Origin of the sequence: Streptomyces sp. NPDC020747, from assembly GCF_044334695.1 — a bacterium.
GTDB lineage: Bacteria > Actinomycetota > Actinomycetes > Streptomycetales > Streptomycetaceae > Streptomyces.
Genome location: NZ_JBIRTJ010000005.1, coordinates 285,158 through 342,555, shown reverse-complemented (window position 1 = coordinate 342,555; position 57,398 = coordinate 285,158). Strand labels below are relative to the sequence as shown.

The window sequence follows — 57,398 nt, the reverse complement described above, 5'->3', positions numbered from 1 at the left end:
GGCAGGAACTCCACGATCGTCCGGCTGCTCAGCCCGGCAGCGTAGAGGAGCTGGATCCACCGCACTCGCTCGACCGTGTCCGGGGTGTAGAGGCGCTGCCCGCCTGTGCTGCGGCTCGACGCGATGAGCTGCTGCTGCTCGTAGTAGCGCAGCGCCCGCGTGCTCACTCCCGCGGCCGATGCCACCTCGCCGATTCGCATCCCGTCGCTCCCTCTGCTCCGCATGCCGCTGGGTCCCGGTTGCTGTCGGGCCGTCCCGGGGTTCGTCACCCGACTTGCCTTTGACGTTAACGTCAACTTTTACACTCCGGTAGCCGGCCATCAGCACCGGCGGAACCGACCATGACGGAGTAGGACCTCATGAGCACTGACGACACGACACCCGACGGCCTCATCCCTGCCGCCATCCTCGCCTCGGACACGCCAGTCGCGGTATATGGATACGCCCGGGCCAAGGCGGGCGGGGAGGGCCGGATGCTGGGCGAGATCCAGGCGATCATCGGCCTCACCCGGAAGGAGGACGGATGCGAGCAGTACGTGGTGCACACCACGCCGGACCAGCCGGGCGCCTTCGCCTTCTACGAGCGCTGGTCCTCCGGCGCCCACCTGCTGGCGCACGTTTCGCAGCCGTTCATGCAGACGTACTTCGCCGCCATCGCGGACCTGGTCGAGGGGGAACTGGAGGCCCACTGGCTGCACCCCCTCTCCTGACCCACGGCACACGGCCGGCCCCGCGCCACGCGGGGCCGGCCGCATCCGGATCGCCGTCCGCGATGGCGCGGCACGCGGGCAGAGGTATGGCTGCTGGCCGGTCCACGCTGCGGGCCGCCTGTCGGCAGAGGATCGTTTGACGACAGGCAGCCGACGCGTCCAATGAACCCCTGCAATCCGGGGGTTCGCGGCGGCGCGAATCCAATCAGATCCGATGCTGATCGATGACAGGGTTTGACGACAGACAGGGTCCGTTCCTCCGTACGGAAGGGGTCCTCGGTGACGAACCTGGTCTACAAGCGGGTCTCGACCGATCAGCAGTCGACCGTCCGGCAGGACCTCGTCCTGGACGAGACAGGCATCGAGGACCCGGTCGTCTTCGAGGAGGCCCCGGGTACCTCCAGCCGCCTCCATCCCCTCCAGCGCTCGAAGTTCCGCGAACTGCTCACCTACGCGCGGGCGGGCGACACCGTGCACATCTCCGAGATGTTCCGCCTCGTGCGCGGCACGGGGCACATCCTCGACGTGCTCGACGTCCTCCACCGCGACCGCCTCGCGCTGCGCATCCACGACGGCGCGTTCTCCGCGATGGACCTCACCGCCCGCCACGCGCGCACCGGCGAGCTGCTGTCCACCGTGAAGTTCATGGTGCAGACCCTCGCCGCCGCCGGCGACCTCCAACGCGACCTCCAGCGCGAGCTGACCTACGACGGGCTGCGGGCCGCCGAGGCCAAGGGCAGCAAGGGCGGACGCCGCCCCGCTGTGGCGGGAGACAAGACCGGCGCCGTCCGCACTGCGTACCTGGAGAACCGCTCCATCGCCGCGCTCGCCCACGACCACGGCGTCAGCCGCGGCGCGATCCGCACAGCCGTCGCCGACCTTCTACCCGACCACACCGCCGTCGAGAAGGACGCGCCCGCCCCGGAGCTGCCGGTCACCCTCGACATGCCCGGCGAGGTCGCCGACTTCCTCCACGCGGCCGACCTGGAACCCGCCGAGCGGGCCGCGCTCGACCAGGGGGTCACCGTACGGCGCGGCCAGGGCTACACCCTGCGCGTCAGCACCACCCCGGCCGTCCACCGCCAGCTCCTCGCCCGCTGCCGGCCGCTCGACGGCGACCAGGGCCTCCCCGCAGTCCCGGCCCAGCGCGAGGCCCGCCGCGAGTACGAGAACCGGGTCAGCGCACTCACGCCCTGGCCATGATCGTTCTCAGCGCCAACCGCTGTACCGATGTTCCCCGAGGCCGCTTCAGGGGCGCGAGGAACGGCGCGACCAGCCCCCGCCCCTACCGGTGGCGCCGCCCGCGCCCGCCGGCCTCCTCAGCGGGGGTGCAGCAGGCGGTGCCCCCGCAGCACCCGGCGGTCGCGGTCGTGGTCGCGCCGGCCGCCGTACTGGTGCCGGTCTCCCGGGGCTTGGCGGCCCGGACGATGGCGGAGTGCATCCCGTCCGCGACGCCGTGCGTCGCGGTGATCTCGATCTCCCTGAACCCGGCCGCTTCGAGTCCCGCGCGGTATTCGGTGAAGGACAGGGCGCCCGCGATGCAGCCCACGTGGTCGCCGCGTTCGGCCCGCTGGGCGGAGGTGAGGGTGTCGTCGGCGACGACGTCGGAGATCCCGATCCGGCCGCCGGGCACCAGGACCCGGTAGGTCTCGGTGAAGACCGCCTGCTTGTCGGTGGACAGGTTGACGACGCAGTTGGAGATCACCACGTCGATCGTCGCCGCCGGGAGGGGGATGTCCTCGATGGTGCCCTTGAGGAACTCGACGTTCGTCGCACCGGCCTTCCGCTGGTTGGCCAGCGCCAGGGCGAGCATCTCCTCGGTCATGTCCAGCCCGTACGCCTTGCCGGTCGGGCCGACACGACGGGCGGAGAGAAGTACGTCGATGCCGCCGCCGGAGCCGAGGTCCAGGACCCGGTCCCCCTCGTGCAGGTCGGCGACCGCGGTGGGGTTGCCGCAGCCGAGCGAGGCGGCGACGGCCTCGGCCGGCAGCGTGTCGCGCTCGCCGCCGGTGTAGAGGGCGGAGCCGAAGTTTTCGTCGACCTCGATCGCGGCCGGTCCGCAGCAGGCGTTGCCGCCCTCGGTGACCTGGACCGCCGCCGCGGCGTAGCGCCGGCGGACGGTCTCGCGCAGATCGGTGGACTGCTCGGTCATGACCTTCACTCCTCAGGTGCAGGGCCTGGCGGGGCCCGGACATCGCTGGATTCACGTTCTTCGATTCAACCTTGCGCCTTGGATCGAAAAACGTCAACATAGAAGCATGTCGAAACAAGAGCTTGTGGTGCTCGGCCAGGACACGGTCGACGACTGCTGCCCGACCCTGCTGACCACCCCCTTGGACGAGGAGACGGCCACGGGCCTGGCGAAGGTGTTCAAGGCCCTGGGGGATCCGGTGCGGCTGCGGCTGCTGTCGATGATCGCCTCGCGGGACGGCGGGGAGAACGGCGGGGAGATCTGCGTCTGCGACCTCACCCCGGCGTTCGACCTGTCGCAGCCGACGATCTCCCACCACCTCAAGCTGCTGAAGCAGGCCGGGCTGATCGACTCCGAGCGGCGGGGCACGTGGGTCTACTACCGGCTGCTGCCCGAGACCACGGACAAGCTCGCCGCCGTCCTCACCCGCCCGACCGCCCCCGCCGCCGAACCCGCCGGGGCCGCCTCGTGAGCGACACGACCACCGTGGCGACGGGTCCGGTGGCCGGGCGGCTGTCGTTCCTGGACCGCTTCCTCGCCGTGTGGATCCTCGCCGCGATGGCCGCCGGCCTCGGGCTGGGCCGTCTCGTTCCCGGTCTGGGCGACGCGCTCGCGAAGGTCACCGTCACCGGGGTGTCCCTGCCGATCGCGCTCGGCCTGCTCGTGATGATGTACCCGGTCCTCGCCAAGGTCCGTTACGACCGCCTCGGCACCGTCACCCGCGACCGCCGCCTCCTGATCCCGTCCTTGGTCCTGAACTGGATCGTCGGCCCGGCCCTGATGTTCGCCCTAGCCTGGCTGTTCCTGCCGGACCTGCCCGAGTACCGCACCGGCCTGATCATCGTCGGTCTGGCTCGCTGCATCGCGATGGTCGTCATCTGGAACGACCTGGCCGGCGGCGACCGCGAAGCCGCCGCCGTCCTCGTCGCCCTGAACTCCGTGTTCCAGGTGTTCGCGTTCGCCGCGCTCGGCTGGTTCTACCTGGACACGCTGCCCGGCCTGCTCGGCCTGGAGCAGACCGCGCTCGACGTGTCCGTGTGGGAGATCGCCCGCTCCGTGCTGATCTTCCTCGGCATCCCGCTGCTGGCCGGGTTCCTGACCCGCCGCCTGGGCGAGAGGGCCAAGGGCCGCACCTGGTACGAGACCGAACTGATCCCGCGCATCGGGCCTTTCGCCCTGTACGGGCTGCTGTTCACGATCGTCGTGCTGTTCGCCCTCCAGGGCGACGCCATCACCTCCAAGCCCCTCGACGTCGTCCGGATCGCGCTGCCGCTGCTGGTGTACTTCGCGCTGATGTGGGCCGGGGCCATGGCCGTCGGCCGTGCGGTCGGCCTGGACCACCCGAAGGCGACGACGCTCGCGTTCACCGCCGCGGGCAACAACTTCGAACTCGCCATCGCGGTCGCCATCGCCACCTTCGGCGCCGCCTCCGGCCAGGCCCTCGCCGGAGTCGTCGGCCCCCTCATCGAGGTCCCCGTCCTCATCGGCCTCGTCTCCGTGGCCCTCGCCGCCCGCCGCTACTTCCCCGAGCCCGCACCGGTGGCCGACCCGGCCGCCTCACCGGAAGGTTCCGCCCGTGTCTGACTCTCCCGCCGCGAAGCCGTCGGTGCTGTTCGTGTGCGTCCACAACGCGGGCCGCTCCCAGATGGCCGCCGCCTTCCTCACCCACCTCGCCGGGGACCGGATCGAGGTGCGCTCCGCCGGGTCGGCACCGGCCGACGCCGTGAACCCGGCCGCGGTCGCCGCGATGGCGGAAGCCGGCATCGACGTGTCCGCCGAGACTCCGAAGGTCCTGACCGTCGAGGCCGTACGGGCGTCCGACGTCGTGATCACTATGGGCTGCGGCGACACCTGCCCCGTCTTCCCCGGCAAGCGGTACCTCGACTGGAACCTCGACGATCCCGCCGGACAGGGCGTCGAGGCGGTCCGGCCCATCCGGGACGAGATCGAGCGGCGCGTCCGCGGGCTGATCGCCACACTGCTGCCCGAGCCCGTCTGACCACAACCTCCGCTCGACCTCTGCTCGACCTCTGCTCGGCCTCTGCTCGACCGCCGCGAGTGACAGAAGACGAGTGGCGGGTAGGGTCCGCCTCATGAAGCTGGCCTTCTCCACCCTCGGCGTTCCCGGACTCCCGATCAGCGACGTGGTGCGGCTCGCCGCCACGCACGGCTATCACGGCGTCGAGCTGCGCGCTCATCCCGAGGAGCCGGTCCACCCCGGCATCGGCCTCGCCGAACGGGCCGACGTGGCGGCCGAGTTCAAGGCCGCGGGCATCGAGATCCTGGGCCTCTCCGGATACGCGCGCGTCGCGGCGCCGGGCGACGACGGCCCCGTGATCGCCGAGATCCGCGAGCTCCTCGAACTGGCCCGGGACCTCGGGGCCCCCTTCATCCGCGTCTTCCCTGGCGGCAGCCCCGACCAGAGCCCCGAGGAGGCCGATGCCACGGCCGCCCGGCGCCTGGGCACGGCCGCCGAGTGCGCCGCCGACCTGGGCGTACGCATCCTTCTTGAGACCCACGACTCGCACCGCACGGGCGCCGACGCGATCCGCGTCCTCGGCCTGGTCGGCCACCGCCAGGCCGGTGCCCTGTGGGACGTCATGCACACCTGGCTCGGCGGCGAACAGCCCCCGTCCACCTTCGCCGCGCTCTCCCCGCACCTCGGCTACATCCAGGTCAAGGACATCGCCTCCGCCGACGACACCACCCCGCTGCCGCTCGGCACGGGCGTCCTCCCCCTCACCGAGTGCGTCGAACTCCTCTCCCGCGAGGGCTGGGACGGCTGGCTGTGCTGGGAGTACGAGAAGCGGTGGTACGAGGCCGCGCCCCCGCTGGAGGGGTTGTTGGGAGCGGGCCGGGAGCACTTGGCGCGACTGCTGAACGAGTCGGCGTAGGCCCCCGCGCCTACGGAACCCCCGGGGCGCCCATGACGCCGTTGCCGAATCCCGCGGAGCAAGAGCCAAGTGTCGGCACAGTCCCAGCGACACGCCGCGCGCACGGCGTGTCGCTGGGACTCTCGCACCACTTGTCAGCCGCCTGCCGGATCGCCAACGGCATCCGCCCATGGCCGGGGGCACCCACGGAGGTGCGCGCCTACTGTGTGAGCACCCTCGCCCATACCGTCTTGCCGACCACTCTGCCTCTCAGCTCCCAGCTCTCCGCCAGGGCCGCCACCAGGGGCAGGCCTCGGCCCGACTCCGCGTCCAGGGGCGGGACTTGGAGTTCCGGGAGGCGGGGCGAGGCGTCGGAGACCTCCACCTCGACCGCCTTCTCGCCGTCGTAGGTGAGCGCCACCTCGAAGAAGCGGTCGGGGACGCGGGCGTGGCGTACCGCGTTCGTCGACAGCTCCGAGACGATCAGCTCGATCGCCTCGGCCGCGTCGGTCGGGATCCGCCATTCCGTGAGTACTGACCTGGCCCCGCGGCGAGCCTCCGGCACGGAACGGGTCGCCGGGGTGAGCCTGCGCCGCCAGGTCCGGACCCGGAGGTCGCGGGCGTCTCGGAGGTCTCGACGGACCCGGAGGTTTACTCCGTCACTTTCTGTGTTCACAGGAACACTGTCGGCCCTGATGGCTACCGTCACCAGTGACCGAGCGTCGACGCCTGCGGCAGGCAACTGTGCCTGTGCGGGCGTTGATTGGCGTTGAGTGCCGTAGAGGGGAAGGTTGCAATGGCGCAGCCCAAGAAGAACTCGTCGTCGCCCGCAGCGCAGTACTTCGCGGAGGTGCTGCGCATGCTGCGTACGAAGGTGGGGTTGTCGCAGAACGAGTTGGGCGAGCGGATGGCTTATACGGGGGCCGCGGTGAGCGCGGTGGAGACCTGCGCGAAACCGGCGACCGACGAGTTCATCGAGGCTGCGGAGAAGGCGCTGGAGGCGGGTGGGGTGATTGCGGCGGCCGCCAAGTACTTGCGGCTGGAACGGTATCCGGCCCACTTCCAGGGCATGGTCCAGTTGGAGCAGGATGCGCTGACCGTCTCCTCGTACTGCGTCCAGCTGATCCACGGGTTGCTGCAGACCGAGGCATACGCTTGCGCTCTGTACGACCACGCTGTTCCGCCGGTGGACCCCGAGGAGATCGAGCATCACGTTGCGGCCCGCATGGAGCGCAAGGCTCTGTTCGACCGCAAGCCTGTGTCGATGATCAGCATGGTGCTGGAAGAGGCCGCGTTGCGGCGACTTATCGGCGGCGCGAATGTGATGCGGCGTCAGTACGAGTACCTCGTCGAATGCGCCACGCGCCCCAACCTGGCGCTCCAGGTGATGCCCATGGGCCGGGCCGGACATGCCTGCCTGGCCGGTCCGATGACGGTCATCGAGACCCCGGAGGAGGTCACCCTGGTGTACTTGGAAGGGCAAGGAAACAGCCACTTGGTCTCCAAGCCCGACGAAGTGGGAGTACTCGCGCGGCGTTATGCGATGATCCGAACACAGGCCCTCAACCCCGAGGAGTCCGTGATTCTGATCGAGCAGTTGGCGGGTGAACTGTGAGCAACTTGACTTGGTTCAAGAGCAGTTACAGCGACAACACCGGCGGCGAATGCGTCGAAGCAGCCTTCACCTGGCGCAAGAGCAGCTACAGCGACTCGGGCGGCGGTGACTGCGTCGAGGCAGCCGGCGCCTGGGCCAAGAGCAGCTACAGCGACTCCGGTGGCGGCGAATGCGTAGAGGTGGCCACCACCTCCGTCATCCACATTCGTGACTCCAAGGACATCGCGCGCCCCTCCCTCCACGTCTCCCCCGCCGCCTGGGACGTCTTCATAGCCAAGGTAAGGACCGCCTCCCACCGCTCATGCTGATCCGCGAAGCCCTCCGTAACCTCCGTTTCACCTGGCGGCCTCTCTACCGGTTCACGCTGCTCGTCACCGGGCTCACCGCCCTCGTCGGGTGCGCTGTCGTGGGGGCCGGGTTCCTCCTGTCGTGGGGCACGTTCGAGGAGGTGCGGAGGAGCGCGGACCAGGATGTCGCCTACGAGGACCCCATCGCGGCGTACATCGACGGGACGATGGAGAATCTGCAACAGGTCGGCGCGGGCGTCACGGTGTTACTGCTGGCCCTCGCCGCGGCCGTGGTCGCCGTGTTGCAGACCGCGTACACGGTGGCCTTCGAGCACGCGTCGGAGGATGGTCAACAGACCCTGACTGTGCGTGAGTTGTGGGCGCGCATGCGTCCGCACGTCGGGGTCGCCTACTGGGTGCAGTGGCGGATCTGGCTGCGCGTCGGAGCGGTGGGACTCCTGGCGCTCATGACCTCGGTCGTCGCGGACTCGGGGGAAGTACCCGGTGTCGAGCGGACGCTGGTGGGTGAGACCGCGACCTGGCAGTACCGGCTCGTGGGCGGTGTCCTGCCGATCACCATCGCGGTGCTCGCCCTGCTGGTGTACTTCCGCCACTGCGTGGCCACGGCCGCGCTGGTGACAGAGAACTCCTCGTCGAAGGCGGCGGTTCGACGCGCCTGGGCGCTGACGAAGAGGGCGCCCTGGAAGACGTACGGCATCGGTCTGATCCTCATGGCCGCCGTCGTGCTCGCCTTCGTCGTGCTGCGATACGCGGCGACTCCCGTCGCACACCCGCTCGGGCTCGCCATGCTCTGGCTGAGCGACGACAACGCGTACATCACCGGGGTGCTGGTGCTGATCACGCCGACGGCGGTTGCCCTGCTCCTGCTGCCGCTGGTGATCCTGCCGCCCGTGTGCTCGGTGGTCGCCGTGCTGTACCGGGACCTCAGCGCGCGGGAGAGCCGAGTCGCTGCCCCCGTGGCGTGACACCGGCATCGACCCACAACGACTGCAATCGGGCGGCCCAAAACAGCACCACACCAACCCCATTGCGCACTCCCGTGCCCGCCCGTACCAATTTCCGGGAATCGGCGGAATTCGGGGAACCCATCCCCGCCACCCGGCGTCCAACTCGCATGCTGCCGGATGAGTCACCGCAGTGCGGTGTCGGCCTCGCTGCTGGCTGCGATCGCTGACTTACCCTCTCCGCCGCCTGCGGCCGACAGCACGCCGTCATCGGCGCGCCCCCCTCCAACAGCGCCGATGGCGGCCCCTCACCCAGTCGCGCCCCGGCCCCGGTCCGGTCATCGGATCCGCCGTGTCGGCTGTTCGCGCTATTGACTGGCAGAAATTTTCCGGATATCCGTGACTTCTTGGAAGTTTCCTTCATACTCGCCCCTCCACGGGCCCTCCGGGCCCTCTCCGGAAGGAGCGCACGTGCACACCTCCAGACGTACGCTGCTCGCGGCGACCGCGGGCACGGCGGCGGTCGTCGCCGTCGGTGGCGGTCCGGCGCTGGCCGAGGACGACGACACCGCCAGGCACGACGACAAGAGGCTCCGGGCCCTGATCTCCCGTATGACCCTTGAGGAGAAGGTCGGGCAGCTCTTCGTGATGCGGGTGTACGGGCACTCGGCGACCGCGCCCGACCAGGCCGACATCGACGCCAACCTCAAGGAGATCGGCGTACGCGATGCCGCCGAGCTGATCGCGAGGTACCGGGTCGGCGGGATCATCTACTTCGGGTGGGCGCACAACACCCGTGACCCGCACCAGATCGCGGACCTGAGCAACGGCATCCAGAAGGCCTCGCTGGCCCAGCCCCGTGGGCTGCCCGTGCTCATCTCCACCGACCAGGAGCACGGAATCGTCGCCCGGGTGGGCAAGCCCGCGACGCTGTTCCCCGGTGCGATGGCCCTCGGGGCCGGCGGCTCGCGCACCGACGCCCGTACGGCGGGGCGGATCGGCGGTGCCGAACTGCGTGCGATGGGCATTCGGCAGGACTACGCGCCCGTCGCCGACGTGAACGTCAATCCGGCCAACCCCGTCATCGGCGTACGGTCCTTCGGCGCCGATCCCCAGGCGGTGGCGGGGATGGTCGCCGCGCAGGTGAAGGGGTATCAGAGCGCCGGGGTCGCCGCCACGTCCAAGCACTTCCCGGGGCACGGGGACACCGAGACGGACAGTCATTACGGCTTCCCCGTCATCGAGCACACCGAGGCGCAGTGGGCCACGCTCGACGCGCCGCCGTTCCGCGCCGCCGTCGCCGCCGGGATCGACTCGATCATGACCGCGCACATCATGGTTCCGGCACTCGATCCGTCCGGCGACCCGGCGACCCTCTCCCGGCCCATCCTCACCGGCATCCTGCGCGAACGGCTCGGCTACGACGGGGTCGTGGTGACGGACTCGCTGGGCATGGAAGGTGTTCGGACCAAGTACGGGGACGACCGGGTGCCCGTGCTCGCCCTGAAGGCCGGTGTCGACCAGCTCCTCAACCCGCCGAAGCTGGACGTCGCCTGGAACGCGGTCCTCCAGGCCGTCCGCGCCGGCGAGCTGACGGAGGCACGCCTCGACGAGTCGATCCTGCGGGTGCTGCGGCTCAAGGCCAAGCTGGGGCTGATCAAGGATCCGTACGTCACGGGGCGTGGGGTGGACCGGGTCGTCGGGATCTCGTCGCACCTCAAGGCCGCTGATCGCATCGCCGAGCGGACCACGACCCTTCTCGTCAACTCCGGTGGTTTGCTGCCGCTTTCGCGTCGTACGCATCGGCGCGTCCTTGTCGTCGGGGCCGATCCCGCCTCGCCGTCCGGGACCACCGGGCCGCCCACGACCGTGCTCGGCGCCGCGCTGACCGAGCTGGGTTTCACGGCGACTGTTCTCTCCACGGGCACCGCACCCACCGACGCGACCATCGCCAAAGCTGTCGCGGCGGCCCAGGGCGTGGACGCGGTGCTCGTGGGGACGTACAACGTGACCGCCGCCTCCAGTCAGCGGACGCTCGTGAACCAGTTGCTCGCCACAGGCCGTCCGGTGGTCGCGCTCGCCATCCGCAATCCGTACGACGTGGCGCAACTGCCCGATGTCAAGGCCTACTTGGCGGCGTACTCCTGGACGGACGTCGAGCTGCGCGCCGCCGTGCGCGTGCTCGCGGGGCGTGCCGATCCGGTGGGCGAACTGCCGGTGCCGGTACAGAAGGCGGACAAGCCGACGGAGGTGCTGTACCCCGTCGGGCACGGCCTGAGGTACTAGCCCGGACGTACCGGGCCCGGCCTACTGGGCCTGACGTACGGGACCTACGCCGCACACCCGGCGCACCGCCCCCAACTGACGCAAAGCACCCCGTACGCCTGGCGGGGCCCGCGGCGACGGGTCACGCTTGGCGGGGAACCGGGGGGAACGCCATGCGCGATGTACGGGGCGTGGGAGCACGTCGTACGGGGCTGGTGTGCGCGCTGCTGATGCTGGTGGCGGTGGCATTGGCGCTCACGGGGTGCCAGCAGTCGTCCGGGACCGAGGAGCGTCGGCCGGACGAGACGACTCCGGCTCCGACGCGGGCCTCGGGCTACGGAGTGGTGTTCCTGGCGATCGACGAGTGCAGTTCGTTCGGGCGCGAGTCGTTCACCGAGGTGCCGTGCACCAGCGAGAAGGCGGCGGCACGGGTCGTCGCACGGCATGAGGGGAAGGTGGGCGGGGGGCCGCCCTGCCCCGCCACCACGGACTTCGTGCTGCACATCAGCGAGCAGAAGCCCTCGGCCGACGAGGACGGCGACGGCGCGGTCCCGCAGGGCTATGCCTGTATGCGCAACCTTGAGGCCCCGCATCCGGGCGACCCGGGCGGCGGCGGAGGTCCCCGCACCATCGTGGGCGACTGTGTCTACAGCGCGGGCAAGGGCGAGGTCCGTGAGACGTCGTGCGACAGCACGGGCGAGAAGGCGCCGGAGTTCAAGGTGACCGCGGCGGTGGAGAAGCGCACCGGCTGCCCCGCCTCGACGGCGTTGTACGTCCAGCTGGGCGGGTCGAAGCCGGTGGGCTGCGCCCGCCCGGTGTAGCCCCGGGATTTTCCCCGAGGACTCCACCGGACGGGCGTGGCAAGGGAATTGCCGCGTCGGCCGGTTACGGCCTCAGCTGGCGCTCCACCTTGCGCTTGTCGAGCTTCGAGTCGTACTTGGCCAGCGGCTTCGCCTTGTCCGGGTCGGCCTGGACGGCGGCGGAGGCGACGCCCGCCCACTCCAGGATCCGGGCCGTGGCGAGGGCCTTCTGGTCGGGGACGAGGCCCGCGACGTTGGCGCCGTGGTTCATCCCGGGAGCCGTGAAGACGTACGAGTCACGCGCGCCCTTGCCGACGCGGAACGGCTCGGCGCCCCACGGGTCGTTCTGGCCGTACACGAACAGCATCTGGTTCGCGTTGCGCTTCACCCACGCGTCGACGTCGTGCATCGCGCCGGGCTGGAACTTCATGGAGATGTCGCGCGGCACGAAGTTCCGCGGCGGCAGGTAGCCGTAGCGGATGTACTTCTTCTCGATGTGCGGGAAGACGATGGTCGGTGCGCCGAGCTGCGTACCCGCCTGGTAGAAGTACGGCGTGTACGGCTCCAGGCCCTGGTCCGTGTAGAACGAGAAGCCGGAGATCGTGTCGATCGAGTTCCAGATCTGGTCGTCGGTCGCGGTCTTGGCGTTCGGCGGGATCAGCTCGTCCTCGTTGCAGTCGGCCGCCTGGGCGTACTGCCAGAAGCCCCAGACGTAGTCGAGGACGACCGCCTCGTACGCCTTGTCCAGGCTGCCGATGGTGTTGAAGGTGTAGCCCTCGGCGGCGGCCACCTCCTTGTACTTCTTCTCCAGCGACGTACGGCGGACGAGTGCCTCGCGCTGCACCGCGTTCAGCCGGGTGCGGCACTCCTTGGTGCCGACCTTCGCGAAGAACCGGTCGTACGCCGAGTCCTCCTTGTTCACCACGTCGTTGGGGGCGACGTACGCGACGACGCCGTCCATGTCACGCGGGTAGAAGCGCTCGAAGTAGGTGGCGGTCATGCCGCCCTTCGAACCGCCGGTGGAGATCCACTTCTTGTCGTAGACCGGCTTGAGCGCCTTGAAGATGCGGTGCTGGTCGCTGGCGGCCTGCCAGATGTCCAGCTTGGTCCAGTCGGCCGGCGCGGGCCGGGACGGAGTGAAGTAGCGGTACTCCATCGAGATCTGGTTGCCGTCCACGATCTGGGCCGGCTCGCTGCGGCGCGGGGTCGTGGAGACGTTGTAGCCGCCGGTGAAGAAGACCGTCGGGCGGGCCGTGTCCTTGTGCAGCACGGTGATCCGCTGCTGGAAGGTGCCCTTGGACGGCTTCCGGTGGTCGACGGGCTGGGTGTAGTTGAGGACGAAGAAGCGGTAGCCGGTGTAGGGCTTCTCCTCGATCAGGCTCATGCCCGGTATCGCGAGGAGCCGGTCCTTGATGTCCGCGGCGTCGTCGTTGACGACGTTCGTGCCGGTGGCGTCCGGCTGGGCGGCGGTGGCCGCCCCGGCCGTGCTCACGGTGCCTATCAGCACCACGAGAGACAACAGCCATCTGAGCGTTTTGCGCATGCGTTCTCCCCTGAATACGCAGATGTCCGCCGGAACCTAGCGGAGCAACTGCTGTCGCACCAGGGGATGTTGGGCGCATTACGGACATGATGGCACGAAGATCGCGTAACTCGGCCGGGAGAGCCCGCCCGGCGGAGAATCCGGTCGACCGGGAATCCAGTCGGCGGACAGTCCGGTCGGCGGAGAAGACCGGTCAGCAGAGAATCCAGCCCGTGCTCACCGAGCCCGAGCCGACGGCGCCCTTGATCCACACGCAGCGGTTGCCGGCGTGCACCCTCACCGGGCCCGCGTACTTCTTGAACATCCCTTTGTGGGGGACCGCCTGGTTCCCCCACGCCCGCACGCTCACCAACATGTACTTGCGGGCGCCCACCTTCTTGGGACGGGTCACCGCGCAGACGTAGCCGCGCTTCTTGTAGACCTGCACGTACCCGGTGGAGAAGGTCACCGTGCGCACCTTCCGCCCGGCGCACGGGCTCGCCGCCGACGCGTCACCCACTCCGGGGCCCGCGAGCGCCAGCAGCCCGGACGCGGCCACCAGGGCGGTGCCGAGCGCCAGACGTCGGCGTATCACGCCCATGTCCACTGGTGTCCCTTCCACGGCCCGCAGCAATCGGCGTACTGATGTACGGACGCATGACGTACGACGAATGGTTGCGCGGAAAGTGCTACCGGGTCACGTCGGCGTACTGACGGTCGCTGCCGTGTCCTGGTCGGGCTCCCCCACGAACGTCCGCCACAACTCCGCGTACCGGCCGCCGCGTGCGAGCAGTTCGTCGTGCGTGCCGTCCTCCGCGACCCGGCCGTCGGCCATGACCACGACACGGTCGGCGCGGGCCGCGGTGGTCAGGCGGTGGGCGACCACCAGCGTGGTGCGGCGGCCCGCGATGCGGTCGGTGGCCTGGTTGACCTGGGCCTCGGTGGCCAGGTCGAGGGCGGCGGTGGCCTCGTCGAGGAGCAGGACGTCCGGGTCGACGAGTTCGGCGCGGGCCAGCGCGATCAGCTGCCGTTGCCCGGCGGAGAGGTTGCGTCCGCGCTCGGCGACCTCGTGGAGGTAGCCGCCGTCCAGCGTGGCGATCATGTCGTGCGCGCCGACCGTGCGGGCCGCCGCCTCCACCTCGGCGTCGCTCGCGTCGGGGCGGCCGTACGCGATGGCGTCCCGGACCGTGCCCAGGAAGAGGTACGCCTCCTGCGGGACGACGCCCAGACGGTGCCGGTAGGACGTGATGTCGAGGGAGCGCAGATCGGTGCCGTCGACCGTGACCCGGCCGCCGGTCGGGTCGTAGAAGCGGGCCACGAGCTTGACGAGGGTGGACTTTCCGGCGCCCGTCTCGCCGACGAAGGCGACGGTCTGCCCGGCCGGGATGCTCAACCGGACGCCGCTGAGGGCCTCTTCTGCTTCGTCGGCGGAGCCGTACGCGAAGTCCACGTCCTCGAAGGCGATCTCGCCCCGCAGCGAAAGGACTTCGAGCGGCTCGTCGGCGGCCTTCGTCGACGTCGGCTCCTGGAGCAGCTCCTGGATCCGGCCGAGCGAGACGGTCGCCTGCTGGTACCCGTCGAAGACCTGCGAGAGCTGCTGCACGGGGGCGAAGAACAGGTCGATGTAGAGGAGGTACGCCACCAGCGCACCCGTGGTGAGCGTGCCCGCGTCGACCCGGCCCGCGCCCACGATGAGCACCGCCGCTGCCGCCACCGACGACAGCAGTTGTACGAACGGGAAGTAGATGGAGATCAGCCACTGGCCGCGGATACGGGCCTGGCGGTAGCTGTCGCTGCCCTCCGCGAACCGCTTGCCGCCCGCGCCCTCGCGGCGGAACGCCTGGAGGATCCGCAGCCCGGACACCGACTCCTGGAGGTCCGCGTTCACCACGGAGACGCGCTCACGGGCGAGTTCGTACGCCTTCACGCTGGAGCGGCGGAAGAAGAACGTGCCGATGATCAGCGGCGGCAGGGTCAGGAAGACGACCAGGGCAAGGCCCACGTCGATCACCAGCAGGGCGACCATGATGCCGAAGAAGGTGACGACCGAGACGAACGCGGTGACCAGGCCCGTCTGGAGGAACGTGGACAGCGCGTCCACGTCCGTCGTCATCCGGGTCATGATCCGGCCGGTCAACTCCCGTTCGTAGTAGTCGAGTCCGAGGCGCTGGAGCTGGGAGAAGATCTTCAGACGCAGTGAGTACAGGACGCGTTCGCCGGTGCGGCCGGTCATGCGGATCTCGCCGGTCTGCGCCACCCACTGGACGACGACGGTCACCAGGGCGAGCGCGGACGCGGCCCAGACGGCGCCGAGGGCGACCTCGGAGACGCCCTGGTCGATGCCGTGCCGGATCAGGACCGGCAGCAGCAGCCCCATGCCCGCGTCCACGGCGACCAGGCCGAGACTCACGAGGAGAGGGAGCCCGAAGCCGCGCAGCAGACGCCTCAGGCCGTACGACTCCTCCGGCGTGACCGCGCGTGCCTCGTCGATCTCGGGAATGTCGGTGGCCGGGGGCAACGCGTCGACCTGGGCGAGGAGTTCGGGGGTCGCGGGCGAGCCGTCGAGGGCGGTGTCCTTGGGCTCGCGGTCACCCGTCCACAGGTGTGGGGTGACGCCACGCTCGGCATCGAACTCGGCGTCCAGTTCATCCCGTACGGACGTGTCCTCCTGCGGACAGGTCGGCCGGGCGTGACCGGGTGAGACTCCGCCCAGCTCGTCCGGGTCGGTGAGCAGGCGCCGGTAGAGCGGTGAGCGTTCGGTCAGTTCGCGGTGTGTGCCGATGTCGGCGAGGCGGCCCCCGTCGAGGACCGCGATGCGGTCGGCGAGGTTCAGGGTGGAGCGGCGGTGGGCGATGAGGAGTGTGGTGCGGTCGGCCATGACCTGCTTGAGGGCCTCGTGGATCTCGTGCTCCACGCGGGCGTCCACGGCCGAGGTGGCGTCGTCCAGGACCAGCAGGCGGGGGTCGGTGAGGATCGCGCGGGCCAGGGCCACGCGCTGGCGCTGGCCGCCGGAGAGGGTGAGGCCGTGCTCGCCGACCTTGGTGTCGTAGCCGTCGGGCAGGGCGGAGATGAAGCCGTGCGCCTGGGCGGCCCGGGCGGCGGTCTCGATCTCCTCCCGGGTGGCCTCGGGGCGGCCGTACGCGATGTTGGAGCGGACGGTGTCGGAGAAGAGGAAGGAGTCCTCGGGGACGAGGCCGATCGCGGCCCGCAGCGAGTCGAGGGTCAGCTCGCGCACGTCGTGGCCGCCGATGAGGACCGCGCCCCCGGTCACGTCGTAGAAGCGGGGCAGCAGGAGGGAGACCGTGGACTTGCCGGAACCCGAGGAGCCGACGACCGCGAGGGTCTCGCCCGCGCGGATCTCGAACGAGAGACCGTCCAGGACCGGGCGGCTGTCCTCGTAGGCGAAGGACACGTCGTCGAACTCGACGGTTGCGGGGGCGTCGGCGGGCAGCGGCTTCGTGCCGTCCTTGATCGACGGCCGGGTGTCGATCAGCTCCAGGACGCGTTCGGCGCCGGCTCGGGCCTGCTGGCCGACCGTGAGGACCATCGCGAGCATGCGGACGGGTCCGACGAGCTGGGCGAGGTAGGCGGAGAACGCCACGAAGGTGCCGAGGGTGATCTGGCCCTTGACCGCCAGCCAGCCGCCGAGGGCCAGCATGGCGACCTGGCCGAGGGCCGGGACCGCCTGGAGCGCGGGGGTGTACCTGGAGTTCAGCCGGATCGTGCGCAGGCGGCCCGCGAAGAGCTTGCGGCCGATCTCGCGCAGCTTGCCGGTTTCCTGGTCCTCCTGGCCGAAGCCCTTGACCACGCGTACGCCACTGACCGCGCCGTCCACGACACCGGCCACGGCGGCGGCCTGTGCCTGGGCGTACCAGGTGGCGGGGTGGAGCTTGGAGCGGCTGCGCTTGGCGATGACCCACAGCGCGGGGGCGACGGCGAGGGCGACCAGGGTGAGCGGCAGCGACAGCCAGGCCATGATCACGAGGGAGATCAGGAAGAGCAGTACGTTCCCGACCGTCATCGGGAGCATGAAGAGCAGGCCCTGGATGAGCTGGAGGTCGCTGGTCGCGCGGCCCACGACCTGGCCGGTGGACAGCTCGTCCTGGCGCCGGCCGTCGAGGCGGGTGATCGTCTCGTACATGTCCGTGCGCAGGTCGTGCTGGACGTCGAGCGCGAGACGGCCGCCGTAGTAGCGGCGGATGTAGGTGAGGACGTAGACGACGACTCCGGCGCCGATGAGCATGCCTGCCCAGGGGGCCATGCCCCGGGTGTGGTCGCCGACCACGTCGTCGATGATCACCTTGGTGACCAGCGGGACCAGTGCCATGACGGCCATGCCCACGAGCGAGGCGCCCAGCGCGAGCACGACGTCCTTCGGGTACCGCCAGGCGTACCCGGCCAGCCGTCGTGCCCATCCCCGCTGTGTCGCCACGAGTGCCTTCCATCCGTCCGGTCGAATCCTGATCGTCCGGAAGGCACCAACGCGGACGGGAGGGGATTTCATCCCTCCGCAACAATCGGGGTCACGCCGGGGCAGGTGTCAGAGGCGGACCCTGAGGGAGTAGAAGCGGGTGATCTGGACCGCGTTCTGGTTGTCGTCGCTGACCAGGAGCAGGTTCAGCCGGCCGTGACCGCCGCCCGTGACGGCGAGGCCCTCGATGTTGTCGAGGAGCGGGTTGGGCTGGGGCTGCTTGGCCTCGGCGCCGAGTGAAGGACAGTTCACGAGGTCGGCGAGCAGGGTCTTGCGGACGAGGCGTACGCCACTCTGGCCGGTCAGGTCGTCGATGCCGGACGTGTCCGTGGCGCGACGCGGGTCGGCGAGGTAGAGGCGGACCGTGTTGCCGACGCCCGCGGTGAAGCCGCGTTCCAGGACGAGGAGGCGGCCGTCCGGGGTGGCCGTGGTCTCGGAGACGTTCAGGCCGGTGTCGGTGCGGTAGCCGTACTGGGCGTCGAGGGCGAAGTGGCTCCGCTGCCGCTCCCAGGTCTGGAAGCGGACGATGCCGGTGGTGTCTCCCGCGAGGGAGCCCTCCATCCCTGCCAGCAGGGTGCGGTTGCCGGGGCCGGGCAGGAAGGTCAGGCCCTCGAAGGTCTGGTTCGACGTGGCCCGGCCCGCGGGGGCGACCCTGAGCGCCTCCGGTACGGGGAGGCGGTCGAGGATGCGGCCGTCGCGGGCGTAGCGGCGTACGGAGGGCTCGGTCTCGGAGGCGACCAGCCGGGTGCCGTCGAGGTCCACGGCCAGGCCCTCGGAGTCGAGCGCGGCACCGCTCTCGTCGGCGAGCGGGACGACGGAGGCGGGCCTCAGCGTCCCGCGGTCCAGCGTGAAGAGTGCGGACCGGTCGGAGACCGCGGCGATCCGCCCGTCGCGGTCCACGGCGAGCCCCGAGAAGTTGCCGACGAACGCACCCTCGTACGTCGTCTTGTCGAGCGCGTCGGAGAAGCTCTCGATGGAGACGGAGGGCGAACAGGCGTTGCCGCGCTGGGCGTTGCCGCGCTGGGCGTTGGCGGGCGCCGCGGCGGTGAGGCAGGCGGCTGTCGCCAGGGCGGCCGTGACGGTGGCGAGGAGTGGTCTCAGGCGCATGGCGTCACGGTAGGCGGAGGTGGGTTGAGGGGGAGGGTACTGGCCGTAAATTCCAGGGGGACGGGGGACGGTGAGCCCCCGGCATCGGGGAGCCGGAGGGCGCGCGGGCGGCCGGCGCACGCGCGCCCTCCGGCCAGGCCTTCGCCCTCAGTCCTGGTAGACCTTGTTGTTGCCCGCGCCGCCGGAGAGCGTGTCGTTGCCCTGGCCGCCGTGGATCACGTCGTCTCCGGTGTTGCCGAAGATCGTGTCGTCGCCTCCCAGGCCGTACAGGGTGTCGTTGCCCTTGCCGCCGTAGAGGGTGTCGTTGCCGGAGGAGCCGCGCACGATGTCGTCGCCGTCGTCGCCGTACAGGGTGGTGTAACCGAGGCCGTCCTCGCCGGTCACCGTGAGGGTGTCGTTCCCGGCACCGCCGCTGCACTGGTACTCGCAGCCGGTGAGGATGGTGTCGTTGCCGGCCTCGCCCAAGGAGCCCTTGACCCAGACGCCGTCGACGCCTTCGAGGTGGTCGGCGCCGTCCCCGCCCTTGAGGACGTTGGCGCCCTTGCCGCGCAGGGTGTCGTCGCCCGCGCCGCCGTAGAGGGTGCCCTGGGTGGAGACGTCGTCGCCGACGGTCACGGTGTCGTCGAGGTCACCGAGGTCGACGTCGTAGATGTCCGAGTCGTCGGACCCCAGGGGCTCGGGCTCCACGCACTCCACGACGGTGTGGTCGGCCGCCGAGGGGTACGTGCACGCGTCCGTGGTGATGGTGATCTCGAACTTGTCCCGGAAGGTGACGAGGTGGTCGCCGCCGAACTCGTTCGGGTCGACATCGATCATCTTGGTGGAGATCCGGAGGTCGTTGACCTGTCCGGCGGCGGCCCGGTACCAGATCGCGCCGTCATAGCGCTCGACGGTGGTCGTGGAGGCCGCCGTGTCGGCCTGGGCGGCGGGCGCGGCGAGGACCGCTCCTCCCAGGGCCAGGACGAGGGTGGAGGTGGCGGCGATGCCTCGTAAAACGCGCATGCGAAAGAGACCCTTCGTGGAGTGTGTGCTGAACGGAGTCGGCGGCGAGGGCGCCGGTCGAGTCGTCGGGGCCCTCGCCGCGATCGGCTGTCGGCGATCGGACGGCCGGTGCGGCCCGCACGGCCTGTGCGGTCCATGCGGTCGGTACGGTCCATACGGTCTGTGCGGTCTGTGGCGGGTGTGGTGGGTGTGGTGGGTGTTGTTTTCCGATCACCCGTTCAGACAGCGGACCGGGGGCGGAGGTTGCCCCGAAAATCGCTTCTTTTCGCCGAACTCCGCAGGTCAGAGGGGGTTACTAGCACTCCTGGGTGAGCTCTTGCGGAAGCCCGGGTGAACGTTCTCCCTCGTCGTGGAGGCGCCCGGATGCCGGAGCATCGTCTTGACGAGTTTCGCGACCGTGGCCGGCGGGACGCCGGTGGTGTCGATCAACTCGGCCTCCCCGCGCAGCCAGGGCAGTGCCTCGTCGTAGTCGTGGAGATGGTCCAGGCGCCACGCGCGGGCGCCGATGCTCTCCGGGTCCGTGTCGTTCTGGATGCGTTCGACGAGCGTGTTGTGGTCGGCGTGGAGGACGAAGTGGCGTAAGGGGATGCCGACTTGGACCAGTCCCGCGCGGATCTCACGCCAGTACGGCTTCTCCAGCACGGACTGCGGGACGACCAGCGTGCCGCCCACGTGGTCGAGCACCTGACGCGCGGTCTCCACCACGAGACCGCGCCACGGCGGGAACTCCTGGAAGTCGCGGACCGGCTTCCCCAGGACGTGCCAGAGCATGTAACCGATCTGCTCGGTGTCGAGGATCCTGGAGTCCGGGAGGAGGGTGGTGAGTTCCCTGGCGGTCGTGGTCTTGCCCACGCCGAAGGTGCCGTTGAGCCAGATGATCATGAAGTGGGCACCGCCGGGAAGGCTTCCTGAGGGTCGGTCGTGGGCGTGTAACGCTTCGCTCTGGTCGGCACGAGGTCCTTGTGGATGGCTTTGGCCACGGCCTGAATCGTCGTCACCCCGTAGTTCATGGTGCTGTTGCCGTGGGTCAGGATCGAGATCGTGTAGTCGTGGCCCGCGCCCTTGAAGGTGCCCACGCTGTGGACCCGCCAGCCGTGCGTGGAGCGGGACAGCCAGCCGTTCTTCACATGGACGGCGACGGAGGAGGGGGCTCCCGCCGGGGTTCCCCAGCGCTGCGAGGAGACGACCTTGCCCATGAGCTTGAGCACGTAGGCCCGGGAGTTGTCGCTCAGAACCGGGTTCCTGGCGGTGAGCAGCGCGAGGAGCTTCTGCTCGTCCTGGACCGTGATCCGGGTGAGGCCCCAGTAGCCGTTCGCGCCCGGCTTGGTCCAGGTCATGCCGGCCGCGGTGAGGAAGCCCTTCACCTTCGTCGTGCCCAGCTGGTTCCAGAGCTTGGTCGTGGCCGCGTTGTCCGACTTGGTGATCATGGCGGTGGCCAGATCGGACTCCCGCTGGGTGAGAAGGCGGCTGGTCTTCTTGGCGTCCCAGAGAAGCGTGGCGAGGACGGTCACCTTGACGACGCTGGCCGAGTCGTAGGCCTGCGTCGGTCTCAGCGTGCAGGTGGTGTTGGTACTCCGGTCGTGGAGGCCGACGGCCACGGTGCCCCTGCGGTTCGCGAGGGCCGTGGTGATGTCCTTCTGCAGTTTGGTGGCCAGGGCCGGCTGGGCGGACGTGCAGGTCGCCCGCGGTGTCGTGGCCGCGATCGCTGGTGTCACGGCCACGGTGAGCGGCACTAGGACCCCGGCACCGAGGCCCGCGCAGAACACACGGGTACGCCGGGATATCCGGTGAGTCATCGAGTACTTCCATCCCCTTGGGTGCATACGAGCGCGCCTCGGCACACTCGCCTCTCTCGACTCACCGGGGCGGCTGGGGGTTGTACACGTGTTCGCGTGTTCCTGAACTCGTGTACGCGTCTTCCTGGAAGGGGAGTTGGAGCGGGGACGCCCCTGGCGGCGGCCCGCAGAGGGGGAGCCCGATCCCCCTCGTGCGGCAGTCCGCGACAACCGCGGCTACGACTGCTGGGCGACCCGCTCGGCGACACCCTTCTTGATGGTCACCTCCACGTTCAGGTTGCCGGCCTTCGCGGCCTCGTCCAGTTCGTCGGGCGTGCAGCTCTCCGCCGACTGGGACTCGGGGTCACCGCAGATGTCGCCGCCCCGGATGTCCGTGTCCACGGCGACCCAGAAGGCACGCTCCCCGACCAGCAACTTGCCCGGCGCCAGGAACGTGAGCGTGCCGGAGAACGTGCCATCCGCACCGGCCGGCGGCTCCGAGGCGTCGCCGCCACCGCCCTCCGCGGCGAAGACCTTGGTCGCTATGCCCTTCTTGATCGACACCTCGGCCTTGGTGTTCCCGGCCTTCGCCGTGTCGTCCAGCTGGTCGGAGGTGCAGTTCTCCGCCCCCGGGGTCTCGGGGTCACCACAGATCCCGGCGCCCTGGATCACCGTGTCCTCGGCAACCCAGAAGGCACGCTCCCCGACCAGCAACTTGCCCGGCGCCAGAAACGTCAACGTGCCCGAGAACGTGCCATCCGCGCCGGCCGGCGGCTCCGAGGCGTCGGCGCCACCGGAAGCCGCGGGAGAACCGGAGGCGGCAGGGGCGGAGGCACTGGGCGAGTCCGAGGCACCGGCCGAAGAGGACGCACCCGCGGCGGCGTCGGCGTCAGGGTCGCACGCGGTGAGGAACAGCCCCGTGGCGGCCAGGAAACCGACGGCGGCGAGCGTACGGGAGCGGGTGCGGCTGAGAGACATGTCGGGGTGCCCTTTCGGCGTCAGTGCTTGTTGATCTCAACCCGTCAAACGTCGTACGCGGCAAGCCGGTTCATCGGCAGCCCCTCCTGTTGCACAGCCACCACGAACCGCCGGTAACTGTTACAGGGCAACGCCCTCTGTGACCGTCCGGCGCTGTTGCCGGACGGCGTTCTCTGTGATCAGCGTTCTCCGTGACTCGTCCAGCCCTTTACGTGTTCATGCGATTCCGTGGGACCTTCCTTCCCCCGCTCACAGCCGGGGCCCAGGTTCACCACAGCTCTCGCCCACACCGCTTTCGCACGATGCACGCGTGACATCTGCCACCGATCCGTACCCCCACGCCCCCGAGGCCTCCCCGGCCGCCCCCGCGGCAGACCGGGCCGACTCCTCCCCGCCTCCCGCCGAGACCGGCGCGCGGCCCGGGAAGCCACCCCGCTGGTCGCTTCCCGCGCTGGTCGCGATCATGGTGCTGGCCGGGGTGCTGTACTCCTGGAATCTCTCCTCGTCCAGCCTGAACAGCTTCTACAGCGCCGCCGTGTTCAGCGGTACGCAGAGCTGGAAGGCGTGGTTCTTCGGGTCGTTGGACGCGGGGAACTTCATGACCGTCGACAAGCCCCCCTTCGTACTGATGGTGATGGGGCTGTCCTGCCGGGTCCTCGGGTACGGCACCTGGCAGATGATGCTGCCGCTGGTCGCCTCCGCCCTCGGCACGATCTGGATCCTGCACGCGTCGGTCAAGCGGGTCTGGGGCCATGGCGCCGCGGCCGTCGCCGCGCTCGTGCTCGCCCTCACCCCGATCACCGTCGCCATCAACCGCGACAACAACCCGGACACGCTGCTCGTCTTCCTGATGGTCGCGGGCGCCGCCCTGGCCCTGCGCGCCGTCCACAACGGCAGGCTGCTGCCGCTCGTCGGCTCGGCCGTCTGCTTCGGCCTCGCCTTCAACACCAAGATGCTCCAGGGGTACATCGCCCTGCCCGCCGTCTTCGCGGTCTACCTGTACGCGGCCCAGGGAGGCTTGCTGCGCCGGGGGCGCAACCTCGCCGTCGCCGCGGTCGCCCTCGCCGTCTCCAGCTTCTGGTGGGCGGCGGCCGTGTCGCTGGTGCCCGCCGCCGACCGGCCGTACATCGGCGGCTCGACGGACGGCACCGCCTGGAACCTGATCATGGGCTACAACGGCCTGGGCCGCGTCTTCGGCGGCGAGGGCAACGGCGGCGGTGGAGGCGGTGGCGGAGGCGGCTTCTCCGGGACCGCCGGGATCGGCCGGATGTTCAACGAGGTGCTCGGCGGCCAGATCTCCTGGCTGCTCCCCTTCACCGCCATCGCACTCGTCGGCGGTCTCGCACTGCGTGGCCGCGCCCCCCGTACGGACCTCACGCGGGCCGCGCTGGTCCTGTGGGGCGGCTGGACCGCGCTGCACTACCTCACCTTCAGCCTCGCCGAAGGCACGATGCACCCCTACTACACGACCGCCCTGGCCCCCGGCATCGCGGCGCTGTGCGGAGGCGGCGGGCTGATGCTCCTGCACGCCTTCCGGACCGACAAGAAGTGGCTGTGGGTCCTGCCCGTCGCGTTCGCCGCCACCGGCGTCTGGGCCGTGGTGCTGCTGCGCCGGGCCTCCGACTGGAACTCCTGGCTGTGGCCGACCGTCTCCGTGGTGATGGTCCTGGCGATCGTCGGACTCCTCCTCTTCCGGTCGGGCCGGCGCGTGCGGCTGCTCGCCGTCGCCCTGACCGCGGCCGTCGCCGCCTCCCTCGCCGGACCGACCGCGTACGCGGCCTCGGTGACCGCGAGTTCGGGCGGCGGCATGAACGGTACGAACCCGACGGCCGGCCCCACCACGGGTGGCGGCATGGGCGGCGGACCCGGCGGGGGTGGCGGTGGCGGTGGCGGCCGAGGCGGCTTCCCCGGCGGCGGCGGTGGCGGCCAGGCACCGGGCGGCCAGCAGCAGGGCGGACAGCAGGCCGGTGGCGAGGCCCCGGCCGGCGGACAGACGGGTACCCCGCCCAGTGGCGCCCCCAACGGCCAGGAGCAGGGCGGTGGCCAGACCGGCACCCCGCCGAACGGCGCCTCCGGCACCGGCGGGCAGGGCGGCGACGCCACCTCCCGGCCCGGCGGCACGGGTGGCGGCGGTGGCATGGGCGGCGGTCCCGGCGGCGGCGCCGACAGCGCGATGGTCACGTACCTGGAGAAGCACCGCGACGGCGCCAAGTGGCTGGTGGCGGTGTCCAGTTCGCAGAGCGCGGCCCAGCTGATCGTCAGCACGAAGCAGCCCGTCATCTCGATGTGGGGCTGGTCCGGCAGCGACAAGGCCATGACCCTCGCCAAGCTCAAGGAACTCGTGAAAAAGGGCGAACTGCACTACATCGTGCTCGGCGGTGGCATGGGCGGAGGCGGCGGTGGCATGGGCGGCGGCGACAGCGCCGGCTCCGAGGTGACCGCCTGGGTCCAGGAACACGCGACGGCGGTGAAGGCGAGCGAGTACGGCGACGCGTCGTCCGAGTCCGCCACCGACTCCGATTCCGACAGCTCCAACTCCCAGAACAGCCAGGCGCTCTACCGCCTGGACGCATCGGACGTCAACTAGGGCAATCCCTCCCCCGATCGGGGAGAACCCTCGCGTCACGCAGCCCCTGGACCGGCGACGGCCAGGGGTTGCGCCGTATGCGAGAACGTCACACAAACGCCTCCTCCTGGTTACACGAGTGACCCCATGTCCATGTCACGCTCCCGATTGACCGAAGTGTCAACACGCGTAGAACGCGGACCCGTCGATCAGGATCCCGCGTCCCCGGCGCGTGTCCGTTCCCGGGAAAGGGCACCCCCATGTCCGTTGCGCACAAAGGCAGTTGGAAGGCGCTGGCGGTAGGCGTTTCCGCCGTCCTCGTCGGCCTCACGCTCCCGACGGTCGCCGCGACCCCCGCCGCGGCGACGACCACCGCGTACGACGACACGTACTACGCGGGCGCGATCGGCAAGACCGGCACGGCCCTCAAGAGTTCGCTGCACTCGATCATCAGCGACCAGACCACGATCTCGTACTCCGCGGTCTGGAACGCGCTCAAGGTCACCGACCAGGACCCGAACAACAGCAGCAACGTGGTCCTGCTGTACTCCGGCATCTCGCGGAGCAAGACGCTCAACGGCGGCAACACCGGCAACTGGAACCGCGAGCACGTGTGGGCGCAGTCCCACGGCGACTTCGGCACCTCGGCCGGCCCCGGCACGGACCTGCACCACCTGCGCCCCGAGGACGTCCAGGTCAACAGCATCCGCGGCAACAAGGACTTCGACACGGGCGGCAGCAGCTTCACCAACAGCGGCGGCAGCCTCACCGACTCGAACTCCTTCGAGCCCCGCAGCGCCGTCAAGGGCGACGTGGCCCGCATGATCCTCTACATGGCCGTCCGTTACGAGGGCGACGACGCCTGGGAGGACCTGGAGCCCAACGACGCCGTCACCAACGGCAGCGTCCCCTTCCACGGCCGCCTCTCGGTCCTGAAGCAGTGGAACGAGGCGGACCCGCCCAGCGCCTCCGAAGAGCGCCGCAACGAGCTCATCTACTCGGACTACCAGGGCAACCGGAACCCGTTCATCGACCACCCCGAGTGGGTCGAGGCGATCTGGTAGACCGACGGTGACCCGCGCTGAACTCCCTGTGACAGAAGGGGAGTTCAGCGCCACACCCGTCTCCTCGGTTACAAATCCATGACATCGAGGCGTACAACTGGGGGCGCCCGGACCGAGTCGAACTACCTGAACGCGAGATTCCGCGTGGAGGAACAGACCGACTCGAAAGGTTCCCCGTATGTCCCGAGCACACCGCAGAACCCGTACCGCGCGCCTCACCGCACCCCTGGCAGCCGCGGTACTGCTCGCCGGAGGGTTCGGCGCCCTGGCCCTCACCGGGGCCTCGGCCTCGGCCGCCACCGGTTCGGCGGCCTCCGAGGACGACTTCAACGGGGACGGTTACGGCGACCTGGTCGTGGCCGCCCCGGACGCCACGATCTCCAGCAAGACCAAGGCGGGCTACGTCGCCGTCACCTACGGCTCCGCCAATGGCGTCTCCGCCACCAACAAGAAGCTCGTCAGCCGCTCCACCAGCGGCGTTCCCGGCTCCGCCACCGCGAGCCAGCGCTTCGGGTCCACCTTCACCAAGGGCGACCTGGACGGCGACGGCTTCAGCGACCTGGTGATCGCGGGCGGCACCGCGGGCTCCGTCATCATGTGGGGCTCCGCCTCCGGACTCACCGGCGGCACGGCGATAGCCGGGTACGGGCAGTCCCCCCAGACCGGTGACTTCGACGGCGACGGCAAGACGGACCTCGCGCTGTTCGCCCAGCAGGAGAACCAGGGCGACGACGCACCGAGCGGCGACGCCGCCGTGTGGAAGGGCCCGATCACGCGCGCCGGAACGCCCACCGCCACCCTGCCCGTCCTGGACAAGTCCCTGTGGCACGGCTACGAGGCCGACGACGCCACCTGCGTCACCAACGGCGGCTGCGAGGAGGACGGCGACTCGATCAGCGGGCCCATCACCTCCACCGATTCCGGCGACGTAAACGGTGACGGCAAGGACGACATCGTCGCGTGGCGGTACGAGGGCGACGGTGTCTGGAGCAACCGCCTGCTGCTCGGCGGCGGCGCCACGGGCTTCACCCGCGGCTGGGTCCCCGGTGAGGGTTACGGGACCGGCACGGACACCGCCATCGGGGACGTGAACAACGACGGGTTCGACGACGTCGTGGTCGGCAACGACTGGAACGGCAAGGTGCAGCTCGCTCTCGGTTCGGCCTCCGGTCTGTCCGGGGACCGCGTCCAGACCTTCACCCAGGACCTGGCCGGCTTCCCCGGCGTCGAGGAGGAGGACGACGGCCTCGGCACCACGGTCTCCGTCGCGGACGTCAACGGTGACGGCTTCGCCGACATCGCGCTCGGCATCCCGGGCGAGGACTTCAGCGACCTCACGGACGCCGGTTCCATCGCCCTCGTCCCGGGCAGCGCCTCCGGTGTCACCGGCGCCGGAACGCAGACGTTCCACCAGAACACCGCCGGAGTCCCCGGAGTCGCCGAGAACAACGACCAGTTCGGCGTGAGCAGCGCGCTCGTGGACGTCAACGGCGACGGCCACCGTGACCTCGCGGCCGGTTCCACGGCCGAGAACAGCGAGAACGGCGCGGTCTGGGTGCTGCGCGGCACGGCGAGCGGTCTCACGGCCACGTCGTCGTTCGCGTTCGGCGCCGACGACCTCTCGGCGCCCGCCACGGACGCCCACTTCGGGTCGTTCCTGCGCTGAGCAAGCCAGTTGCACAACGGGGGTCGGTGGGGCGGCCGAGTGCTGCCCCACCGTCATGTCCGGCTCAGGTACGCGGGTTTCAGTCCAGATGCGTCGGCGCGAACATCCGCAGCAGCGCCGGTAGCACGACCACCGAAGGGCCGGGCGCGGCAAGGGACTTGGCGAGGTCGTCGGCGAGGGATTCGGGAGTGGTCCGTACGCCGGGGACGCCGAAGGACTCCGCGAGTGCCACGTAGTCGGGGCGGGAGAGTTCCGTCGCCGTGGACTGCCCGAACGCGTCGGTCATGTACTCGCGCAGGATTCCGTAGCCGCCGTCGTCGACGATGAGCCAGGTCACGTCGAGGTTGTGCTGCCTGGCGGTGGCGAGTTCGGCGATGGAGTACAGCGCGCCGCCGTCGCCGGAGACCGCGAGGACGGGGTGGGTCGGGTCGGCCACCGCGCCGCCGATGGCCGCCGGGAAAGCGTAACCGAGGCCGCCCGCGCCCTGGGCGGAGTGCATGGTGTTGGGCCGGCGGGCGTCGAAGGCGGACCAGGCCCAGTAGGCGAGGATCGTCATGTCCCAGAAGCTGGCCGATCGGTCGGGCAGTGCCTCGCGGACGGCGGCCAACACCCGTTGTTCCAGGGTGAGTTCCTGGGCGTCGATGCGCTCGCGGACGAGGTCGAGCACGGTCCGTACGCGGTCGACTGCCGTCGCGTCCTCCCGTACGGATACGGTTTCGAGCAGGGCCGACAGGGCGAGGCGGGCGTCCGCGTGGATGCCGAGGGCCGGGTGGTTGGACTCCAGTTTGCCGAGGTCGGCCTCGATCTGGACGACCCGGCCGCGGGGCTTGAACGTGTAGTAGTTCGAGGAGAGTTCACCGAGGCCCGAGCCGACCACCAGGAGTACGTCCGCGTCCTCCAGGAAGTCCGTGGTGTGGCGGTCCTCGATCCAGGACTGGAGGGACAGCGGGTGCGTCCAGGGGAACGCGCCCTTGCCGCCGGGCGTGGTGACCACGGGGGCGTTCAGTGCTTCGGCCAGCTGTTTCAGCTTGCCCGACGCGTCCGCCCGTACGACTCCCCCGCCCGCGATGATCGCCGGGCGTTCCGCGCGGGACAGCAAGTCGGCTGCTACCGCCGTCAGTTCGGGGCGCGGGGGCAGTTCCTCGGGGAAGGCGTCGCCGCCCGTCACCACCGGGATCGTCGTCCCGGCCAGCAGTACGTCCTGCGGGATCTCGACCCACACCGGCCCGTGCGGGGCCGTCAGCGCCGACTTCCAGGCCGCCTCGATCGCGGACGGGATCTGGGACTGGGTACGGACCGTGTGGACCGACTTGACGACACCCCTGAACGAGGCCGACTGGTCGGGGAGTTCGTGCAGATAGCCGTGTCGGCCGCCGCCGAGACCCGCCGTCGGGATCTGGCTGCTGATCGCCAGGACGGGGGCGGAGGCCGCGGCCGCCTCCTGGAGGGCGGCGAGCGAGGTCAGCGCGCCCGGGCCCGTCGACAGCAGCAGCGGCGCCGCCTCGCCCGTGATCCGGCCGTACGCGTCCGCCGCGAACCCCGCGTTGTTCTCCACCCGCAGGCCGATGTAGCGGAGGTCGGAGCGGCGCAGCGCGTCGAACATGCCGAGCGCGTGCTGGCCGGGCAGGCCGAAGACGGTCGTCGTGCCGAGCGCCGCCAGCGTCTCCACGACCAGGTCTCCGCCGTTGCGGCCGGGAGGAGGGTTCAGAGCGGCGGAGGTCTGCGCCTCCGTCGGGCGGAGCACCAGGTCGTGGTCGTGAGTCACTTCGCGCGGGCCTCTGCAATCTGGCGGGACATGATCGTGGTCAGTTCGTACGCCGTGTGGGACGCGGCGACGGAGGTGATCTCGGCGTGATCGTACGCGGGGGCGACCTCCACGACGTCGGCGGAGACCAGGTGGCAGGAGGCGAGGCCGCGCAGGATCTCAAGCAGCTCGCGGGAGGTCATGCCGCCCGCCTCGGGGGTGCCGGTGCCGGGCGCGTGGGCCGGGTCGAGGCAGTCGATGTCGATGGAGATGTAGAGCGGGCGGTCGCCGATCCGCTGGCGCAACTGGTCGGCGACCTCGTCGGCGCCGCGCCGGTAGATGTCGGCGGAGGTGACGATGCCGAAGCCGAGCTTCTCGTCGTCGGTGAGGTCCTGCCGGCCGTAGAGCGGGCCGCGCGTGCCGACGTGGGAGAGGGCCTCGGTGTCGAGGATGCCCTCCTCGACGGCCCGCCGGAACGGGGTGCCGTGGGTGTACTCCGCGCCGAAGTACGTGTCCCAGGTGTCGAGGTGCGCGTCGAAGTGGAGCAGCGCGACCGGGCCGTGCTTCTTGGCGACCGAGCGCAGCAGTGGCAGCGCGATGGTGTGGTCGCCGCCGAGGGTCATCAACCGGGCGCCGGTGCCGAGGAGTTCGTCGGCGGCGCCCTCGATGGTCTCCACGGCCTCGTTGATGTTGAACGGGTTCGCGGCGATGTCACCGGCGTCCGCGACCTGGGCGAGGGCGAAGGGCGAGGCGTCCTGGGCCGGGTTGTACGGGCGCAGGAGCCGGCTCGCCTCGCGGATCGCGTTGCCGCCGAAGCGTGCCCCCGGCCGGTACGAGACGCCCGCGTCGAACGGCACGCCGACCACGGCGACGTCGGTGGTGCCGACCTCGTCGAGCCGGGGCAGCCGGGCGAAGGTCGCGGGGCCCGCGAACCGCGGCACGCGGGACGAGTCGACGGGGCCGCGGGGCGTCTCGTGACTGCTCATGGGGGCAATGCCTTCTTTCCTACGGTTCACACGCGGTTTGCACGCTTCGTCGCGTATGCGCTGCTTATCCGACTCTACTGGTGAGCCGGAACTGATTCGGACACGGGTTCGGAGCCGCGGCCCGCGAGCCGCTCGCGCCAGGCGGCGAGGACCGCCGGGTCGGTGGCGGGGGTGGCCAGGGAGACGATCACGTAGACGACGAGGGACGAGAGGAGCCCGTAGTAGATGGGTTCGTTGGCGAGGATTCCGTAGGACGCCATCAGGCCGATCACCGCGAGGCCGCCGACCGCGACGGCGGCGAGGGCGCCCTGGGCGGTGCCGCGCTTCCAGAGCAGACCGCCGAGGATGGGCACGAGGAGACCGCCGACGAGCAGGTTGTAGGCGACGGTCAGGGCCTCGATGACGTTGTTGAGCGCGATCGCCGTACAGATCACCGCGACGCCCATGATGAGGATGAAGGCACGGTTGCCCCTGACCTCGTCACGCTCCTCGTCGGAAGGAGTGGCGTCGGAGGCGCCGGCGACGGCTCCGCGCAGCCGCGACCAGATGTCGTTGTTGGCGACGGTCGCGCAGGCGATGAGGGCTCCGGAGGACGTGGACATCACGGCGGCGAGGGCGGCGGCGAGGACCAACCCCCTTACACCGACCGGCAGTTCGTCCTTCACGATGGTCGCGAAGGCGTCGTCCGCGCTGCCCAGCTTCGGGTAGAGCACCTTGGCCGCCGTGCCGATGACGGCACCGGCGAGCGCGTAGACCAGGCAGTACGTGCCCGCGACGGTGCCGCCCCACTTGGCGGTGCGGTCGCTCCCCGCGGTGAACACGCGCTGCCAGATGTCCTGCCCGATCAGCATGCCGAACGTATAGATCAGCACGTAAGTGAAGATCGTCTCGCCGCCGATGCCCAGCGGGTCGAAGTACTCGGTGGGCAGTTGCGCCTTCATCTCGCTGAACCCGCCGGCCTTGACGACCGCGATGGGCAGCAGGAGCAGCAGCACGCCGATGGTCTTGACGACGAACTGCACCATGTCGGTGAGGGTGATCGACCACATGCCGCCGAGCGTCGAGTACGCGACGACGATCGAGCCGCCGAGGACGATCGCGACCGTGCGGTTCATGTCGAAGAGGACGTCGAAGATCGTGGCGTACGCGATGGTCGACGTGACGGCGAGCATGAGGGTGTACGCCCACATGACGACGCCGGAGATGACACCGGCCCGGCCGCCGTACCGGAGATCCAGCATCTCGGAGACGGTGTAGACCTTCAGCCGGGCGATGCGGGCCGAGAAGAAGACGGAGAGGGCGAGGAGTCCGAGGCCGATGGTGAAGACCATCCAGGCGCCGGAGAGCCCGTACTGGTAGCCGAGGCCGACGCCGCCGATGGTGGACGCGCCGCCGAGGACGATCGCGGCCATGGTGCCGGAGTACATCGTCGGGCCGAGCCGCCGCCCGGCGACCAGGAACTCGCTCTTGGACTTGGCGCGGCGCATGCCCCACCAGCCCACGGCCAGCATGCCGACCAGATAGACGACGATCACTGTGTAGTCGACGGCCATTGGGGGCTCCTCTTCGCGCGTTCGGTGGCGTGTCGTGCGGGTGGGGTGAGCGATGGAGTTCGCCGGTGACTGACGGCTCACGTGTTCGCGGGGCGACTTCGCACGGCGTGCTGGCGTGGCGTGTTGGCGCGGCGTGTTCACGTGGCCGGTTCGCGGGGACATCCGCCCGTACCCGCGGCCTCCGGTGGGGACGACCCTAGGTGGCCGGAAAGCAACGAAGAAGTGTACGTTTCATCCACAGTCACCGGATCCGATGGAGGAAACGTCCACCATGCCGGACTCCGCCGTTCCAGGCCCCGCCCCCGCTGTCCCACCCACACCTCCCGTCCCTCTCGCCGCACTGCTGGCCCGGGAGGACCTCGGCCTGCGGCAGATCGCTGGGCCACGGGATTCGGCCACAGTGATCCACTGGGCGCACACCTCGGAGATGGCGGACCCGTACCCGTATCTGCTCGGCGGCGAGCTGCTGCTCACGGCGGGGGTGCATGTGCCGGAGGCGGCGGGCTCGGGCACCTACTTCGACGACTACGTGTCCCGGATCGTCGAGGCGGGCGGCACCGCCCTCGGCTTCGGCGTGGCCCCGGTGCACGACACGGTCCCGCGGGCCCTGGTCGTGGCCTGCGACGACTACGGGCTGCCGCTGGTGGAGGTCCCGCCCCGCACGACCTTCTCCGGTGTGGCCCGGGCGGTCTGGCAGCTCATGGCCCAGGCCCGCCACACCGAACTCCGCCGTGTCACGGAGGCCCAGCAGAGCCTGGCCGCCGCCGCGGCCCGCCCGGACCCGGTCCCGTCGGTCCTGCGCCAACTCGCCCAGCGGGTGGGCGGCAGGGCCGCGCTGTACGCCCCGGACGGCGGGGTGGTGGCTTCGGCGGGGCGGATGCCGGGAGGCGAGGGCGGGGGCTTGCGCTCGGGGGCGGCTTCGACTGTGGGCTCGGGCACGGAGGTGAGCGGGGCGCTGGCCGGGCTGGTGGCGGTGGTGCGGCCGGCCACCGGGGCCGGGGCTGGAGCCGGGGCCAGGGCCAGGGCCGGAGCCGGGGGTCTGAGTGGGGGCGGGGGTCTGAGCGGGGGCGGGGGCCCCGCTCCCTCCTCCGCCAGTGACACCGTCGCCGGCGTCCACCTCGCCGCGTACGCCCTCGGCACCGGGCAGGGCTTCGTGCTCGGCGTGGCGGCCCCGCGCCGCGATCCCGGCGACCACACGATCGCGTCGGTGGGGGCCGTGCTCCTCTCCCTCCTCACCGGGGAGCACCAGAGCAGCACGGGCGCCGCCCGCTCCTCGGCCCTGGTACGGCTGTTGCTGGGCGCCGCGCCGGAGAAGGTCGCGCCGCTGCTGGGCGGGGGTGAGCGCTGGGTCGTGGTGCACGCCCGGCCGGACGGTCCGGCGCCGGACGCCGTCGCCGCGTCCGCGCTGGGGGCGACGCTCGGTTCGGCGCTGGTGGACGTGGACGGTGACGTCGTACGCGTACTCGTGCCCGCGGGTCGCCGTGAACTCGCCGCTCAGCCGGGCTGGACGTGCGGGGTGAGCGCCCAGGTCGGCCCGCACGAGTGGGCGTCCGCGGACACGCAGGCGGCACGTGCCCTGGCGCGCGCGAGGGCGACCCGCACCCGTCTGGTCCGCCACGGCGAACATCCGGGCCTCGCCGACCTGGTCCCGCCGGACGAGGCCGCCGCGCACGCCCGTACGGTCCTCGCCCCCGTCGCCGCGAACCCCGCCCTCACGGAGACCCTCCGCACCTGGCTCTCCCTGCACGGCAGTTGGGACCGGACGGCGGTCGCCCTCTCCGTCCACCGCAACACGGTCCGCCAGCGCATCGCCCGCTGCGCGACCCTGCTGTCGACGGACCTGGACGATCCGGACGTCCGCATGGAGCTTTGGTTCGCGCTGCGGCACGCGTAAAAGCGCTCCCCCGCCATCGCGCTGGCGCGCTCGTCCTCAAACGCCGGACGGGCTGGTAGTCAGCCCCTCCGGCGTTTGAGGAGTGGGGGTTCGGGGGCGGAGCCCCCGAGGAAGTGACGGGAATGGGTAGGGGCGGCGGGGGCGAGAATCCCGGCCGCCCCACGGAATCACACCACCCCCACCCCAAACCCCGAGTGACCCATGTCCCACGGTTCGATACACCGGCGCCACCCGGCGGAGCGCACCGGCAGAATGGGGGCATGCCGATACCCGTGCCCCCCAGCCGCGCCGACCTCGTTGACCACCTCGTACGGACGCGTATCGCGGGCGACGTAGCCACCCCCCGCGAGAACAACCTCTCCCACTACCGCAAGCTGGCGAACGGCGACCGCAACTACTGGCTCGGCCTGGAACTCGGCGACCGCTGGACCGACGAGCAGGACGTCCTGGCGGTCATGGCCGAGCGGTGCGGCGTGAACGACGACCCGGAGTACCGCTACGGCCAGGACACCATCGACCCGGACCTGACGGTCGACGCGCTGGAGCGGATGGCGGGCCGGCTGCGCAAGGCGGCCGCGGGCAAGCAGCGGGTGCTGTTCGCGACGGGCCACCCGGGTGGTCTCCTGGACGTGCACCGCGCCACCGCCGCCGCCCTCCGCGCCGCCGGCTGCGAGATCGTCGTGATCCCGGACGGCCTGACCACGGACGAGGGTTACGTCTTCCAGTTCGCGGACGTCGCGGTCCTGGAGCACGGCGCGACGCTGTGGCACACGCACTCGGGCGAGCCGATGCGCGCGATCCTGAAGGCCCTGGAGGGCGAGGGCCGCCCGCTGCCCGACCTGGTCGTCGCCGACCACGGCTGGGCGGGCTGCGCGGGCCAGCTGGGCGTCGACTCGATGGGCTACGCGGACTGCAACGACCCGGCCCTGTTCCTCGCGGAGTCCGAGGGCACGGTCCAGGTGACGATCCCCATGGACGACCACGTCACAAGCCCCCGCCACTACGACCCGATGACGGCATACCTCCTGGACGCGGCGGGCCTCACGGAATCCGACACGGACACCGACTGAGCCCTTCGCCGCACGGCGTCCCGGCTGCTGTTCGCCAGTGTCACCTGCACGAACGGGCGGCCCACAGGGAGGGCACGGCGTGGTCACGCGGTTGAGCGGGCAGAGCGACTGCCAGGCGACGATCTACGGTTCACTCCTCCACAGGGGATGCGGATGCGTGGGGGTGCGGGCGTTCGTGGTCAGGCCGGAGTGACGACGCTTCCCGTACCGGGCATGGCTCGCGTCTACGGTTCGAGTGGGAGTGCGGTCTGTTCCGCCGCCGGGCCCAGGTAGGTGTACTCGGTGGACCGGGCGATGCCCATGGAGTCCAACTGCTGCCGGAACCGGACGCGGAAATGGACGTTGTCTCCCAAGCCTGGGCGCATGCGCAGCAGTTCCCCGGGCTCTTCGAAGCGGACATCGTAGGCAGGTGCGTTCTTCGCGGTGCCTGTCTTCACTTTCACCAAGCCGCTTTCCCGCAGCTCGGTGACCCTGCCGGAGATGGTGATCTCTTGGTCGCGGTCCTTTGTCTCCCGGAGCCGCTTCACATAGTGCCTGCCCCGCTCGGTCAGCTGGGCGCGGCGCAACCCACCTTCGGCGTCGTACCAGGTCACCCCGAGGTTCAGTTCGTATCGGCTCAGCGCCCGGGACACGGCTTCGACCGCGTCGAAGAGCTTCACCCATTCACGAACGTCGCGCTCCGATTCCAGGGCGTCGAGCAGTGTGGTGAGAGTGCCGAGCCCTGTGGCAGCGGCCGATGTCGCGGAGACGTCCAGGCCGTCGGGTGCGGCTGAGTCAGCGGGAACAGTGACGGGGCGCGCATGCACGACGGTACTGCCGACGGAGATGCCTGTGAGTTCCAGCCGTACGGGAGTACCTGCGGCCACGGAGACCATGTGCTCCACGGGTTCCAGTAGCGCGTCACCCCACTCGAACCGGAGAGCGCCGCCGTCAGCGTCCGGTCCGGTCAATCGGAGCTGGAGTTCCTCTTCGAGTCGGGCGTCCGGAGCGTACTCGCGTGCCGCAGCCAGGCGGCTCGCGCGATGTTCGGCCTCGATCTCCTCGTTGTCCCGGCCCTCGATCCCCAACGCGTCGAGCAGCCGTGCGGCACGCTCCGTCTCGGCGGGATCGTCCCCCGTGAGCGCGCGCCTGCGCTCGCGCCAGCTGTCGCCGGTCACAGTCGCACCTCCAGGTAACCGCGTGCCGGGGCGGCACTCTCTTCGGACGGTGAGCGGTCGTCCTTTTCGTGCAGTCGACAGCGCTGCCACCAGTCGTCCCACACACCCCGTTGTGTGAAGTATGTCCGTTCGTCGGGAGTGAAACGATCCGGCTCGAAGATTTGCGCAACGGGTCTGTACCCGATGCGCAGCGGCGAGACGCCGAACTTCTCCCTCATCCTGGCCCGGCTCTGAAAGGCGGTGGTCAGCCATTTCGAGCCCGGCTTACCCCGTACGACACGCTCGGCACGCGTGTCGACCAGAACAGTGGCGTCGATGTTCCCGGGGTCGAGTTTGGTACTGACGAAGCTGCCGCCGAGCCACAGCCTGTGGATCAGGGGAAGACCTCCGAGGTCACCCGCGTAGGTGTCCTCAAGCGTCAGGAATGGGTCGAGATAGGCGTGGAAGCCGTCCCACAGTTCTGTACGAGTTGAGGAGTCCTCGAACTCGGGGGCACTGACCAGCATCTCCTCCGCCTCGTCGAAGGAGATGGAGTACCGGCCCAACGGAAGGTATCCGTTCGCGGCGAAAGAGGGCAGCACGTGAGGTCCTGTCGAGTGAGGGTGAACGTCCCCATAGCGGTCATGGCCGGGCAGCGCGGGTCATCTTGCCGTTACCGCCTCGGCAACGCTGTGGATTCCGGAGAATGCGCCCGTTGATGAGCACGCACGACAGCAGCCGGGCTCCGGACCCCGGAACGCGCGGTCGCAGTTGCGCAGAGGGTGTCTGACCGACGGGGGCGGTTCGGGAGCGCGGTAGGGCGGTAGCGGCGGGAGTTGGGCCGTGAGGCGATGCGCCAGGAGGGCTGCCGGGCGGTGCAGGGGCTCGGGTGGGAGGTCGTAAGTCAGGGCGTGGCGTACGGCGGTCGGGGTGAGGTCTCGCTCCAGCCAGGCGGCGACTCCGGGGGCGAGGTGTTCGGCGTCGATGGCCGTCTGGAGGAGGGTCGGGGAGGCGTACGCGGGCTTCGGTACGGCGGGGAGGGCGCGGCGTGGGGTCTGCTTCCGCTGCTCGGCCGCCCGCCGGGCCGGGGGTCTGGCCGGAGGTTTGGCTGGGCCCTTGGATTCGTCGTCAGGCGCGTCCCCGTGTCGGCCCGGCTGGTTGCAGGAGACCGTGCGGGAGACGATCCGGCCGCTCTCGGTGCGTTCGCGGGTACGGCGCAGGTAGCCGTGGGTCTCCAATTCACGCAGGGCCGCGGCGATACGCGTCGGACCCTCCGGGAAGCGGGCGGCGAGGGTCTTGATGTCGGCTCGGGCGCCGGTGGGCAGCGACTGGATGTGGACGCCGAGTCCGATGGCCAGCCCGGACAGCTCCGGGTGCTGGGCGAGGTGGTTGCCGACCACCGTGAAACGGGTGGTGTGGCGGGAGTTGTCGTGCACGATGCCGCCGCCCGGGTGGGTGTTCGCGCGGACGCTCCGGGGCTGGTGGCTTTTGCCCGCGGTACGAGTCTGGGCGTGCGGGCGCACGCTAGGGTTCTGCGTATCCATCAGGAAGTTGAAGCCTTCCTCGGTGGTCAGGCCCTCGCATTGGGATTGCCGTCCCGGCGGGGGCCGTCGCATGTCTGCGGTTGTGTGGTGCCGCGCTGAGCGTAGAGCAGCCAACCTGTCCCGAAGCCAGCCGAGTTGGTGATGTTCACTCGCCCGAGTGAGCGCCCGCCGCGGGCGGGAGTGGTGGGGCTTGGTGGGGTTTCTTTCCGTCGCGTGTTTCTTTGGAAAGAGCGCCAGGCCCACCGGAGCACACGCCCTCAGCCTTCGGTGAGTGCGATGCCAGGTCGAGTCCGGCCACTGTCGTGGTGCGGGGCACGGCTCGGCGCCGGGCTTGACAATTGGGCGCTGAGTCCCAGGATCCAGGGCCGTGACCTGGTGTTTCGGTGACGTCCGTTGGGACTCTGCGGACAGTTGCCGCCACTGAGGTGGCGGGGTCCGAGTACCGGTGCCGCTGCGGCACCTCGTGTGCTGTTCTCGTCGGGCCGGGCCCCGAAGAGGTGGGGCCCGGAGTGAAGGGAGGTGGACGGGGCTCGGCTCGCGCTCGCGCCGGAAGCATGGGCGGACTTCGTGGCGTCCGCGTCGAGGAGCTGACCTCACCACCCCTGGACCAGGACCAGACCCAGGCCCAGGACCGGGCCCAGGCCCAGGATCAACGAGGAACCCGTACAACGCCCTCCTGGATCACCGTGACCGCCAGGCGCCCGTCCTGGGTGTAGATGCGGGCCTGGCCGAGGCCCCGCCCGCCGGAGGCGGACGGTGACTCCTGGTCGTACAGGAGCCATTCGTCGGCGCGGAACGGGCGGTGGAACCACATCGCGTGGTCCAGGGAGGCGCCGACGACGTCCCCCGTGACCCAGCCGCCGCGCCCGTGGGCGAGCAGCACGGAGTCGAGGAGGGTCATGTCGGAGACGTACGTGGCGAGGCAGACGTGCAGCAGGGGGTCGTCCGCGAGTTTGCCGTTGGCGCGGAACCACACCTGGGAGCGCGGCTCGCGGGCCTCGCCGACGCTGGCGAACGGCGGCGCGTCGACATAGCGGAGGTCGACGGCCTCGCGCGCCTCCAACAGCCGCTCCAGGACGCCCTGTTCGCGGTACAGGTCCATGTACCTCGGCAGCAGCTCGGCCGCCGTCGGCAGGGTCTCGGGATCGGGCGCGGCCGGCATGTCGGCCTGGTGCTCCATGCCCTCCTCGTACGTCTGGAAGGACGCGGAGAGGTGGAAGATCGGCTGTCCGTGCTGGACGGCGACCACCCGGCGGGTCGTGAAGGACCGGCCGTCGCGGATCCGGTCGACGGTGTAGACGATCGGCGCGCCCGGGTCACCGGCGCGCAGGAAGTACGCGTGCAGGGAGTGGGCGAACCGGTCGTCGGGGACCGTGCGCCCCGCGGCGACCAGTGCCTGCGCGGCGACCTGCCCGCCGAAGACGCGGGGGACGACGGCGAACCGGGACTGGCCGCGGAAAATGTCCTGCTCGATCTGCTCAAGGTCGAGCAGATCGAGCAGGGCCTCAAGTGCCTGACTCATGTGCCAGTTCTACCGTGCGGTGATTTCTCGGATGTTTTCTCGGACGTTCTCTCGGGTGCTTCCGGGGCCTACAGGCCCATGTCCTTGGCGATGATCGACTTCATGATCTCGCTGGTGCCGCCGTAGATGCGGTTGACGCGGTTGTCCGCGTACAGGCGGGCGATCGGGTACTCGTTCATGAAGCCGTAGCCGCCGTGCAGCTGGAGGCAGCGGTCGATGACGCGGTGCGCGACCTCGGTGCAGAACAGCTTCGCGGACGCGGCCTCGGCGGGGCTGAGTTCGCCCGCGTCCAGCGCTTCCAGGGAGCGGTCGGCGACGGCCTGCGCGGCGTCCACCTCGGCCTGGCAGGCGGCCAGTTCGAACTTGGTGTTCTGGAAGTGCGAGACCTGCTTGCCGAAGACCGTGCGCTCCAGCACGTACTCCTTGGCGAACCGGACGGCCGCCGCGGCCTGCGCGTACGCGCCGAAGGCGATGCCCCAGCGCTCGGAGGGCAGGTTGCCGCCGAGGTAGTAGAAGCCCTTGTTCTCCTCGCCGAGGAGGTCCTCGACGGGCACCTTCACGTCGACGAACGCCAGCTCGGCGGTGTCGGAGGTCTTCAGGCCGAGCTTGTCGAGCTTGCGGCCCACCGAGTAGCCCTCGGACTTGGTGTCCACGGCGAAGAGGGAGATGCCGAAGCGGCGGTCCTCGGCCGTGGGCGCGGCGGTGCGGGCGCAGACGATCACCTTGTCGGCGTGCACGCCACCCGTGATGAAGGTCTTGGCGCCGTTGAGGACGTAGTGCGAGCCGTCCTCGGAGAGCTTGGCGGTGGTCTTCATGCCCGCGAGGTCGGAGCCGGTGCCCGGCTCGGTCATCGCCAGCGCCCACATCTCCTCGCCGGAGACGAACTTCGGCAGGAAGCGCTTCTTCTGCTCGTCGGTGGCGAGCGCCTTGATGTAGGGCAGGCCCAGAAGCACGTGCACACCGGAGCCGCCGAAGGAGACACCCGCGCGGGCGGTCTCCTCGTACATCACGGCCTCGAACTTGTACGAGTCGATGCCGGCGCCGCCGAACTCCTCGTCCACGCGGATGCCGAAGACGCCCAGCTCGGCGAGCTTGTAGTAGAAGTCGCGCGGCGCCTGGCCGGCCGCGAACCACTCGTCGTAGACGGGAACGACCTCGGCCTCGATGAAGGCCCGGAGGGTCTCCCGGAACGCCTCGTGATCCTCGTTGAACACCGTACGGCGCACCGCCGCCACCTCCACCTGGCTCATGAGTCCATATCTAAGCGCTTGCTCAGAACCTCACCGTACCGGCGAGTAGGCGGCAGCGTCCAGAGGACCGACCCCGTAACGCTCGTCACGCCGCCGCGGCGGCCGCGAAGGCGCCCCTGGCCATCCGGTGCAGCAGTGCCGCCGTGCCGGCGCGGCCCGGGAGGGAGCCGGGGCGGCCCAGGTGGGGGGTGGAGTTCAGCAGCCCGAACACCGAGTGCACCGCCGAGCGGGCCGTCGGTTCGGCCAGCCCGGGACAGACCTCCCGGACCACGTCCACCCACAGCTCGACGTACTGCCGCTGCAGCTGCCGCACCAGCTTGCGGTCGCTGTCCCGGAGGCGGTCCAGCTCGCGGTCGTGCAGGGTGATCAAGGGGCGGTCGTCGAGCGCGAAGTCGATGTGCCCCTCGATGAGCGAGTCGAGGAGCGCCTCGGGATTCCCGTCGGACTCCGCCAGACGGCGCTTGCCGCCGGTCAGCAGCTGCTCACTGATCCCCACCAGCAGTTCGGCGAGCATCGCGTCCTTGCCAGGGAAGTGCCGGTACAGGCCGGGGCCGCTGATGCCGACCGCCGCCCCTATCTCGTCGACCCCGACCCCGTGGAAGCCGCGCTCGGCGAAGAGCCGCGCGGCCTCCTTGAGGATCTGCTCGCGGCGGGTGGGGGCGTCGGTTCTCGTGGCCATGTCCGCAATTCTAGACAGGGAGGTTAGCGATCGTTAACCTGTAGGAAACGCGTTAACGCTCATTAACTTGGTTCGCGGGCCGACGACAACTCGGCTCATGGGCCGACGACAGCTTGGTTCACGGATCGGTGACCTCGGTCCAGGAACCGGTGACCACCGGGTGAGGGGACCGCAGAATGCACGAGGCACCGGAGCTGACGACCGCGGGGGACCCCGCGGCGGAGGCCTGGCGGGCCAACGAGGAGGCGCACCGCGCGCTCGTCGACGAGCTGCGGCGCAAGCTGGCCGCGGCCCGTCTCGGCGGCGGTGAGCGGGCCCGCGCCCGGCACACCGCCCGCGGCAAGCTGCTGCCGCGCGACCGCGTGGACACGCTCCTCGACCCCGGCTCGCCCTTCCTGGAGCTGGCCCCGCTGGCGGCCGACGGGCTGTACGAGGGGCAGGCCCCGGCCGCGGGCGTCATCGCCGGGATCGGCCGGGTGAGCGGCCGCGAGTGCGTGGTGATCGCCAACGACGCCACGGTCAAGGGCGGCACGTACTACCCGATGACGGTGAAGAAGCACCTGCGCGCCCAGGAGGTGGCCCTTGAGAACCGCCTCCCCTGTGTGTACCTGGTGGACTCGGGCGGCGCCTTCCTCCCCATGCAGGACGAGGTCTTCCCCGACCGCGAGCACTTCGGGCGGATCTTCTACAACCAGGCCCGGATGTCGGGGGCCGGCATCCCGCAGATCGCGGCCGTCCTCGGCTCGTGCACGGCCGGCGGGGCGTACGTCCCGGCGATGAGCGACGAGGCCGTGATCGTGCGGAACCAGGGCACGATCTTCCTCGGCGGTCCGCCCCTGGTGAAGGCCGCCACCGGCGAGGTCGTCACGGCGGAGGAGCTGGGCGGCGGCGAGGTCCACTCCCGGGTCTCCGGCGTCACGGACCACCTCGCGGAGGACGACGCGCACGCGCTGCGGATCGTACGGACCATCGTCTCCACCCTCCCCGACCGCGGCCCCCTCCCCTGGTCCGTCACCCAGGGCATCGAGCCGAAGGTGGACCCCGCCGGGCTGTACGGCGCGGTGCCGGTGGACTCCCGCACCCCCTATGACGTGCGCGAGGTCATCGCGCGCGTGGTCGACGGCTCGCGCTTCGCCGAGTTCAAGGCGGAGTTCGGGCAGACCCTCGTCACCGGCTTCGCCCGGATCCACGGCCACCCGGTCGGCATCGTCGCGAACAACGGCATCCTGTTCTCCGAGTCCGCCCAGAAGGGCGCCCACTTCATCGAGCTGTGCGACCAGCGCGGCATCCCGCTGGTGTTCCTGCAGAACATCTCGGGCTTCATGGTGGGCCGTCAGTACGAGGCCGGAGGCATCGCCAAGCACGGCGCGAAGATGGTGACCGCGGTGGCCTGCACCCGCGTACCGAAACTGACGGTGGTGGTCGGCGGGTCGTACGGCGCGGGCAACTACTCGATGTGCGGACGGGCGTACTCCCCGCGCTTCCTCTGGATGTGGCCCAACGCCAAGATCTCGGTCATGGGCGGCGAACAGGCCGCCTCGGTCCTCGCGACCGTCAAGCGCGACCAGTTGGAGGGGCGCGGCGAGTCCTGGCCGGCGGAGGACGAGGAGGAGTTCAAGGCTCCGATCCGCGCCCAGTACGAGCGCCAGGGCAGCGCCTACTACGCGACGGCCCGGCTCTGGGACGACGGTGTGATCGACCCGATGGAGACCCGGCAGGTGCTGGGGCTGGCTCTGACGACTTGCGCGAACGCCCCGCTGGGTGACCCCCAGTTCGGCGTCTTCCGGATGTGAGGGGACGGACGTGAGGGAACGGACGACGATGTTCGACACGGTGCTTGTGGCCAACCGGGGCGAGATCGCCGTACGGGTCATCCGTACGCTCCGGTCGCTGGGCGTCCGCTCGGTGGCCGTCTTCTCGGACGCGGACGCCGACGCCCGGCACGTGCGCGAGGCGGACACGGCGGTCCGGATCGGTCCGGCGCCGGCCGCCGAGAGCTATCTGTCGGCGGAGCGGCTGCTGGAGGCGGCGGCGCGGACGGGCGCGCAGGCGGTGCACCCCGGGTACGGATTCCTGGCGGAGAACGCCGACTTCGCGCGGGCGTGCGCCGACGCGGGGCTCGTCTTCATCGGTCCTCCGGCGGACGCCATCTCGCTCATGGGCGACAAGATCCGCGCCAAGGAGACGGTGCAGGCGGCCGGGGTTCCGGTGGTGCCGGGTTCGTCCGGCAGCGGGCTGTCCGATGCCGAACTGGCCGCCGCCGCGCGGGAGATCGGGGTGCCGGTGCTGTTGAAGCCGTCGGCGGGCGGTGGCGGCAAGGGCATGCGGCTCGTGCGGGACGCCTCCTCGCTGGCCGACGAGATCGCCGCCGCGCGGCGGGAGGCGCGGGCCTCCTTCGGCGACGACACGCTCCTCGTCGAGCGGTGGGTCGACCGGCCCCGGCACATCGAGATCCAGGTCCTGGCGGACGGCCACGGCAACGTCGTACATCTCGGCGAGCGCGAGTGCTCCCTCCAGCGCCGCCACCAGAAGATCATCGAGGAGGCGCCGAGCGTGTTCCTCGACGAGAGGACCCGCGCCGCGATGGGCGAGGCGGCGGTCCAGGCGGCCCGCTCCTGCGGGTACTCGGGGGCGGGCACGGTCGAGTTCATCGTGCCGGGCGTCGACCCGTCCTCGTACTACTTCATGGAGATGAACACGCGTCTCCAGGTCGAGCATCCGGTGACCGAGATGATCACGGGCGTTGACCTGGTGGAGTGGCAGTTGCGGGTGGCGGCGGGTGAGCGGCTCGCGTTCGCCCAGGACGACGTCACGCTGACCGGGCATGCCGTCGAGGCCCGCATCTGCGCGGAGGATCCGGCGCGGGGGTTCCTGCCGTCCGGCGGTACGGTCCTGCGGCTGCACGAACCCCAGGGCGACGGCATCCGCACGGACTCGGGGCTGTCCGAGGGCACGGAGGTCGGGTCGCTGTACGACCCGATGCTGTCCAAGGTGATCGCCTACGGGCCGGACCGAGCGACCGCGCTGCGACGCCTTCGCGGGGCGTTGGCGGGGACGGTGACGCTGGGGGTGCGGACGAACGCGGGTTTCCTCCGGAGGTTGCTGGGTCATCCTGCGGTTGTCGCGGGGGAGTTGGACACGGGGTTGGTGGAGCGGGAGGTGGAGGGGCTGGTTTCGGGTTCGGTGCCGCCCGAGGTGTACGAGGCCGCCGCGGCCGTCCGCCTGGACGCGCTGGCCCCTGCCGGCAGCGGCTGGACCGACCCGTTCTCCGTGCCGAGCGGCTGGCGGCTCGGCGGTGAACCGGCGGTGCCGGCCTTCGACCTGCGAGTGACGGGACTTGAACCCGTCACTCTCCGGGCGCAGCCGGGCGCCGAGGTCACCCCCACACATGTCTCCGTCACCCTCGACGGCGTACTCCACACCTTCCACCGGGCCGGCGACTGGCTCGGCCGGGACGGCGACACCTGGCACGTCCGCGACCACGATCCGGTCGCCGCCTCCCTCACCGGAACCGCGCACGCCGGGGCGGACTCCCTCACCGCCCCCATGCCCGGAACCGTCACCGTCGTGAAGGTGGCCGTGGGGGACGAAGTGGCCGCCGGGCAGAGCCTGTTGGTGGTGGAGGCGATGAAGATGGAGCACGTCGTCTCCGCCCCGCACGCGGGCACCGTCACCGAGTTGGACGTCACCCCGGGCACGACGGTCGCCATGGACCAGATCCTGGCCGTCGTCGCGCCGGGCGAGGAACCTCAGGAGGAGAAGGCATGACCACCCCCGAACTCGGACTGCCCATGCCCGTACCGGCCGAGGGGCTCCCGGCCCGCGTCCGTATCCACGAGGTCGGCGCCCGCGACGGACTGCAGAACGAGAAGGCGACCGTCCCGACGGAGACGAAGGCGGAGTTCATACGGCGGCTGGCCGACGCGGGTCTAGGCACCATCGAGGCGACGAGCTTCGTCCACCCCAAGTGGGTGCCCCAACTGGCAGACGCGGAGCAGTTGTTCCCCCTCGTCCGCGACCTGGCCGACCTCTCGGGCACATCCCTCCCCGTCCTCGTACCGAACGAACGGGGCCTGGACCGGGCGCTGGCTCTCGGCGCGACCCGTATCGCGGTCTTCGCCAGTGCCACGGAGTCCTTCGCCAAGGCCAACCTCAACCGGACCGTGGACGAGGCGCTGGCGATGTTCGAGCCGGTGGTCCGACGGGCCAAGGACCAGGACGCCCACGTGCGCGGCTATCTGTCGATGTGCTTCGGCGATCCGTGGGAGGGACCGGTGCCCGTTCCCCAGGTCGTACGGGTCTGCCGGGCGCTCCTCGACATGGGCTGCGACGAGCTGAGCCTGGGCGACACGATCGGCGTGGCGACCCCGGGGCATGTGGGCCGGCTTCTCACCGCGCTCGACGAAGAGGGCATCCCCACGCCCACCCTCGGCGTGCACTTCCACGACACCTACGGCCAGGCGCTCTCCAACACCCTGGCCTCGCTCCAGCACGGCGTCACGACGGTGGACGCGTCCGCCGGCGGCCTCGGCGGCTGCCCGTACGCGAAGAGCGCCACCGGCAACCTCGCCACCGAAGACCTCGTGTGGATGCTGACGGGCCTCGGCATCGACACCGGGGTCGACCTCGACCGTCTCACCGCCACCAGCGTGTGGATGGCCGAACAACTGGGCCGACCCAGCCCGTCCCGCACCGTCCGTGCCCTCTCCCACCAGGAGTGATCCCCATGCCTCTCGACCACCGCCTCTCCCCCGAACTCGACGAACTGCGCCGTACGGTGGCCGACTTCGCGCACGACGTCGTGGCCCCGAAGATCGGCGACTTCTACGAGCGCCACGAGTTCCCGTACGAGATCGTCCGCGAGATGGGCCGCATGGGCCTGTTCGGGCTGCCGTTCCCGGAGGAGTACGGGGGGATGGGCGGCGACTATCTGGCCCTCGGCATCGTCCTCGAAGAACTCGCCCGCGTCGACTCGTCGGTGGCCATCACCCTGGAGGCGGGCGTATCGCTGGGCGCGATGCCGATCCACCTCTTCGGAACGCCGGAGCAGAAGGCGGAGTGGCTCCCGCGCCTCTGCTCGGGCGAGATCCTCGGCGCCTTCGGTCTCACCGAGCCGGACGGCGGCTCGGACGCGGGCGCGACCCGTACGACGGCCCGGCTGGACGAGGCGACGAACGAGTGGGTGATCAACGGCACCAAGTGCTTCATCACCAACTCGGGGACGGACATCACGGGCCTGGTCACGGTGACGGCGGTGACCGGCCGCACCGAGGCGGGCAAGCCCCTCATCTCCTCGATCATCGTGCCGTCGGGAACCCCCGGCTTCACGGTCGCGGCCCCCTACTCGAAGGTCGGCTGGAACGCCTCGGACACGCGCGAACTGTCCTTCGCCGACGTCCGCGTCCCGGCGGCGAACCTGCTCGGCTCCGAGGGCCGCGGCTACGCGCAGTTCCTCCGCATCCTCGACGAGGGCCGCATCGCCATCGCGGCGCTGGCAACGGGTCTCGCCCAGGGCTGCGTGGACGAATCACTGAAGTACGCGAAGGAGCGCCACGCCTTCGGCCGCCCGATCGGCGCGAACCAGGCGATCCAGTTCAAGATCGCGGACATGGAGATGAAGGCCTACACGGCCCGCCTCGCCTGGCGCGACGCGGCCTCCCGCCTGGTCGCGGGCGAACCCTTCAAGAAGGAGGCGGCCCTGGCCAAGCTCCACTCCTCCACCATCGCCGTCGACAACGCCCGCGACGCCACCCAGATCCACGGCGGCTACGGCTTCATGAACGAGTACCCGGTCGCCCGCATGTGGCGCGACTCCAAGATCCTGGAAATCGGCGAGGGCACGAGCGAGGTACAGCGGATGCTGATCGCGCGGGAGTTGGGGTTGGCGGGCTGACCTCTCTCCCCTTCGGGTCACAGGCGGCTCACAAGGGCGTTTGCGGGCCGCCTTCGGCATTTCCGCAGGTGAGGCCCACTCCCTGGACAGATAGTGAGGTTAGGCTAACCTACCTTTCGCACTGTCCGGTGGGTCATCCGCCCTGTTCGAAAGCAGCCACGCCATGTCCAACGCCCGTGTCACCCACCTCACCCGTCGCGGCATCCTCGCCGCCGGTGGCGCCCTCGGTCTCGGTGCCGCGCTCGCCGCCTGTGGTGACGAAGACTCGAAGAGCGGCGGCTCGGCGGACGCGACGAAAAGCGCCGCCGCGTCGGGCCCGTGGAGCTTCGAGGACGACCGCGGTACGACGGTGAAGCTGGACAAGGTCCCGGCCAATATCGTCGCGTTCACCGGTGTCGCCGCCGCCCTCTACGACTACGGCATCGAGGTCAAGGGCGTCTTCGGTCCGACGAAGACGAAGGACGGCAAGGCCGATGTCCAGGCCGGCGACATGGACATCAGCAAGGTGACGATCCTCGGCAACGCGTGGGGCGAGTTCAACATCGAGAAGTACGCGGGGCTCGCCCCCGACGTGCTGCTCTCCACGATGTTCGACGACGCCGGCACCCTCTGGTACGTCCCCGAGGAGTCCAAGGACAAGATCCTCAAGCTCGCCCCGAGCGTCGGCATCTCCGTCTACGACCGCCAGCTGCCCAAGCCGCTGGAGCGCATGCTCGCGCTCGCCGAGTCGCTCGGCGCCGATGTGAAGGCCGCCAAGACCGTCGAGGCGAAGAAGAACTTCGAGACGGCCGCCGAGCGGCTGCGCAAGGCCGCCAAGTCCCGCCCGGAGATCAAGGTCCTCGTCGGCTCCGCGAGCCAGGACATCTTCTACGTCTCCGGCTCGAACCTCTCCATCGACCTGGAGTACTTCAAGGCCCTCGGCGTGAACATCGTCGAGCCCTCCGCCAAGGCCCTGAAGGCCAGCGGCGGTTGGTTCGAGAACCTGAGCTGGGAGAACGTCGACAAGTACCCGGCGGACATCATCATGATGGACGACCGCACCGCGACCATCCAGCCGGCCGACATCACCGAGGCCACCTGGAAGAAGCTCCCCGCGGTCAAGGCCGACCAGGTCATCCCCCGCACCCCGGAGCCGATCCTCTCCTACGACAAGTGCACCCCCATGCTCAACACCCTCGCCGAAGCGATAGAGAAGGCCAAGAAGGTCGCCTGACCGGCGGCCCTGCAAGGGGCGCGGGGAACTGCGCAGTCTTTTTGGGGCGCGGGGAACCGCGCGAGCAACCCAGGCCGACCCGCACTGTGCGAACCGACCGCCACCCCTTCAGGGGCGCGGGGAACTGCGCAATCTTTTAGGGCGCGGGGAACTGCGCGACCAGCCCTCACCCACCCGCACCCCGCACACAACCCCCACTCCGCGCAGCGACCCCGCCCCCTGACGCAAACTCGGGAGCAAGAACCATGCCAACGGCAGTAGCCGCCCCGTTCCGTTTCTTCACCCTTCAGGTCATACGGACGAGGCGGCTCAGCCCGTCCCTCGTCCGCGTCACCTTCACCGGCCCGGACCTCCGCGCCTTCGCCTCCGACGGCCGGGACCAGAGCCTCTCGCTCTTCCTCCCCCGCCCGGGCCAGCAGGTCCCCGTCATGCCGATGGAGTACGGCGACGGCTGGCGCCAGGCCTGGATCGACACCCCCGAAGACGTCCGCGCGGTCATGCGCTCGTACACCCTGCGCGCCCTGCGCCAGGACGCGAGCGGCGCCACCACCGAGATCGACATCGACTTCGTGCTGCACGGCACGGAACCCGGCGCCGCCACCCCCGCGGGCCCGGCCTCCCGCTGGGCCGCGGACGCCGGGGCCGGCGACCGGGCCGTCCTGCTCGGCCCGTCCGTCGCCGACAACACGGCGATCCGGTTCCGCCCGCCCGCCGACGCCGACCTGATCGTCATCTGGGCCGACGAGACGGCCCTGCCCGCCGCCTCGGCCATCCTGGAGACGCTGCCCGCCGGGACGAAGGCCCGCGTCTGGCTTGAGGTCCCGCACACCGGCGACCGCGTCGAGCCCACCACCTCGGCGGACGCGGAGATCACCTGGCTCGTACGCGACGAGATGCGCGACGCCATACCGGGCAACACACAGGACGAGCCCCCCAACGAGCCCCAAGCCGACGGAACCCCCCTCGCCCTCGAAGCCATCCGCGCCGCCCAACTCCCCTCCGCCCAGGCCCCGTACGCCTGGATCGCGGGCGAGTCCGGGTGTGTGAAGGCGCTGCGGCGCCACCTCGTGCGGGAGCGCGAGATCGACCGCAGGCGGGTCACCTTCGTCGGCTACTGGCGGCGCGGACTGAGCGAGGAGCAACTCCGCGAGCGAGGCGAGTGACGGGGTGAAGTGACGGGAGAAGGACGAGAGATGTGACGGGAGAGAGGCAAAGCCCACAGCGTTACGGGTGGGGCAGACACCCATAGGAACTTAGGTTAGGCTTACCTAAGTTAAGCGCCGCCCCCCACAGCTCTTACGCGCCCGTTTCTCTCCTGTCCCCGGAGGACTCCCCCATGCGCTCGCACCTGCTCAACGACACGACCGCGGAGCGGTACCGCCGCTCCGTGACCGAAGGAATAGAGCGGGTGGCGGCCAAACTCGCCACCACCGACCGTCCGTTCACCGGCGTCACGGTCGACGCCCTCGCGCCCCGGATCGAGCGGATCGACCTCGACAAGCCGCTGCACGACACGACCGCGGTGCTCGACGAGCTGGAGGACGTCTACCTCCGGGACGCCGTCTACTTCCACCACCCCCGCTACCTCGCGCACCTCAACTGCCCGGTGGTCATACCCGCCGTGCTCGGCGAGGCGGTCCTCTCCGCCGTCAACTCCTCCCTGGACACCTGGGACCAGTCGGCCGGCGGCACCCTCATCGAGCGCAAGCTGATCGACTGGACCAACGACCGCATCGGGTTCGGGCCCGCCGCCGACGGCGTGTTCACCTCCGGCGGCTCGCAGTCCAACCTCCAGGCGCTGCTGCTGGCCCGCGAGGAGGCCAAACCAGGGCGGGCAGGGTGGGAAGCGTCTGCCTCGCACGCCAAACTGCGGATCTTCGCCTCCGAGGTGAGCCACTTCAGCGTCAAGAAGTCGGCGAAACTCCTCGGCCTCGGCCAGGACTCCGTGGTCTCGATCCCCGTCGGCAACGACAAGCGCATGCAGACGGTCGCGCTCGCCCGCGAGCTGGAGCGCTGCAGGCGCGACGGCCTGGTCCCGATGGCCGTCGTCGCGACCGCCGGCACCACCGACTTCGGCTCCATCGATCCGCTGCCCGAGATCGCCGAGCTGTGCGAGCAGTTCGGTGCCTGGATGCACGTCGACGCCGCGTACGGTTGCGGACTGCTCGCGTCCCTGAAGAACCGGCACCGCATCGACGGCATCGAGCGCGCCGACTCGGTGACCGTGGACTACCACAAGTCCTTCTTCCAGCCGGTGAGTTCGTCCGCCGTGCTGGTCCGCGACGCGGCCACCCTGCGCCACGCGACCTACCACGCGGAGTACCTCAACCCGCGTCGCATGGTGCAGGAGCGCATCCCCAACCAGGTCGACAAGTCCCTGCAGACCACCCGCCGCTTCGACGCCCTCAAGCTGTGGATGACGCTGCGCGTGATGGGCGCCGACGGCATCGGCCAGCTCTTCGACGAGGTCTGCGAACTGGCCGAGGAGGGCTGGAGGCTGATCGCCGCCGACCCGCGCTACGACGTCGTGGTCGAGCCGTCGCTCTCCACCCTCGTCTTCCGCTACATCCCGGCGGCCGTCACCGACCCGGCCGAGATCGACCGCGCCAACCTGTACGCCCGCAAGGCCCTGTTCGCCTCCGGCGACGCGGTGGTCGCGGGTACGAAGGTCGGTGGCCGCCACTTCCTCAAGTTCACCCTGCTCAACCCCGAGACCACGACGGACGACATCTCCGCCGTACTCGACCTGATCGCCGGCCACGCCGAGCAGTACCTGGGAGAGTCCCTTGACCGCGCTTCCTGACTCCGCGCTTCCTGGATTCGCCGGGAAGATCCACGACTTCATCGGCATCGGGCTCGGCCCCTTCAACCTCGGCCTCGCCTGCCTCACCGAGCCGATCGACGAACTCGACGGTGTCTTCCTGGAGTCCAAGCCGGACTTCGAGTGGCACTCCGGGATGTTCCTGGAGGGCGCACACCTCCAGACCCCGTTCATGTCGGACCTGGTCACCCTGGCCGACCCGACGTCCCCGTACTCCTTCCTCAACTACCTGAAGGAATCGGGCCGTCTGTACTCGTTCTACATCCGCGAGAACTTCTACCCGCTGCGCGTCGAGTACGACGACTACTGCCGCTGGGCCGCCTCGAAACTGACCGGCGTCCGTTTCAGCACGACGGTCGCGGAGGTGACGTACGCCGATGACGTGTACGTCGTCCGCACGACGGCCGGTGCCGAGTTCCGCGCCCGGCGCCTCGTCCTGGGCACCGGCACTCCCCCGTACGTACCGGAAGCCTGCGCCGGACTCGGCGGGGACTTCATCCACAACTCCCGCTACCGGCAGCACAAGCAGGCGCTGCAGGCCAAGAAGTCGATCACGCTCGTCGGCAGCGGGCAGTCCGCCGCCGAGATCTACTACGACCTGCTGAGCGAGATCGACGTCCACGGCTACCGGCTGAACTGGGTCACGCGCTCGCCGCGCTTCTTCCCGCTCGAATACACCAAGCTGACGCTGGAGATGACCTCCCCGGAGTACATCGACTACTTCCACGCGCTGCCCGAGGGGACCCGCTACCGCCTCCGGACGGACCAGAAGGGCCTGTTCAAGGGCATCGACGGCGAGCTGATCGACTCGATCTTCGACCTGCTCTACCAGAAGAACCTCGGCGGCCCGGTCCCCACCCGCCTGCTCACCAACTCCGCCCTCAGCACGGCGAGTTACGAGTCCGGCACGTACACCCTGGGCCTGCGCCAGGAGGAGCAGGGCAAGGACTACGAGCTGCACTCCGAGGGCCTGGTCCTGGCGACCGGTTACAAGTACGTGGAGCCCGAGTTCCTCAGGCCCGTCCGCGACCGCATCGTCTACGACGGGCAGGGCAACCACGACGTGGCCCGCAACTACGCCATCGACACGACCGGCCGGGGCATCTTCCTGCAGAACGCCGGCGTCCACACCCACTCGATCACCTCACCGGACCTCGGCATGGGCGCGTACCGCAACGCCTACATCATCCGGGAGCTGCTCGGCACCGAGTACTACCCGGTGGAGAAGTCCATCGCCTTCCAGGAGTTCGCGGTATGAGCGCCGCCGGAACCGGCAACACCGTGGGCGCCCTGAGCCTGCGCCCCCTCGACCCCCTCAAGGACGCCGAGCTGCTGCACTCCTGGGTGACGCATCCCAAGGCCGCCTTCTGGATGATGCAGAACGCCAAGCTCCAGGACGTCGAGCGGGAGTACATGGCCGTCGCGGCCAACGAGCACCATCACGCGTATCTCGGGTTCCACGACGGCCGGCCCGCGTTCCTGATGGAGAAGTACGACCCCCGGTACATCGAGCTGGTCGGGCTGTACGAGCCCGAGCCCGGTGACGTCGGCATGCACTTCCTGGTCGCCCCCACCGACCGGCCCGTGCACGGCTTCACCAGGGCCGTCATCACCGCGGTGATGGACGAGCTGTTCGCCGACCCGCGCACCCGGCGGGTCGTCGTCGAGCCGGATGTCACCAACAAGGCAGTGCACGCGCTGAACGAGGCCGTCGGCTTCGTCCCGGCGCGCGAGATCGACAAGCCGGAGAAGCGCGCGCTGCTCTCCTTCTGCACGCGCGAGCGCTTCTTGAATCGGCGCAGTCCGGCCACCCGAGGAGTTTCCCTGTGACCCTGTCCGACGCCGTGGCACATCTGTCCCCCCACCGCTGGGCGCGGGCCAACCGCCTCCTCATCCGCAAGGCCCTCGCCGAGTTCGCCCACGAACGGCTGATCACGCCGGAACCGATCGAGGGCAAGGAGGGCAAGAAGGGTGCGTACGCCATCCGCAGTGACGACGGGCTGACCCGCTACCGGTTCACCGCCACCCGCCGCGCCCTCGACCACTGGCAGGTCGACGCCGAGTCGATCACCAGGCACCGCGACGGCGGCGAACTCCCCCTGCACGCCCTGGACTTCTTCGTCGAGCTGAAGGGCACGCTCGGTCTGAGCGACGAGGTGCTCCCGGTCTACCTGGAGGAGATCTCCTCCACCCTGGCCGGCACCTGCTACAAGCTCACCAAGCCACAGCTCACCTCCGCCGAGCTCGCGAAAAGCGGCTTCCAGGAGATCGAGACGGGCATGACGGAGGGCCACCCCTGCTTCGTCGCCAACAACGGGCGGCTGGGCTTCGGGGTCCACGAGTACCTCTCGTACGCGCCGGAGACGGCCAGCCCCGTACGGCTGGTCTGGCTGGCCGCGCACCGCTCGCGGGCCGCGTTCACGGCGGGCGTGGGCATCGAGTACGAGTCGTTCCTGCGCGACGAGCTGGGCGAGGAGACCGTCGCGCGGTTCGACGACCGCCTGCGCGCCCAGGAGTTGGACCCGGCGGACTTCCTGTTCATCCCGGTCCACCCCTGGCAGTGGTGGAACAAGCTCACGGTCACCTTCGCCGCCGAGGTCGCCCAGCAGCGCCTGGTGTGTCTGGGCGAGGGCGACGACGAGTACCTGGCCCAGCAGTCGATCCGGACGTTCTTCAACAGGAGCGCCCCCGAGAAGCACTATGTGAAGACCGCCCTGTCGGTCATCAACATGGGCTTCATGCGCGGCCTTTCCGCCGCCTACATGGAGGCGACCCCGGCCATCAACGACTGGCTCGCCCAACTCATCGACAACGACCCGGTGTTGAAGTCGACGGGCCTGTCGATCATCCGCGAGCGGGCGGCCGTCGGCTACCGGCACCTGGAGTACGAGGCCGCCACCGACCGCTACTCCCCGTACCGGAAGATGCTCGCCGCCCTGTGGCGCGAGAGCCCGGTCTCCTCGCTCCGGGACGGCGAGTCGCTCGCCACCATGGCCTCACTCCTGCACGTCGACCACGAGGGCGCGTCGATCGCGGCCACCCTGATCGAGCGCTCGGGGCTGACGCCGGTGGAGTGGCTGCGCCGCTATCTGCGGGCCTACCTCACCCCGCTGCTGCACAGCTTCTATGCCTACGACCTGGTGTTCATGCCGCACGGCGAGAACGTCATCCTCGTGCTCAAGGACGGGGTCGTGGAGCGGGCGATCTACAAGGACATCGCCGAGGAGATCGCTGTCATGGACCCGGACGCGGTGCTGCCGCCGACGGTCGAGCGGCTGCGCGTCGATGTCCCCGAGGAGAAAAAACTCCTGTCGATCTTCACGGACGTCTTCGACTGCTTCTTCCGCTTCCTCGCCGCGAACCTGGCGGGCGAGGGCGTCCTGGAGGAGGACGACTTCTGGCGGACGGTCGCCGACTGCGTACGCGAGTACCAGGCGGCCACACCCGAACTCGCGGACAAGTTCAAGCAGTACGACATGTTCGCGCCCGAGTTCTCGCTGTCCTGCCTCAACCGTCTCCAGCTGCGCGACAACGAGCAGATGGTGGATCTCGCCGATCCCGCCGGAGCACTCCAGCTCGTCGGGAACCTGAAGAACCCCATCGCCGAGCTGTAAGCACCGGCCTACTCACCGGCTGACAGCTCCCACAAGCAGGCGGGCGTCCCCCAGAACGGTCCCAGGGGGCGCCCGCCGCCGTGTTCACCTGTCGCACTCCAACATGCCGGACGTCAACTACTCGGCGGGCCAGGGGACTTGCGGCGACCGGTAGTAGCCGGTCCCCATCGCGTCCCACCGCGGCGCCTGTGCCGCGAGCCGCACCTTGTACGTGTCCCAGTCATGCGTGGCCGCGGGCGACCAGCCGAGCTCGGCCACCCCGGGCAGCCGCGGGAACGCCATGTAGTCGAGGTTCGCCGAGGTGGCGAGGGTCTCCGTCCACAGCGGCGCCTCGACACCCCGGACCGCCGAACCGGGCACGCCCGCAAGGTAGTTGCCGGGATCCCAGTCGTAGGACCGCTTGACCTCCACCAGGCCGGCCCAGTCGAGGCCGAGCGGGGTGTCCGCGGTGTACTTCATGTCGAGGTACACCCGGTCGGCGGGCGACAGGACCAGCCCGGTCCCGTTCCGCGCGGCCGCCGCGACCTGCTCCTTCTCGGCGGCGCTCGTGTCGTCCAGACCCCAGTACTGGGCCAGCGCGCCCTTGGCGGGGGTCGCCCCGGTCAGCTGGTGCCAACCCATCACGGTCTTCCCGTACTTGGCGACGACCGGCTGCACCTTGGTCATGAACTCCACGAAGTCCTCGTGGGGCGTCGAGTGCGCCTCGTCGCCCCCGATGTGGATGTACCTGCCGGGCGTGATCGCGGCCAGCTCACGGATCACGTCGTCCACGAAGTCGTACGTCACCGGCTTGCCGACGCACAGCGAGCTGAAGCCGACCTCGGTGCCGGTGTAGAGCGGCGGCGCGACCCCGTCGCAGTTCAGCTCGGCGTACGAAGCGAGCGCCGCGTTGGTGTGGCCGGGCATGTCGATCTCGGGCACGACTTCGAGGAAGCGCGAGGAGGCGTACCGGACGATCTCCTTGTACTGGGCCTTCGTGTAGTGGCCGCCCGTTCCGCCGCCGACCTGCGTGGACCCGCCGTACGAGGCGAGCCGCGGCCAGGAGTCGATCGCGATCCGCCAGCCCTGGTCGTCGCTGAGGTGGAGGTGCAGTGTGTTGACCTTGTAGAGCGCCAACTGGTCGATGTAGCGCTTGACTTGATCGACGCCGAAGAAGTGCCGGGAGACGTCCAGCATCGCGCCGCGGTAGCCGTAGCGGGGCGTGTCGGTGATGGTGCCGCCGGCGACCGCCCAGGGTCCGGGCTGCACGGAGTCCTTCTCGACCGCGGCCGGGAGCAACTGGCGCAGGGTCTGCACACCGTGGAAGAGCCCGGCGGGCTCCCGGGCCGTGATGGTGACGGCTCCCTTGCCGCTCTGCAGCCGATAGCCCTCCGCCCCGAGCGCGGAGTCCTTGCGGCTGAGCTTGAGCCGGATGCCGTCACGCCCGCCGTCGTCCGTGACCGGCAGCCGATAGCCGGTCGAGGGCCGCAGGACATCGGCGAGATACGAGCCGATACGGCGGCCCTCCCGCGAGTCGTCCACGCGAATGCGCGTACCGCTGGTGATCCGGTACGGGGATCCGCCCGCGTCGACAGAGGCGGGGGCCGGGATCACCTGGCCGAGCGGAGTAGCGGTTCGGCCGGCGGCGGGCGGTGCCGCGCCGGCGACGGAGATACCTGCGGCCACCACGAGCAGCAGCGTACCGAGGAGTCGGGGCGTTCTGTGCTGTCTCACATGCGCTCCCTTCGAATGGGTATAGACCACTCTCCCGCACAGCCGGTGAAACAATCCCCCTCATGGCGGAAATCATCCAACGGGACGGCACGTGGACCTTCGACGGCGACGCCCTGCGGCTCGTGCCAGGCCGTGACAAGAACGTGGGCCTGCTGCGCAAGACGTTGGGCGAACTCGCCGTCCCACTGGGCGCGTTGGCGGGGATCTCGTTCGAGCAGGGCAAGAAGTCCGGGCGGCTCAGGCTCCGGCTGCGCGACGGCGCCGACCCGCTGCTGCACGCGACCGGCGGCAGACTCACGGACTCCTCCGACCCCTACCAGATGACCGTCGAGTCGGACCGCTACGGCGTCGCCGAGTACTTCGTCGACGAGATCCGCAACGCGCTGCTCCTGGACGAGGTGCCCGCCACCGCCGTCGACCGCTATCTGCTGCCGGGGCCCGCGGTGCCCCTGTCGGTCTCCGCGGGCGACGGCACCGCGAGCTTCGACGGGGAGAACATCCGCCTGGAGTGGAACTGGAAGACGGAGGAGGCCAAGTCGGCGGCCGGCGCCCGCACGCTCGCCCTGGCCGACATCCAGTCCGTGGAGTGGCATCCCGCGGTCGGCCTGGAGAACGGCTTCCTGCGCTTCACGGTCCGGGGCGCGCCCACGAAGGCCCCGCCGAAGTACGACCCCAACTCCGTCGACCTGTGGGGCTTCAAGAAGGACCCGCTGATGGCCCTGGTCGCGGCGGCGGTACAGGCCCGCCTCCCGCACCCGTCGGCCCCGTCCCCCACGGACACCCGGCCCAAGCAACTCGCCCCCGCCCCGGAGCCACCCCCGGAGGCCGACCACGACGCCCTCCTGCGCCGCCTCCGCGAACTCGGCGACCTCCACAAGTCCGGCGTCCTGACGGACGAGGAGTTCACAC

The 57,398-nt window shown here is 70.2% G+C and carries 48 protein-coding genes (2 of these 48 running past the window's edge); 27 read left to right on the top strand and 21 right to left on the bottom strand.

The window, feature by feature from the left end; translation table 11 throughout:
* A protein-coding gene (locus ACH4YP_RS16700; protein ID WP_361073346.1) for a MerR family transcriptional regulator crosses the window boundary here: on the bottom strand, window positions 1–200 show its 5' portion. 175 nt of this gene lie to the left of the window's left edge; 200 of the gene's 375 nt are visible here — the first part of the coding sequence; the start codon lies at window positions 198–200; its stop codon lies beyond the left edge, outside the window.
* Between the two features lie 159 nt (window positions 201–359).
* Here ACH4YP_RS16700 and ACH4YP_RS16695 point away from each other — a divergent pair, with 159 nt between their 5' ends.
* Together ACH4YP_RS16695 and ACH4YP_RS16690 are read left to right on the top strand one after the other, a co-directional pair.
* On the top strand, window positions 360–710 hold the full coding sequence (locus ACH4YP_RS16695; protein ID WP_398490985.1) for a putative quinol monooxygenase: 351 nt from the start codon (window positions 360–362) through the stop codon (window positions 708–710).
* A 279-nt stretch (window positions 711–989) separates the two neighbouring features.
* The gene (locus ACH4YP_RS16690; protein WP_398490984.1) at window positions 990–1,913 is read left to right on the top strand and encodes a recombinase family protein; all 924 of its coding nucleotides are present in this window, start codon (window positions 990–992) and stop codon (window positions 1,911–1,913) included.
* Between the two features lie 82 nt (window positions 1,914–1,995).
* On the opposite strand, the gene arsM is transcribed toward ACH4YP_RS16690, so the two are convergent.
* Window positions 1,996–2,862 (bottom strand): arsenite methyltransferase, encoded by an 867-nt coding sequence (gene arsM / locus ACH4YP_RS16685; RefSeq protein ID WP_398490983.1) that lies wholly within the window; start codon window positions 2,860–2,862, stop codon window positions 1,996–1,998.
* Window positions 2,863–2,968: 106 nt separating this feature from the next.
* On the opposite strand from arsM, the gene ACH4YP_RS16680 reads away from it, so the two are divergent.
* The 4 genes from ACH4YP_RS16680 (at window position 2,969) to ACH4YP_RS16665 (ending at window position 5,795) form a co-directional block, all read left to right on the top strand.
* Window positions 2,969–3,373 carry an ArsR/SmtB family transcription factor gene (locus ACH4YP_RS16680; RefSeq protein ID WP_398490982.1) on the top strand — a complete coding sequence of 135 codons (405 nt, stop codon included), beginning with the start codon at window positions 2,969–2,971 and terminating at the stop codon, window positions 3,371–3,373.
* Window positions 3,370–4,485: an ACR3 family arsenite efflux transporter gene (gene arsB / locus ACH4YP_RS16675; protein WP_398490981.1), complete on the top strand. Its 1,116-nt coding sequence runs from the start codon at window positions 3,370–3,372 to the stop codon at window positions 4,483–4,485. The genes ACH4YP_RS16680 and arsB overlap by 4 nt, the downstream gene beginning before the upstream one ends.
* Window positions 4,478–4,900: an arsenate reductase ArsC gene (locus tag ACH4YP_RS16670; RefSeq protein ID WP_398490980.1), complete on the top strand. Its 423-nt coding sequence runs from the start codon at window positions 4,478–4,480 to the stop codon at window positions 4,898–4,900. The genes arsB and ACH4YP_RS16670 overlap by 8 nt, the downstream gene beginning before the upstream one ends.
* Window positions 4,901–4,994: 94 nt before the next feature.
* On the top strand, window positions 4,995–5,795 hold the full coding sequence (locus tag ACH4YP_RS16665; protein WP_398490979.1) for a sugar phosphate isomerase/epimerase family protein: 801 nt from the start codon (window positions 4,995–4,997) through the stop codon (window positions 5,793–5,795).
* A 199-nt stretch (window positions 5,796–5,994) separates the two neighbouring features.
* On the opposite strand, the gene ACH4YP_RS16660 is transcribed toward ACH4YP_RS16665, so the two are convergent.
* The gene (locus tag ACH4YP_RS16660) at window positions 5,995–6,450 is read right to left on the bottom strand and encodes an ATP-binding protein (protein ID WP_398490978.1); all 456 of its coding nucleotides are present in this window, start codon (window positions 6,448–6,450) and stop codon (window positions 5,995–5,997) included.
* Window positions 6,451–6,570: 120 nt separating this feature from the next.
* Between ACH4YP_RS16660 and ACH4YP_RS16655 the strand changes: the two genes are divergently transcribed.
* The 5 genes from ACH4YP_RS16655 (at window position 6,571) to ACH4YP_RS16635 (ending at window position 11,727) form a co-directional block, all read left to right on the top strand.
* Window positions 6,571–7,389: a Scr1 family TA system antitoxin-like transcriptional regulator gene (locus tag ACH4YP_RS16655; RefSeq protein WP_398490977.1), complete on the top strand. Its 819-nt coding sequence runs from the start codon at window positions 6,571–6,573 to the stop codon at window positions 7,387–7,389.
* Window positions 7,386–7,697 carry a DUF397 domain-containing protein gene (locus tag ACH4YP_RS16650; protein WP_398490976.1) on the top strand — a complete coding sequence of 104 codons (312 nt, stop codon included), beginning with the start codon at window positions 7,386–7,388 and terminating at the stop codon, window positions 7,695–7,697. The genes ACH4YP_RS16655 and ACH4YP_RS16650 overlap by 4 nt, the downstream gene beginning before the upstream one ends.
* Window positions 7,691–8,662 (top strand): hypothetical protein, encoded by a 972-nt coding sequence (locus tag ACH4YP_RS16645; protein ID WP_398490975.1) that lies wholly within the window; start codon window positions 7,691–7,693, stop codon window positions 8,660–8,662. Before ACH4YP_RS16650 ends, ACH4YP_RS16645 begins: the two co-directional genes overlap by 7 nt.
* 450 nt (window positions 8,663–9,112) lie before the next feature.
* Window positions 9,113–10,927, top strand: a complete 1,815-nt coding sequence (locus ACH4YP_RS16640; protein ID WP_398490974.1) for a glycoside hydrolase family 3 protein — start codon at window positions 9,113–9,115, stop codon at window positions 10,925–10,927.
* Window positions 10,928–11,079: 152 nt separating this feature from the next.
* On the top strand, window positions 11,080–11,727 hold the full coding sequence (locus ACH4YP_RS16635) for a hypothetical protein (protein WP_398490973.1): 648 nt from the start codon (window positions 11,080–11,082) through the stop codon (window positions 11,725–11,727).
* Between the two features lie 64 nt (window positions 11,728–11,791).
* Here the strand turns inward: ACH4YP_RS16635 and ACH4YP_RS16630 are convergent, their stop codons facing one another.
* The 8 genes from ACH4YP_RS16630 to ACH4YP_RS16595 all read right to left on the bottom strand — a co-directional run bounded on the left by ACH4YP_RS16630 (window position 11,792) and on the right by ACH4YP_RS16595 (window position 22,561).
* Window positions 11,792–13,249, bottom strand: coding sequence for a S28 family serine protease (locus ACH4YP_RS16630; RefSeq protein WP_361056991.1), 1,458 nt, complete (start codon window positions 13,247–13,249; stop codon window positions 11,792–11,794).
* A 193-nt stretch (window positions 13,250–13,442) separates the two neighbouring features.
* Window positions 13,443–13,835 (bottom strand): hypothetical protein, encoded by a 393-nt coding sequence (locus ACH4YP_RS16625; RefSeq protein WP_398491078.1) that lies wholly within the window; start codon window positions 13,833–13,835, stop codon window positions 13,443–13,445.
* A gap of 90 nt (window positions 13,836–13,925) precedes the next feature.
* Window positions 13,926–17,660, bottom strand: coding sequence for an ABC transporter ATP-binding protein (locus tag ACH4YP_RS16620; protein ID WP_398490972.1), 3,735 nt, complete (start codon window positions 17,658–17,660; stop codon window positions 13,926–13,928).
* A gap of 108 nt (window positions 17,661–17,768) precedes the next feature.
* The gene (locus tag ACH4YP_RS16615; protein WP_398490971.1) at window positions 17,769–18,806 is read right to left on the bottom strand and encodes an esterase-like activity of phytase family protein; all 1,038 of its coding nucleotides are present in this window, start codon (window positions 18,804–18,806) and stop codon (window positions 17,769–17,771) included.
* A gap of 147 nt (window positions 18,807–18,953) precedes the next feature.
* Window positions 18,954–19,808, bottom strand: a complete 855-nt coding sequence (locus ACH4YP_RS16610) for a calcium-binding protein (protein ID WP_398490970.1) — start codon at window positions 19,806–19,808, stop codon at window positions 18,954–18,956.
* 282 nt (window positions 19,809–20,090) lie between these two features.
* Window positions 20,091–20,690, bottom strand: a complete 600-nt coding sequence (locus tag ACH4YP_RS16605) for an AAA family ATPase (RefSeq protein WP_398490969.1) — start codon at window positions 20,688–20,690, stop codon at window positions 20,091–20,093.
* On the bottom strand, window positions 20,687–21,604 hold the full coding sequence (locus ACH4YP_RS16600; protein ID WP_398490968.1) for a serine hydrolase: 918 nt from the start codon (window positions 21,602–21,604) through the stop codon (window positions 20,687–20,689). The genes ACH4YP_RS16605 and ACH4YP_RS16600 overlap by 4 nt, the downstream gene beginning before the upstream one ends.
* A gap of 216 nt (window positions 21,605–21,820) precedes the next feature.
* Complete coding sequence (locus ACH4YP_RS16595) at window positions 21,821–22,561, bottom strand: hypothetical protein (RefSeq protein WP_398490967.1); 741 nt, start codon at window positions 22,559–22,561, stop codon at window positions 21,821–21,823.
* 310 nt (window positions 22,562–22,871) lie between these two features.
* Between ACH4YP_RS16595 and ACH4YP_RS16590 the strand changes: the two genes are divergently transcribed.
* From ACH4YP_RS16590 to ACH4YP_RS16580, 3 genes are all read left to right on the top strand, one after another.
* A complete protein-coding gene (locus ACH4YP_RS16590; RefSeq protein WP_398490966.1) occupies window positions 22,872–25,148 on the top strand; it encodes an ArnT family glycosyltransferase in 2,277 nt (758 codons plus the stop codon).
* 239 nt (window positions 25,149–25,387) lie between these two features.
* The gene (locus ACH4YP_RS16585) at window positions 25,388–26,191 is read left to right on the top strand and encodes an endonuclease I family protein (RefSeq protein WP_398490965.1); all 804 of its coding nucleotides are present in this window, start codon (window positions 25,388–25,390) and stop codon (window positions 26,189–26,191) included.
* Between the two features lie 178 nt (window positions 26,192–26,369).
* Window positions 26,370–27,857: an FG-GAP and VCBS repeat-containing protein gene (locus ACH4YP_RS16580; RefSeq protein WP_361057020.1), complete on the top strand. Its 1,488-nt coding sequence runs from the start codon at window positions 26,370–26,372 to the stop codon at window positions 27,855–27,857.
* Between the two features lie 79 nt (window positions 27,858–27,936).
* Here ACH4YP_RS16580 and ACH4YP_RS16575 read toward each other — a convergent pair whose 3' ends face one another.
* The 3 genes from ACH4YP_RS16575 to ACH4YP_RS16565 form a co-directional block, all read right to left on the bottom strand.
* Window positions 27,937–29,622, bottom strand: coding sequence for a thiamine pyrophosphate-binding protein (locus ACH4YP_RS16575; protein ID WP_398490964.1), 1,686 nt, complete (start codon window positions 29,620–29,622; stop codon window positions 27,937–27,939).
* Window positions 29,619–30,587 (bottom strand): agmatinase, encoded by a 969-nt coding sequence (speB, locus tag ACH4YP_RS16570; RefSeq protein ID WP_398490963.1) that lies wholly within the window; start codon window positions 30,585–30,587, stop codon window positions 29,619–29,621. Before speB ends, ACH4YP_RS16575 begins: the two co-directional genes overlap by 4 nt.
* 74 nt (window positions 30,588–30,661) lie before the next feature.
* Window positions 30,662–32,140, bottom strand: a complete 1,479-nt coding sequence (locus ACH4YP_RS16565) for a sodium:solute symporter (RefSeq protein ID WP_398490962.1) — start codon at window positions 32,138–32,140, stop codon at window positions 30,662–30,664.
* A gap of 253 nt (window positions 32,141–32,393) precedes the next feature.
* Here ACH4YP_RS16565 and ACH4YP_RS16560 point away from each other — a divergent pair, with 253 nt between their 5' ends.
* Both ACH4YP_RS16560 and ACH4YP_RS16555 read left to right on the top strand, forming a co-directional pair.
* Window positions 32,394–34,034: a PucR family transcriptional regulator gene (locus ACH4YP_RS16560; protein WP_398490961.1), complete on the top strand. Its 1,641-nt coding sequence runs from the start codon at window positions 32,394–32,396 to the stop codon at window positions 34,032–34,034.
* A gap of 260 nt (window positions 34,035–34,294) precedes the next feature.
* Complete coding sequence (locus ACH4YP_RS16555; RefSeq protein WP_361059657.1) at window positions 34,295–35,104, top strand: phosphatase; 810 nt, start codon at window positions 34,295–34,297, stop codon at window positions 35,102–35,104.
* 224 nt (window positions 35,105–35,328) lie between these two features.
* Here ACH4YP_RS16555 and ACH4YP_RS16550 read toward each other — a convergent pair whose 3' ends face one another.
* The 6 genes from ACH4YP_RS16550 to ACH4YP_RS16525 form a co-directional block, all read right to left on the bottom strand.
* On the bottom strand, window positions 35,329–36,261 hold the full coding sequence (locus ACH4YP_RS16550) for a hypothetical protein (protein ID WP_398490960.1): 933 nt from the start codon (window positions 36,259–36,261) through the stop codon (window positions 35,329–35,331).
* Complete coding sequence (locus tag ACH4YP_RS16545) at window positions 36,258–36,842, bottom strand: DUF6932 family protein (protein WP_398490959.1); 585 nt, start codon at window positions 36,840–36,842, stop codon at window positions 36,258–36,260. The genes ACH4YP_RS16550 and ACH4YP_RS16545 overlap by 4 nt, the downstream gene beginning before the upstream one ends.
* 60 nt (window positions 36,843–36,902) lie before the next feature.
* Window positions 36,903–37,784, bottom strand: a complete 882-nt coding sequence (locus ACH4YP_RS16540; protein ID WP_398490958.1) for a helix-turn-helix domain-containing protein — start codon at window positions 37,782–37,784, stop codon at window positions 36,903–36,905.
* 649 nt (window positions 37,785–38,433) lie between these two features.
* Entirely contained in the window at window positions 38,434–39,306 is an 873-nt protein-coding gene (tesB, locus tag ACH4YP_RS16535; protein ID WP_361059662.1) for an acyl-CoA thioesterase II, read from the bottom strand.
* 68 nt (window positions 39,307–39,374) lie between these two features.
* Window positions 39,375–40,532: an acyl-CoA dehydrogenase family protein gene (locus tag ACH4YP_RS16530; RefSeq protein WP_269647303.1), complete on the bottom strand. Its 1,158-nt coding sequence runs from the start codon at window positions 40,530–40,532 to the stop codon at window positions 39,375–39,377.
* A 109-nt stretch (window positions 40,533–40,641) separates the two neighbouring features.
* Window positions 40,642–41,235, bottom strand: a complete 594-nt coding sequence (locus ACH4YP_RS16525) for a TetR/AcrR family transcriptional regulator (RefSeq protein WP_361059665.1) — start codon at window positions 41,233–41,235, stop codon at window positions 40,642–40,644.
* Window positions 41,236–41,411: 176 nt separating this feature from the next.
* Between ACH4YP_RS16525 and ACH4YP_RS16520 the strand changes: the two genes are divergently transcribed.
* The 10 genes from ACH4YP_RS16520 to ACH4YP_RS16475 all read left to right on the top strand — a co-directional run bounded on the left by ACH4YP_RS16520 (window position 41,412) and on the right by ACH4YP_RS16475 (window position 54,776).
* On the top strand, window positions 41,412–43,028 hold the full coding sequence (locus tag ACH4YP_RS16520; protein ID WP_398490957.1) for a carboxyl transferase domain-containing protein: 1,617 nt from the start codon (window positions 41,412–41,414) through the stop codon (window positions 43,026–43,028).
* Window positions 43,029–43,056: 28 nt separating this feature from the next.
* Entirely contained in the window at window positions 43,057–45,003 is a 1,947-nt protein-coding gene (locus tag ACH4YP_RS16515) for an acetyl/propionyl/methylcrotonyl-CoA carboxylase subunit alpha (RefSeq protein ID WP_398491077.1), read from the top strand.
* Entirely contained in the window at window positions 45,000–45,956 is a 957-nt protein-coding gene (locus tag ACH4YP_RS16510; RefSeq protein WP_398490956.1) for a hydroxymethylglutaryl-CoA lyase, read from the top strand. Before ACH4YP_RS16515 ends, ACH4YP_RS16510 begins: the two co-directional genes overlap by 4 nt.
* Window positions 45,957–45,961: 5 nt before the next feature.
* On the top strand, window positions 45,962–47,128 hold the full coding sequence (locus ACH4YP_RS16505) for an acyl-CoA dehydrogenase family protein (protein WP_398490955.1): 1,167 nt from the start codon (window positions 45,962–45,964) through the stop codon (window positions 47,126–47,128).
* Between the two features lie 163 nt (window positions 47,129–47,291).
* Window positions 47,292–48,341, top strand: coding sequence for an ABC transporter substrate-binding protein (locus ACH4YP_RS16500; protein ID WP_361059679.1), 1,050 nt, complete (start codon window positions 47,292–47,294; stop codon window positions 48,339–48,341).
* 245 nt (window positions 48,342–48,586) lie between these two features.
* Window positions 48,587–49,504, top strand: coding sequence for a siderophore-interacting protein (locus ACH4YP_RS16495; RefSeq protein WP_361059682.1), 918 nt, complete (start codon window positions 48,587–48,589; stop codon window positions 49,502–49,504).
* Window positions 49,505–49,677: 173 nt separating this feature from the next.
* Complete coding sequence (gene desA, locus ACH4YP_RS16490; protein ID WP_361059685.1) at window positions 49,678–51,144, top strand: lysine decarboxylase DesA; 1,467 nt, start codon at window positions 49,678–49,680, stop codon at window positions 51,142–51,144.
* A complete protein-coding gene (locus ACH4YP_RS16485; RefSeq protein WP_361059688.1) occupies window positions 51,128–52,420 on the top strand; it encodes a SidA/IucD/PvdA family monooxygenase in 1,293 nt (430 codons plus the stop codon). The genes desA and ACH4YP_RS16485 overlap by 17 nt, the downstream gene beginning before the upstream one ends.
* The gene (locus tag ACH4YP_RS16480) at window positions 52,417–52,992 is read left to right on the top strand and encodes a GNAT family N-acetyltransferase (RefSeq protein ID WP_361059691.1); all 576 of its coding nucleotides are present in this window, start codon (window positions 52,417–52,419) and stop codon (window positions 52,990–52,992) included. The genes ACH4YP_RS16485 and ACH4YP_RS16480 overlap by 4 nt, the downstream gene beginning before the upstream one ends.
* Entirely contained in the window at window positions 52,989–54,776 is a 1,788-nt protein-coding gene (locus tag ACH4YP_RS16475; protein WP_361059695.1) for an IucA/IucC family siderophore biosynthesis protein, read from the top strand. Before ACH4YP_RS16480 ends, ACH4YP_RS16475 begins: the two co-directional genes overlap by 4 nt.
* A gap of 117 nt (window positions 54,777–54,893) precedes the next feature.
* Here the strand turns inward: ACH4YP_RS16475 and ACH4YP_RS16470 are convergent, their stop codons facing one another.
* The gene (locus ACH4YP_RS16470) at window positions 54,894–56,489 is read right to left on the bottom strand and encodes a beta-N-acetylhexosaminidase (RefSeq protein WP_361059697.1); all 1,596 of its coding nucleotides are present in this window, start codon (window positions 56,487–56,489) and stop codon (window positions 54,894–54,896) included.
* Between the two features lie 62 nt (window positions 56,490–56,551).
* Here ACH4YP_RS16470 and ACH4YP_RS16465 point away from each other — a divergent pair, with 62 nt between their 5' ends.
* A protein-coding gene (locus ACH4YP_RS16465; RefSeq protein WP_398490954.1) for a DUF4429 domain-containing protein crosses the window boundary here: on the top strand, window positions 56,552–57,398 show its 5' portion. Its footprint extends 32 nt past the window's final position; only the first 847 of its 879 coding nucleotides appear in the window; it begins with the start codon at window positions 56,552–56,554; its stop codon lies off the right edge, out of view.

What these genes read in the sequence shown, in the direction of transcription:
- ACH4YP_RS16695 (WP_398490985.1), top strand. Translation starts at nt 360, where the DNA reads ATGAGCACTGACGACACGACACCCGACGGCCTCATCCCTGCCGCCATC.
- arsM (WP_398490983.1), bottom strand. Translation starts at nt 2,862, where the DNA reads ATGACCGAGCAGTCCACCGATCTGCGCGAGACCGTCCGCCGGCGCTAC.
- ACH4YP_RS16680 (WP_398490982.1), top strand. Translation starts at nt 2,969, where the DNA reads ATGTCGAAACAAGAGCTTGTGGTGCTCGGCCAGGACACGGTCGACGAC.
- ACH4YP_RS16665 (WP_398490979.1), top strand. Translation starts at nt 4,995, where the DNA reads ATGAAGCTGGCCTTCTCCACCCTCGGCGTTCCCGGACTCCCGATCAGC.
- ACH4YP_RS16655 (WP_398490977.1), top strand. Translation starts at nt 6,571, where the DNA reads ATGGCGCAGCCCAAGAAGAACTCGTCGTCGCCCGCAGCGCAGTACTTC.
- ACH4YP_RS16645 (WP_398490975.1), top strand. Translation starts at nt 7,691, where the DNA reads ATGCTGATCCGCGAAGCCCTCCGTAACCTCCGTTTCACCTGGCGGCCT.
- ACH4YP_RS16635 (WP_398490973.1), top strand. Translation starts at nt 11,080, where the DNA reads ATGCGCGATGTACGGGGCGTGGGAGCACGTCGTACGGGGCTGGTGTGC.
- ACH4YP_RS16630 (WP_361056991.1), bottom strand. Translation starts at nt 13,249, where the DNA reads ATGCGCAAAACGCTCAGATGGCTGTTGTCTCTCGTGGTGCTGATAGGC.
- ACH4YP_RS16615 (WP_398490971.1), bottom strand. Translation starts at nt 18,806, where the DNA reads ATGCGCCTGAGACCACTCCTCGCCACCGTCACGGCCGCCCTGGCGACA.
- ACH4YP_RS16610 (WP_398490970.1), bottom strand. Translation starts at nt 19,808, where the DNA reads ATGCGCGTTTTACGAGGCATCGCCGCCACCTCCACCCTCGTCCTGGCC.
- ACH4YP_RS16605 (WP_398490969.1), bottom strand. Translation starts at nt 20,690, where the DNA reads ATGATCATCTGGCTCAACGGCACCTTCGGCGTGGGCAAGACCACGACC.
- ACH4YP_RS16600 (WP_398490968.1), bottom strand. Translation starts at nt 21,604, where the DNA reads ATGACTCACCGGATATCCCGGCGTACCCGTGTGTTCTGCGCGGGCCTC.
- ACH4YP_RS16595 (WP_398490967.1), bottom strand. Translation starts at nt 22,561, where the DNA reads ATGTCTCTCAGCCGCACCCGCTCCCGTACGCTCGCCGCCGTCGGTTTC.
- ACH4YP_RS16585 (WP_398490965.1), top strand. Translation starts at nt 25,388, where the DNA reads ATGTCCGTTGCGCACAAAGGCAGTTGGAAGGCGCTGGCGGTAGGCGTT.
- ACH4YP_RS16580 (WP_361057020.1), top strand. Translation starts at nt 26,370, where the DNA reads ATGTCCCGAGCACACCGCAGAACCCGTACCGCGCGCCTCACCGCACCC.
- speB (WP_398490963.1), bottom strand. Translation starts at nt 30,587, where the DNA reads ATGAGCAGTCACGAGACGCCCCGCGGCCCCGTCGACTCGTCCCGCGTG.
- ACH4YP_RS16565 (WP_398490962.1), bottom strand. Translation starts at nt 32,140, where the DNA reads ATGGCCGTCGACTACACAGTGATCGTCGTCTATCTGGTCGGCATGCTG.
- ACH4YP_RS16560 (WP_398490961.1), top strand. Translation starts at nt 32,394, where the DNA reads ATGGAGGAAACGTCCACCATGCCGGACTCCGCCGTTCCAGGCCCCGCC.
- ACH4YP_RS16555 (WP_361059657.1), top strand. Translation starts at nt 34,295, where the DNA reads ATGCCGATACCCGTGCCCCCCAGCCGCGCCGACCTCGTTGACCACCTC.
- ACH4YP_RS16540 (WP_398490958.1), bottom strand. Translation starts at nt 37,784, where the DNA reads ATGGATACGCAGAACCCTAGCGTGCGCCCGCACGCCCAGACTCGTACC.
- tesB (WP_361059662.1), bottom strand. Translation starts at nt 39,306, where the DNA reads ATGAGTCAGGCACTTGAGGCCCTGCTCGATCTGCTCGACCTTGAGCAG.
- ACH4YP_RS16525 (WP_361059665.1), bottom strand. Translation starts at nt 41,235, where the DNA reads ATGGCCACGAGAACCGACGCCCCCACCCGCCGCGAGCAGATCCTCAAG.
- ACH4YP_RS16520 (WP_398490957.1), top strand. Translation starts at nt 41,412, where the DNA reads ATGCACGAGGCACCGGAGCTGACGACCGCGGGGGACCCCGCGGCGGAG.
- ACH4YP_RS16515 (WP_398491077.1), top strand. Translation starts at nt 43,057, where the DNA reads ATGTTCGACACGGTGCTTGTGGCCAACCGGGGCGAGATCGCCGTACGG.
- ACH4YP_RS16510 (WP_398490956.1), top strand. Translation starts at nt 45,000, where the DNA reads ATGACCACCCCCGAACTCGGACTGCCCATGCCCGTACCGGCCGAGGGG.
- ACH4YP_RS16505 (WP_398490955.1), top strand. Translation starts at nt 45,962, where the DNA reads ATGCCTCTCGACCACCGCCTCTCCCCCGAACTCGACGAACTGCGCCGT.
- ACH4YP_RS16500 (WP_361059679.1), top strand. Translation starts at nt 47,292, where the DNA reads ATGTCCAACGCCCGTGTCACCCACCTCACCCGTCGCGGCATCCTCGCC.
- ACH4YP_RS16495 (WP_361059682.1), top strand. Translation starts at nt 48,587, where the DNA reads ATGCCAACGGCAGTAGCCGCCCCGTTCCGTTTCTTCACCCTTCAGGTC.
- desA (WP_361059685.1), top strand. Translation starts at nt 49,678, where the DNA reads ATGCGCTCGCACCTGCTCAACGACACGACCGCGGAGCGGTACCGCCGC.
- ACH4YP_RS16480 (WP_361059691.1), top strand. Translation starts at nt 52,417, where the DNA reads ATGAGCGCCGCCGGAACCGGCAACACCGTGGGCGCCCTGAGCCTGCGC.